This is a genomic window from Lysobacterales bacterium (assembly GCA_014946745.1).
Classification (GTDB): domain Bacteria; phylum Pseudomonadota; class Gammaproteobacteria; order Xanthomonadales; family Xanthomonadaceae; genus Aquimonas.
Map to the genome: position 1 here is coordinate 1434311 of JADCRD010000001.1, position 57671 is coordinate 1491981.

Annotated in this window: 22 protein-coding genes (2 of these 22 running past the window's edge); 8 read left to right on the forward strand and 14 right to left on the reverse strand. The window is 68.6% G+C overall.

Translation table 11 applies throughout. The features are described 5' to 3' along the window. A protein-coding gene (locus H4O13_05700; protein MBE5314882.1) for an acyl-CoA dehydrogenase crosses the window boundary here: on the forward strand, positions 1–1332 show its 3' portion. Its footprint begins 465 nt before the window's first position; 1332 of the gene's 1797 nt are visible here — the last part of the coding sequence; its start codon lies beyond the left edge, outside the window; it ends in the stop codon at positions 1330–1332. Positions 1333–1447: 115 nt separating this feature from the next. Here H4O13_05700 and smpB read toward each other — a convergent pair whose 3' ends face one another. Continuing rightward, complete coding sequence (smpB, locus tag H4O13_05705) at positions 1448–1936, reverse strand: SsrA-binding protein SmpB (protein MBE5314883.1); 489 nt, start codon at positions 1934–1936, stop codon at positions 1448–1450. Positions 1937–2029: 93 nt separating this feature from the next. Here smpB and H4O13_05710 point away from each other — a divergent pair, with 93 nt between their 5' ends. Together H4O13_05710 and H4O13_05715 are read left to right on the forward strand one after the other, a co-directional pair. After that, positions 2030–2461, forward strand: coding sequence for a type II toxin-antitoxin system RatA family toxin (locus tag H4O13_05710; protein ID MBE5314884.1), 432 nt, complete (start codon positions 2030–2032; stop codon positions 2459–2461). After that, complete coding sequence (locus H4O13_05715) at positions 2451–2807, forward strand: RnfH family protein (GenBank protein ID MBE5314885.1); 357 nt, start codon at positions 2451–2453, stop codon at positions 2805–2807. Before H4O13_05710 ends, H4O13_05715 begins: the two co-directional genes overlap by 11 nt. A gap of 249 nt (positions 2808–3056) precedes the next feature. Here the strand turns inward: H4O13_05715 and H4O13_05720 are convergent, their stop codons facing one another. The 5 genes from H4O13_05720 to H4O13_05740 form a co-directional block, all read right to left on the reverse strand. Continuing rightward, positions 3057–3800 (reverse strand): M50 family metallopeptidase, encoded by a 744-nt coding sequence (locus H4O13_05720; protein ID MBE5314886.1) that lies wholly within the window; start codon positions 3798–3800, stop codon positions 3057–3059. A 209-nt stretch (positions 3801–4009) separates the two neighbouring features. Further along, positions 4010–5221: a DUF1552 domain-containing protein gene (locus tag H4O13_05725; GenBank protein MBE5314887.1), complete on the reverse strand. Its 1212-nt coding sequence runs from the start codon at positions 5219–5221 to the stop codon at positions 4010–4012. Positions 5222–5271: 50 nt separating this feature from the next. Next, positions 5272–8559 carry a DUF1592 domain-containing protein gene (locus tag H4O13_05730; GenBank protein MBE5314888.1) on the reverse strand — a complete coding sequence of 1096 codons (3288 nt, stop codon included), beginning with the start codon at positions 8557–8559 and terminating at the stop codon, positions 5272–5274. Positions 8560–8577: 18 nt separating this feature from the next. Next, on the reverse strand, positions 8578–9678 hold the full coding sequence (locus H4O13_05735) for a cellulose binding domain-containing protein (GenBank protein MBE5314889.1): 1101 nt from the start codon (positions 9676–9678) through the stop codon (positions 8578–8580). Between the two features lie 118 nt (positions 9679–9796). Next, positions 9797–10417, reverse strand: coding sequence for a DUF2214 domain-containing protein (locus tag H4O13_05740; protein ID MBE5314890.1), 621 nt, complete (start codon positions 10415–10417; stop codon positions 9797–9799). Between the two features lie 1053 nt (positions 10418–11470). Here H4O13_05740 and H4O13_05745 point away from each other — a divergent pair. The 5 genes from H4O13_05745 to H4O13_05765 are packed head-to-tail and all read left to right on the forward strand — an operon-like array spanning position 11471 to position 38516. Further along, a complete protein-coding gene (locus H4O13_05745; protein MBE5314891.1) occupies positions 11471–25003 on the forward strand; it encodes a beta-propeller fold lactonase family protein in 13533 nt (4510 codons plus the stop codon). Further along, complete coding sequence (locus H4O13_05750; protein ID MBE5314892.1) at positions 25000–26031, forward strand: peptidyl-prolyl cis-trans isomerase; 1032 nt, start codon at positions 25000–25002, stop codon at positions 26029–26031. The genes H4O13_05745 and H4O13_05750 overlap by 4 nt, the downstream gene beginning before the upstream one ends. Next, positions 26028–27770 carry a hypothetical protein gene (locus H4O13_05755; GenBank protein ID MBE5314893.1) on the forward strand — a complete coding sequence of 581 codons (1743 nt, stop codon included), beginning with the start codon at positions 26028–26030 and terminating at the stop codon, positions 27768–27770. The genes H4O13_05750 and H4O13_05755 overlap by 4 nt, the downstream gene beginning before the upstream one ends. Before the next feature lie 8 nt (positions 27771–27778). Then, the gene (locus H4O13_05760) at positions 27779–36178 is read left to right on the forward strand and encodes a hypothetical protein (protein MBE5314894.1); all 8400 of its coding nucleotides are present in this window, start codon (positions 27779–27781) and stop codon (positions 36176–36178) included. A 1-nt stretch (position 36179) separates the two neighbouring features. Continuing rightward, complete coding sequence (locus H4O13_05765; GenBank protein ID MBE5314895.1) at positions 36180–38516, forward strand: beta-propeller fold lactonase family protein; 2337 nt, start codon at positions 36180–36182, stop codon at positions 38514–38516. A 10-nt stretch (positions 38517–38526) separates the two neighbouring features. Here H4O13_05765 and H4O13_05770 read toward each other — a convergent pair whose 3' ends face one another. The 8 genes from H4O13_05770 to H4O13_05805 all read right to left on the reverse strand — a co-directional run. After that, a complete protein-coding gene (locus H4O13_05770) occupies positions 38527–38853 on the reverse strand; it encodes a hypothetical protein (protein ID MBE5314896.1) in 327 nt (108 codons plus the stop codon). Beyond that, complete coding sequence (locus tag H4O13_05775; GenBank protein MBE5314897.1) at positions 38829–40670, reverse strand: hypothetical protein; 1842 nt, start codon at positions 40668–40670, stop codon at positions 38829–38831. Before H4O13_05775 ends, H4O13_05770 begins: the two co-directional genes overlap by 25 nt. 43 nt (positions 40671–40713) lie before the next feature. After that, on the reverse strand, positions 40714–42009 hold the full coding sequence (locus tag H4O13_05780; protein ID MBE5314898.1) for a VWA domain-containing protein: 1296 nt from the start codon (positions 42007–42009) through the stop codon (positions 40714–40716). Continuing rightward, complete coding sequence (locus tag H4O13_05785; protein ID MBE5314899.1) at positions 42002–44338, reverse strand: hypothetical protein; 2337 nt, start codon at positions 44336–44338, stop codon at positions 42002–42004. The genes H4O13_05780 and H4O13_05785 overlap by 8 nt, the downstream gene beginning before the upstream one ends. Beyond that, positions 44335–47460, reverse strand: a complete 3126-nt coding sequence (locus tag H4O13_05790; protein MBE5314900.1) for a DUF4132 domain-containing protein — start codon at positions 47458–47460, stop codon at positions 44335–44337. The genes H4O13_05785 and H4O13_05790 overlap by 4 nt, the downstream gene beginning before the upstream one ends. A 100-nt stretch (positions 47461–47560) precedes the next feature. Next, positions 47561–48655: an AAA family ATPase gene (locus H4O13_05795; protein MBE5314901.1), complete on the reverse strand. Its 1095-nt coding sequence runs from the start codon at positions 48653–48655 to the stop codon at positions 47561–47563. A gap of 641 nt (positions 48656–49296) precedes the next feature. Continuing rightward, complete coding sequence (locus H4O13_05800; GenBank protein MBE5314902.1) at positions 49297–52914, reverse strand: hypothetical protein; 3618 nt, start codon at positions 52912–52914, stop codon at positions 49297–49299. Between the two features lie 9 nt (positions 52915–52923). Further along, positions 52924–57671, reverse strand: the 3' portion of a protein-coding gene (locus H4O13_05805; GenBank protein MBE5314903.1) for a hypothetical protein. The gene runs 118 nt beyond the window's last position; only the last 4748 of its 4866 coding nucleotides appear in the window; its start codon lies off the right edge, out of view; it ends in the stop codon at positions 52924–52926.

Below are 57671 nucleotides of genomic sequence, written 5' to 3' on the forward strand. Positions count from 1 at the left end.
GCGGGCCGCTTCTTCGGCACGATGTGTCTGTCCGAGCCGCAGGCCGGCAGCTCGCTGGGCGATATCCGCACCCGTGCGATTGCGCAGGCCGACGGCAGCTATCGCCTCGAAGGCCAGAAGATGTGGATCTCCAGCGGCGAGCACACGCTGGGCGAGAGCATCATCCACCTCGTGCTGGCGCGTATCGAAGGCGCACCGGCCGGCACCCGCGGCATCAGCCTGTTCGCGGTGCCCCGCAACCACATCGGCGCCGATGGTCAGGTGGGCGAACGCAACGACGTGCAGCTGGCCGGCTTGAACCACAAGCTGGGTCAGCGGGGCATCGTCAACACCGTGCTCAAGTTCGGCGAACGCGGCGAGTGTGTGGCGGAGCTGGTCGGCAAGCCGCATCAGGGGCTCGCGGCGATGTTCCACATGATGAACGAGGCCCGGATTGGCGTCGGCATCGGCGCGATCATGCTCGCCTACCGCGGCTATCTGTACGCGCTGCAGTACGCCCGCGAGCGCCTGCAGGGGCGGCCGATCGACAACCGCGACCCGGAGTCCAAGCCCGTCGCCATCATCGAGCACGCCGACGTGCGTCGCCTGCTGCTGCGCCAGCGCGCCCTGGTCGAAGGCGGCTACGCGCTCTGCCTGTATGCAGCCAGCCTGGTCGATCTGAAAGCTCACGCAGTGAACGAAAGCGAAGAGGCCGTCCGTCTGCTCGATCTGCTGACGCCCATCGTCAAGGGCTGGTGCTCGGAGTTCGGCGTGCAGGCCTCGGACCACGCGATCCAGGTACTCGGGGGTTACGGCTACACCCGCGAATATCCGGTCGAGCAGCTCTGGCGCGACAACCGCCTCAATCCGATCCATGAAGGCACCAACGGCATTCAGGCCATTGACCTGCTGGCACGCAAGGCGCTGGCGGAGCAGGGGGCGGCGCTACGTCTGCTGGGCCAGCGCATCGAAGCCACCCTGGCTGAAGCAGCCGAGCTTCCCGAGTGGGTCGATGCGACCGTGATGCTGCGCGTGCTGATGCAGAAAGTCGGCGTCGCCGCCGCCGGGGTGGCTTCGCGCATGCAGCGCGGTGAAGCCGGATTGGCGCTCGCCAACGCCAGCCACTATCTGCATGCCGCCGGTCATGCGGTGGTGGGCTGGCTGTGGCTGCGCCAGGCCCTGGCCGCTCAGAAGCTTCTCTATGCGGGTCAGGGCGACGCCGATTTCCTGAAGGGCAAACTGCAAACCTGCCGCTACTTTCTGGCTCAGGAGCTGCCCACCGCGATGCACGCGATTGGGCTGGTGGCGGGCTTCGAGGATTCGTTCTTCGCCATGCGAACCGAGTGGTTCTAGCGCACCACGGATCAAGCCCTTCCAGAGCTTGATCCGTGCTCGCGAGTGCGGCGTCGAGGCCATCGCTTCCGCGGGTTCAAGCACGGCCTGATCGAACCGGCGAGACGCTGTGGCTTCAGGCGTTGGGGTTGTGGCGCCGCATGACGCGCTGCTTGTCACGCTGCCAGTCGCGCTCCTTGCTGGCGGCGCGCTTGTCGTGTTCCTTCTTGCCTTCGGCAAGGGCGACTTCGCACTTCACCCGGTTGTTCTTCCAGTACAGGGCGGTGGGGATCAGGGTGTAGCCCTCTCGCTCGACTGCGCCGATCAGCTTGTTGATCTCGCGCTTGTGCAGCAGCAGCTTGCGCGTGCGGCGGTCGTCCGCCAGCACATGGGTCGAGGCTGAGTTGAGCGGCGTGATCTGGGCACCGAACAGGAATATCTCGCCGCCACGCACGATGGCGTAGCTCTCGTTGAAGCTGATCCGCCCCGCGCGCAAGGCCTTGACCTCCCAGCCCTGCAGCTCGATGCCGGCCTCATAGCGGTCCTCCAGCTTGAAGTCGAAGCGCGCCTTTTTGTTGAGGGCGATCGTGCCGCTTCCGCTATCCTTGCTTTTCTTCTTGCTCATGGCCTGGTCCCACGCTCGAACCCGCGATTGTGGCGCAGGTGGGCGGCTACGGCGAGCCCCATGCAGTCCGGCCTTCACTTCAGCGCATCGCTCATGACCCAGATCGCCCGCAGCGCGCTCGTGCGCCGACCCGCCGCGCACATGTTCGACCTGGTCAACGAGGTCGAGGCGTATCCGCAGCGGTTCGGCTGGTGCGAAGCCGCGCGCATCATCGAGCGCAGCGACACCGAGATGCTGGCCCGGCTGGACCTGAAGCTGGGTGGGCTGCGCACCGCCTTCACCACGCGCAACCGCTTGCTGCGGCCGCAGCGTATCGAGCTGCAGCTCGTCGAAGGCCCGTTCACCAAGCTGGCCGGCTCCTGGGTTTTCACCGCCCTGGCCGAAGACGCCAGCAAAGTGGAGCTGAGTCTGAGCTTCGAAACCGCCGGCCGGCTGGTCGGCAGCGCGCTGGCACTTGGGTTTCAAGCGCTGGCGGACCGCATGGTGGATGACTTCGTGCGCGAGGCGCAGCGTCATGGCGGCTGAGCCCGCGGGCACCAGCGCCCATCCAACACTGGCACCCGCCGGCGCGCCCCTGTCGCCCGCGCCCAACGCCGAGACAATCCGCGTGGAAGTGACGTACGCCCGACCCGAGCGCGCCTGGCGGGTGAGTCTGACCCTGCCCGCAGGCACCACCGCGCTGCAGGCCTTCGAAGCTTCGGGCCTGCGTGTTCGGGTGGTCGAGCTGGCTCGGTCCGAACCCGATCTGGGTGTCTTCGCCCAGGCTGTCGGGCCGGGCCATGTGCTTCGCGACGGCGACCGCGTCGAGGTCTACAGGCCTTTGCTGATCGATCCGAAAGACGCCCGCCGCAAGCGCGCGGCGCAGACCTGATCGGCAGCTGCCCGCGGGCTGAGCGAGCTAAGCCGCGGAGTGCGTTTCGGCGAACCCACCTACAGCGCGCCGCTTGGCTGCGCGCGTGAGCGCTTTCGGTCGCCGCAGGCGAAGCGGCTCCGGCTGTGCGGCGCAGGCTTCTACGCCAAGTCTGATCAACGCCCTCCCGGAGTTGATCAGACGGCGCGGGTCTGGACTCACTCACGCTGGATCCAGCACGTGCGTGCTCGATCCGGGAGCGCGCCGTCCCTAGCGGCTGCGAACAGCGGCGAGGCGAAGCGCCCGCCACAGCCCCACGGCAACCACGCCAAGGCAGGCAATCGCGAGCACGCTGCCCCAGAACCAGTGGCTGAAGCCGAGCGCCTCGGCAATCTGCGCTGTGTCCGAGGGCAGAGCTCCTGCGCCAGTCACGGCGCCTGCGCTGAAGAGATAGTCCATGCGCGAAAAGGCCGACAGGCTCATTTCGACGCCGAGAAATGCGGCCACGGCGTAGAGCGTGCGCTCGTCGCCACGCCATGCGATCAGGGCGAGGCCCACGCAGAGGGCGGTGACGAAGCCCAGCGCGAACAGGTTTCGCACCCACAGGAGCAGGGCGAGCGCGAGAAAGGCCGCGAGGAGGATCAGCAGAAGGCGGATGGCGTAGCGGTGTCCCAGCGCTACAAACAGGGCGAGGCCCGCCAGCGGCGCGCCCAGCGGCCCGGCTGCTGCGATAAGAGCCCGGTCGAACGCCGAGTAGACGCCGCGATGGACTGCGACACCGGAGCCATCGGGATAGATCGCGAGTTGCACAAGTTCGCCGCCCAGGGCCAGCGCGGCCAGGCCGTGGCCCAGCTCGTGAAACAGAGTGCCCAGCCAGACCAGCGGTCGTGCCAGCCAGCCGAACTGCGGCGACCAGGCATCGAGAGCGAACAGGCACAGCGAAATCAGACCTGCGCCCCAGATCCAGGGCGCCGGCGATACCTGCGCGGCAGGCTCAGGCGGTGTGGCGGTCAATAGAGCTACCCCAAGCGCTGGGTCGGTGGCCGCCAGAACATCCTCCGGCCGGCGTGAGCGCGATTCTGGGGCAGGCCGGGCCCAAAAGAAAAACGGGAAGCCCCTGAACGCGGGCTTCCCGGGAACGAGCCCGCGGCCCTCCGATCACGGAGGGTCGCGGGCGGGATACGCAAATGCCGCAAGCAAACGAGGGGTAGCGTGAAGCGGAGTTACAGGCCGGCGATGGTTGCGCTCGACCAGTTGCGGTAGGCCGCGCCGTTGGGGCTCTGATCGGCGCGCAGCCTGAGGCCGATCGTCTGATAGAGCTCCGACTGCGTGCGCCCACCGGCATCCACGACCCGGCCACCAGTGATACCGCCACCTGCGACCAGCATCGGCACATTGCTGTTGCCGTGCGAGTCGGCGTCGCCCATGTCCGATACCTGGGTCACGATCGTGGTCGGCAGCAGGCCACGCGCGTCGAAGCGCTCCAGCAGGTGACGGGTCAGGCTGGCCATGTAGGCGATGTCGTCGTGGTAGGCCTGCGGGTTGTTGCCCTGGTTGTGGTGCGACTGGTGCGATTCGCGGCCCAGCACGTCCAGGAAATGGTTGTGCGAGTCGGATCCGAACGCGACCGACACCGAGGCGGTCAGGTTGCAGCTGAGTGCGAGCGCCGCGATTTCGGCCTGCAGCTTGGCCGTGGCGTCGAAGCCAGTCACCGCGGTGTTCGGCGGCTGCGGGCAGGAGCCGCTAGGCGGCGGCGTGCTGCCGCCGCTGTCGAGGGTCCGCTCGATTTCGCGGATCGCGGTGAAGTGGCTGTCCAGCTTCTGCAACTCGTGCTGGCCCAGCTTGGTGCGCAGGCTGTTGATGGCAGCGAAGTGCAGATCCACCACCGAGCGCCGCGGCGGCGTGCCGCCGCCGGTGTTGGTACCGCCGCCCGCGAACAGGATGTCCAGGGCTGCGCGCGGGCTGGTGATGGTCGGCTTGCCGGCGTTGCCTTCGCGACTGAGGTTGGATTCGGCCGTCGTGCCCAAGTTGAGGTAGCGCACCGGGAAGTTGGCGCCGATGGTGCGGCCCAGGTTCACGTCGAAGCTGTCCTGCGACCAGCTGCCGTTGTTGAAGCGGTGGAACATCACGCCGTGGCCCGCACCGCTGAGCGATGCGTTACGAATCATGGCGATGCGGCTGAACTGGGTCTGCAGCGGTGCCGACTGGATCGGCAGGGTGGAGCCATTGGCGAACCAGCGGGTGGGATGACAGCCGCCGCCGGAGAAGACCAGGCAGTGCTTGTTCGGCACTGCAGACTGGGCTTCCGAGGTGCGCGCCAGCATGACGCCGGCGAGCACGCTGGAGGCCTTGATCAAGCTGGCAGAGATGCCAGCCTGGCCAATCAGGCGAAGAAAGCTGCGGCGCTCTTTGTCGAAGCAGTCCGTGTGTTTCATTCTGCTCACTCCAAATCGTTGTGTGGACGTGTCGGGAGGAGAGGGCGCGCTTAGCGCGCCCACTCCTTGCGATACATCACGGATTGCAGGGCGGGGATCTCTTCCAGCATCGCGCGCGGGCCGCGGTTCACGAGCACGTCGCGCAGGTTGCCGACGTTGCAGCGGTAAGCCGCTTCTTCCTGTTCGCTGATGCGGGCGTAGCCGACATCGCGATCGGAGTCGATCAGGAAGATCGTGTGGATGCCCGAGCTGTAGCTGACGAACTGGGTGGCGAGACAGGTCTGTGCCAGGCCCGACACCTTCGGGTCTTCCACGATCTTGGTCACCAGGCTGACGCCACCGTTGAAGGTGATCGCCGGCGAGTTGATGACGCGATCCGGATCGCCCAGGAACTGCAGCTGCGGGAAGGGCGAGAAGAACGTGCCGCTGGCGTTGATCGGGTTGTTGCGCGCGTCCGTGGTGCGGATGCGGCCCACAGCGTCGAAGTTCTCCAGGCCACCGCCCAGCGGGTTGATGATCTCGGCGTGGCACTCCGAGCAGCTGGTGCCCATCGTGATGCGGTCGTAGATCATGCGCTGGGTGGTGCGCGGGTTGTTGAAGAACTCGCGGTCCTGCGCGGCCAGGGCTTCGCGATCCAGGCTGACGCCCGAGGGCGGTTCCGGGATGTCCTGACACATCAGACGGCGCCGCAGGGCCACCGCACGCGTCACCAGGTTCGACTCGGTGTTGGTGGCATAGCGCGACAGGAAAGCACCCGACATCAGGATGCCGCCGCGGTCGTTGGTCGCCGTGCGCACGAAACCGTCGGCGTCCGCACCCGCGCCAGTGAAGGGCAGCCCGTACAGGGTCGCCAGACGCTGGTTGACGTGGGTGTAGGCCGGCTTGTACAGGGTCGCGAAGGTCGCGGTGGAGTCGAGCATGCCCTGCGAGAAGTTCTTGCCCAGCTCAAGCTTCATGTCGTTCGCCAGCTGCGCGAAGTTCGGGAAGCCCGTCTTTTCCTTGATCTCCAGCTGCTCGGTGCCGATCCAGCGGTTAACGAAGTTGGTCAGCAAGGCGCGCGCCTGCGGGGTGTTGAGCAGGGTGGCTGCGTGCTGGCGCACACCCGCCGGCGTATCCAGTTCACCGCGTCCGGCGGCGGCCAGCAGTGCAGCGCTGGGCGTCGTGCCGACAAAGGTGTAGCTGAGGTAGGTCGCCATCTCGTAGCCGGTGAGCTTGTAGACATCACCCACGCGCTCGCCCAGCTCGGAGCGGTACAGGAACTGCGGCGACGAGAGCATGCCCGCCAGCGCCACCTTCATGCCTTCGGCCGGCGTGCGTCCGCCCGTCGTGCCCTGTGCCACGGCGAGGTAGGTGGTGCGCTCGTCGGTGGTCAGCGGACGACGGAAGATGCGCGGGGCCAGGTCGGTCACCAGACGGTTGGCGCAATTGGCGTCCGGGTTGCAGGACAGCACTGCGTTCCAGCGGGTGGCCACGTTGTCGGCGATGCGCTCCGCGGTGGTGATGTAGCTGGTGTAGCGGGTGCGGTCGACAAGCAGGGTGTTGTTGCTGAGGAAGGTGCCGGCGTTGAAGTCATCCGGCAGACGCGAGGTCACGTCCTCGGTGTAGCCCACCAGATCGCCCACCGAACGCTGGTACTCGAGCTTGGTCAGCAGACGCAGCGTGCGCTGGCCATAGGCCTGGTTCGGCGTGGGGCAGGTGAAGTACTCGACCGGATGGTCGGGGATACCGTCGGACGGACGACGCCAGGTCATGATGTAGGCGGCGATGTCTTCCGCGCACTCACCCACGCAGGACTGCGGGTTGCCCTGCGGCATCCAGCGCTCGATGAAGTCCTTCAGCGAACGATCCTGGGTGTCCTGGCTGTGGCGGTACGAAGACCGGTTCGGGTTCAGGCGCGAGATCACCAGGGCACCCGTTGCATCACGCTCGCCGTCCACGCCGTGGCAGGCAACGCAGCCCTGCGAGTTGTAGAGCGCGGCGCCGCGGGCGGCGTTGCCGGGACCGCTGCTGCTCGACGAGCTGGAGCTGGACGAGCTCGACGACGAGGAGCTGGACGACGAGGAGCTGCTGCTCGACGAGCTGCTCGAGCTGCTGGAGGACGCGTTGCCGCTGTAGACCACCGAAGTGGGCATGCTTGCCGCAGACGGCACGCTGCCGCTGTAGCTGATCAGCTTGTACTCGTAGTTACCGTTGCTGCCGAGCAGACGCTCGACGAAGGCGCGGGCGCTGACTGCGAGGTTGCCCTGCGTGGTCCAGCGATTGTCCGGCCCGCGACGACGCACGAGCACGCCCGAGGTGCCGGTACCGCCCTGCGTCCACGCCAGCGACACGTTGCCGGTGCTTTGCACGACGCTGCCAGTCAAGCCTTCAGGCGCTGAGGGCTGGCCGGGCAGGGCCGTCGGCGGTTCACTGGTCGGGTTGTCGCGGGTCAGGAAGACCTTGAAGTAGACCGGCACACGCTCACCGATCGAACCGAGGCCAGCCACCGAGCGCAGCGCTTCGATACCGGCATCCAGATCGTAGTCGCCCGCGTTGACCAGGATCGGACGACGCGGAGACACGCTGTAGCGAGTCGCGCTGTGCTTCACCATCACCGCATCGAAGGTCACGTTGCGGCTGACCGCGTGCAGCATCAGGGTGCCGGTGACCGGCTGCACGGCGATCCCGCCGACCGGCAAGGCCTCAAGCGCGGCCAGATTCAGCTGGGTCGTGAAGTGCAGGTTGGGCAGATACGCCGTTTCGAACAGCAGGTTCTGCATGCGCGTGTTGCGGATCTCGATCCCCGTCGAGATGCTGGTCAGGGGAATCGTCAGCACCGCCGCACCCGCAGCCGACACCGTTCCGCTCATCTGCGAGAAGGTGTGGGTTTCCGCGTTGTCGATGTTCTTCTTCGACACGAAATGCAGGGTGGACTGGGTTCCATCGACCAGCCACTGGGCGCCCGTGCCACCGCAGTTCACGCCGTTCACGCTGAACGTGGTGGGCACTTGTGCGGCCGGGTTGTTGACGATGAAGCCGAAGTTGGCGCTGCCGCCCGCGGCCAGCTGGCCGTTGTAGTTGGCATTGCGCACGCACACGCGATTGCCATTGGCGGTGAACACGCCGTCCCACAGGTTCGCGATGGTCTCGTTACCCGAGAAGGTCCAGCAGACTTCCCAGCTGTTGGTGGCCGCACCCGTGTTGGTGACGCTGACCGCCACCTGGGCGCCCGCAGGCCAGCTGTTGACGGTGCGGTAGTTGACGCTGCACGCGCTCTGCGCGGAAGCGGCTGACGGCGTCAGCAGGCTCACGGCAGAAGCGAGGACGACGCCGGTCAAGATCAGAGCTTTGGTTCTCATGATGTTTGCCTCGTCCAGTTAGCGCGCGTTGAACGCGAACGAAAAATCGACAGCGACAGCCGAGCTGATCGAGACCAGATTGACGATCGCACGCAGTCGCTCCACGCCGTCGACCATTCCGAAGTCAGCGGCTTTGGCGATCACTGGCGCCATGCTCTGGACGAGCACACGCGAGTTCGTCAGACGCTGAATCGAAACGCGCGTGGTGAAGCTCTTCTCCACGCCGTGCAGGTTCACGCGGGCGGTGATGTCCGCCTGGGTCGATTGGCCGGCGCTCAGCGAGTTCAGCAGCGCCGTGGGAACGGCTACCTGGATGCGAGCGGTCGGGTGGGTGCCGGTTTCGAACAGCAGTTCACGCATACGCTGATCGCGCAGCATCACGCCGGAGTTGATGCTGTTCATGTCGATCGTCACCACGGCAACGCCGTCGTTGCCGATCGATCCGGTCAAGGTGTTGAACGTGTGCACTTCGACGTTGTGCAGGTTCTTCGTGGTGACGAAGTTCAGGAACGAAGCCGTGCTGTCGAGCAGCCAAGCCGCCTGTGCCGGGGCCGACGAGGACGAGGAACTCGAACTGCTGGAGCTGCTGGAGCTGCTGCTTGAGCTGGAGCTGCTGGAAACGCTGCTCGAGCTTGAGCTGCTGCTCGAGCTCGAACTGGACGAAGAGCTGCTGGAGCTTGAAGAGGAGCTGCTGCTCGAAGTCGCGTTGCCGCACACCCCGCCCGTGATCTGCGGGATCTCGGCCGCCGCGGGGCCCTTGCTGCCCTGCACGCCGAACTCGATGGACCGGTTGGGCTGAATCGTGCGGTTCCAGCTGAGGTTGGTCGCCGTGTAGGGGTTGGTTCCGCTGAACGTCGCGTTCCAGTTGCTGGTCATGCGATTGTCGCCGGCATAGCGCCAGCTCACCGTCCAACCGTCAATGGGAGTGGTCCGGGTATTGGTAATGCGGACGTTTGCGGTGAAGCCGTTGTTCCACTGCGCGGTGACGATGTATTCGCAGCGCGCCAATGCGTTGCCGGAACAGGCAACTCCCATCAGCGCGAGCAGCCAGGGTCGCAAGACCCTGGCGTATTTCCTTTGTCCCGCCATTGCCGAGGCAGTGGCTCCATACGTTTTCATGTTGGGCTCCTTCTGAAGTTCAGAGTTTGCGGCCGGTTGGGTGCTGGTCTGACAGGGTGTTTCTTATTATTGGGCGAAGCCGGGAACGTCTTTCTTATCGCTATGGTTGCTGCGTGTCTCAGTGAATTCTTCTCAGTACTGCGGCTCTCAACTGGGTGAATCCGGACGCCGATTGCGGCAGCCGCTGACTCGCCGGTTTGGCTCTGGCGAAGCCGTGGATGAATACCAGCCCCGCGACGCAGGCCGGCATCAGCAGACTCAAATACAGATACATGACGCCATCGAATTGCACGGTGTGGTTCCACGGCCGAGCGACGCCGAGGTAGCAGGCGAACAGCCAGGAAACCGTGGACACGGCGCCGGTCGCTACGACCGCACTCTTTTCCAGAAAGGGCAGACCGACGACACCCGTCGCCGACACCACACGGGGAAAGCTGTAGGAGTGGAGAAGCGCGCCATTGGCAGTCAGCACGACCACCACGGCAATCTTGGCCCAAAGCTTCTGGTTGGCCAGATAGTTGGGGTCGTTCCAGGCCCCGACCGCGACCAGGATGATCCCCGACGCCCAGAGCGCGCCGAGAGCGCATTGGATGATCTGGGCGGCACGCTTCAGGTCCTTGACTGCGCCGATGTTGAGACGGCGCCCGCCAAGCTTGGAGAGTTCCAGGTCCTGCATCAGGAGGACGCCGACCGCGATGCAGGCGGCGATGAGGTGGCTATAGACGATGAGTGTATGCATGGGTCCGTTCGCATCCTTCGGTCGCACGTCGGGGAAGGGCGTAGACTCGTTCGGGTTAGGATTCTTTGGGCCAGACAATCCCGTTGACGCGGGGGTGCCCGCGCGCTGGTTTTGCATTGGTCTTTTTTTGCTGCCTGTGCAGGCTGACGAGCGGCTTCCAGCCGAACCTGCATTCGCCCACGACTCCCCCGTAGTGGGCGTTAAGAACTGTTACACGGTTTGCAGACACTCGCAACGCGCGGATTTCTTTTTTGCTTCTCCGGTCACACTATGTCAGCGGTGTCATGCGATGCGGAGCACGCTTGTTCAGGGTTCTGCCGAAGTGGTATGCAAGCGGTAAGCGCCCCAAACGGACACTGTGTCGCGGCGTCGTGTCGGCCCGCATCGACGCCGGCCAAGCACGCGTTCCAGCGCTGGGGTGAGGCCCGGCCAGGGGCGTCATCGGGCCCTCGAGCCTGAGCAGAGCCCCCGCGCTCATCCAGGGCACCGCTCATGAAGCCAATCGCGTGGCCCGGAGCGGACGAGCAGGTCTCCGGGGGAAAGTGGTCCATGTTCAAGCGGGTGCGAAGACGGGATCAGCGCCTTGCGTCACCCGCGGCCTCCAGGGCAAGGCCGAGCAAGAGTTCGGCTCGCGAGTCCGCATCGACACGCGGCGCGACGGACAAAGCATGCGCGCGCTTGTACGTTGGGTTCGCGTGGGGTATTGCAATTCGTGCGTGATAGGCAGCACACTTTTCAACAGCGAGATTATTCATCCGTGTTGCGACGCGGGCGCCTTATCGCGGCGCCTCGCTCGCCATCGCGCTGTCATGAGCACCCTTCATCTTCGCGAGGGGCAGACGACATCGCCCACGGGGCGTTCACCCTCCTCGAATCTGGGGGGATCGGAACAGGCAGCGAAAACTCTCTGAGGGGGCTCGGCAGGTTTTCGCGCTTTGGGCGGCAAAGGGGGAGTGTCGTGAGGCGACGACTCCGGGGGATGGGCGTGCCGCGCCCATCGGATGCATTCCGCGCGCCGAGCCTTTCGCCGGCGCACAACGCAGGATTTCGCCCGTGGCTCAGCCAGAGCGCTCCATCCTTTACGCTGCTCGTCGTTGGGCGGCTCTCGCCTTGCTGGCTTGGGCTGCGCCCGTGTGGGCCCAGGCCGACCTGGGAGACTCGGTCTTCAGCGGTCCGACCACCTACACCCCTGGCAACGCCGCCGCTTCCACCTACACACTGGTGGTGAACAACCGCGGCAATGCGGCCAACACGCCGACCATCACCACCAGCTTTCCGCCCGGGGTCACCCTCACCTGGACCTGCAGCGCCGTTGGCGCGGGCAGCAGCTGTGCGAACTCCAGTGGCAACGGCAACCTCAACCGCAGCGCGGATGTCGTGGGCGCACGCGCCAGCAGCACAGATGGCGAGCTGAGTTACACGATCACCGCCCGCTATGCCTCATCGATGACCGCGAGCCCGCTGGTGGTGCCGGCGGTAGTGACGCCCGGAGGTGGAAGCCCGCTGAACCTGTCGGCCAGCAGCACGCGCAACCTGCGTAGCGACCTGTCGGTAGTGAAGACGGCTTCGGCCACCACCTACAGCGCGCCGACCAGCCTGAGCTACACGGTAGTCGTCGCCAACACCGGCCCCAGCGATGTGACCGCTGCCACCTTGACCGATACCGCGCCTGCAGGCGCCAGCTTTGGCACGCGCAGCTGCACCGCGTCGGGCGGCGCGACCTGCCCCGCAGCCGGCAGCGGCAACCTCAACCTGGACCTCGATATTCCGGCCGGGGGCAGCCTCAGCTTCGGCATTCCCGCCAGCATCGCCGCCGGGATTCAGTCCGACCCGCTGACCAATACGGCGAGCATCGCCGCCCCCGCGGGCACTACGGATCCGACCCCAGGCAACAACAGCGGCGGCGCCAGTCTCGCCTTGGTGAAGGCCGATCTGGCCGTGGTGTTCGTGCCGGCGTCGCCGGTCGGCAACCCCAGCGCCACCTACACGCCGGGTAGCACTGGCAACACCCTGGACATTCGCGTCACCAACAACGGCAATTTCGCGAGCACAGGGTCGCGGCTGAGCGTGACCCTGCCGCCGCAGGTCAATGCGGCGACGCTGTCCTGCGTGGCGCTGGGCAGCTGCACGGCGGACTCCGGCACGGGTACGCTGGCCGTGGACCTGGGTAGCCTGGCCAGCGGCACCAGTCTCACTGCACGGCTGAGCCTCGACTACCCCAGCGATGCAAGCGCCAGCAGCATCGACATCGCCGCAGCGATCGCTGGCAACCAGCCGGATCTGGTCACGGGCAACAACAGCAGCACCTGGCGCGCCAGCCTGCGTCGGCAGGTGCGGATCGGTCTCAGCAAGACCAGCTCGTCCGCCGCGCTCAATCCTGGCGGAGCGCTGACCTACGACATCACCGTGACCAATCTTGGCCCGAGCGATGTGGGCAATGTCGAGGGCGACACCGGGATCCTGCTGAGCGACACCTTGTCAGGCCAGCTCGGCCGCAACCTAGCCGCCGGCGCCTGCAGCAACAATGGCCAGACCACGCCCTGCTGGCGCTATTGTCCGGACGACGGCGGCAGCGTCTCCTCGCTGACGCCGGAGTCCTGCACGGTCGAGCTGATCGAGGGCGATGGTTCTTTCGCCGACCAGGGGTTCCTGCTGCGCGCCGGCAGCAGCAGCACGCTCAAGGTCTTCGCCACGGTCGGAGCCAACGCCAGAGGCAGTCTGCTCAACGATGCGCTGGCGCGGGTCCAGTCCGGGCTGGGGGTCAGCGACCAGAGCGAGGGCAACTGTGCGTTGAGCGGCTCGAACACGGTCTGCGCCCGCAGCACGGTGGACGTGCAGGCCAGCACCGACATCGAGGTGACGGTCAGCGATGGTGCGACGTCTGCCGTACCGGGTGTGGATCACGCCTATACCGTTGTGGTGCGAAACAACGGCACCCTGACCGCGAACAACGTCAATCTGCAGACTGCGCTTCCCATCCTCGCAAACGATGGCGACGCGGGTTTTGTGGCGGGTAGCGCGCGCTGGCAGTGTCGCGCTTTCGACGGGGCGTGCTGCACGACCAACAGCAGCGTCTGCGGCACGACCGGGCCGACCCCAGCCATCAGCGCCGCCAGCATCAACGAGGGCGTCGATCTGCCGCCACAGTCGCGGGTCGAGTTCAGCCTGAGCGGACGCCTCGACCCCAGCGCGTTGGGCACGCTCGCAGTCAGCGCCGAAGCGGCGACGCCAGCTGGCCTGATCGACAGCGTCCCGGCCAACAACCTGCGCAGCGATGCCGACACTGTGTTGGTGCCTAGCGCCGATCTCAGTGTCAGCAAGGTGCTGGACGGGGTCGAGCCGAGCAGTGGAGCTGCCAACGGCGCTCCGTTCACCCTCGACTACCGCATTCAGGTCAGCAATGCGGGGCCCAGCGTGGCGCGCGCCGCGACCTTGACGGATGACCTGGGGAGCCTGCTGCTGGACAGCAGCACCGGCGTCTGGAACTGCAGCGTGGTGGAAGCGGCCGGCCTGACCGGCTGCGTCGCGCCTGGTAGCGGCACGGGTCCGATAAGCCAAGGGCTTCGGCTGGATCCGGGCGGTGTGGTGCAGATCGATCTGAGTGTGAGAACCACGGCAATCGCCAGCGGCGAGGTGGTCAACACGGCGTCGGTCACGTCGGCGGCCGGCAGCGCCTCGGCCACTGCCGTGTCGGGCCTTACCGGCGTCTCGGCGCTGTCGATCGCACTCACCGATGGTCGCAGCGAGGCTATTCCCGGTACGCCCACCAGCTATTCGATCCGGGTCCGCAACGATGGGCCTGACGACGCCTTCGGCGCAGGTGTGTCCGCGCTGTTCCCGTCCTCGCTGGAAAACGTGTCCTGGAGCTGTTCGGCGATCACCCCGATCCCGGGCGACCTGAGCTTCGGCAACTTCGGCGGGCTGCAGAACCAGAAAGCGGTCGCGTTGGCTATGAGCGAAAGCGGTGAGCAGGTCTACCTCGCGCTGCCGGAGTTGAACGCGATCCAGGTGATCGCACGCAATGCCGTGCCCGGGCAGGGCTTTGGTGAGCTCAGCGTGCTCGAGACCGAAACCAATGGCGCCAACGACCCCGGCGACAGCGGCGCGGCGGTGGCTGGACTGCTCAATCCCATCGATCTCAGCCTCAGCCCCGACGGCTCGCTGCTGGTCGTGCTCACGCGGCCGGCCAGCGGGCCGACTCTGCCGTCCCTGGTCAGCTTCACTCGGGTCAGCAATCCAGCCGATCCGGCCTTTGGTCGCCTGTCCTATGCCGGAACTCTCGCCACCGGCGTGCCAGCGCAGGCGCGGCGCATCGTGTCCAGCGCCACGCATGTCTACGTCAGCGGCAGCAGCCCGGCGGCGGTGAGCGTGTTCCGCCGTGATCCGGCCAGCGGCCTGCCGATTCACGAAATCCTGCACACCGGGGCCGTGCCGGCCGGTGCCTCGGCGCTGGCCCTCGATCGCAGTCGCTCGCGCCTGTTCGTGGCGGGCAGCGGCGGTGAGATCGTGCAGTACGCGCTCAACACGGATGCCGCCAGTGGCCCGCTGGGTCGCCTGAGCGCCCAGGGGCCGGCCTTCAGCACCGGTCTGGCCGGCATCGTCGATCTGGCGGTGGTGCCGGCCAATCAAACGCTGTACGCGGCCTCGGCGACCTCGGCACGGCTCGATCTTCTCGGCTACTCGGACGCAGGCTTGACGGCGTCGGCGAGCTACACCCGCAGCGCCATCGCTCCGCCGGGCTCGGCGGATGACCCGTTGGCGGGTGACGGTCGCCTCGCGATCGCACCGGACGGTGAACATCTCTACCGCGTGTCCGCAAGCGCCAGCAGTCTGGTGGGCTTCCGCCGCGACACCCTGAGCGGCAGGCTCAGCGAGGGGCGCGTGCTCTACAACACGCCGTCCACGCCGGGGCTGACTGCAGCGCGTGCCGTGGCGGTCAGCGGCGACGGCCGTCACGTGCTGGTCGCCAATGCTTTCGGCAACAGCCGACCGCTTCATGCGTATGCGCGGCGCGCGCCGGATCCGCTGTTCGCCTTCCTGGAACAGGACCGTGACGGCGTCGCCGGCGCGGCTGGCCTGCTGTCGCCGGCCGACCTCGCCGTCAGCCCCGACGGTCGCCATCTGTACGCGGTCAGCCTGCAGGATGGCGCGCTCAGCGTGTTCGAGCGCTTCAGCCGTCGCGGCGTCGACGGCGCCACCCAGGGCGATCATCTGGAGTTTCGTGCGCGCTACGTCGACGGTGCGAACGGGGGTGTGGGTGGCCTTGACCGCGCCAGCCGCGTCCTGGTCAGCCCGGATGGACGCAACGTCTTCGTCACCAGCGAGGATCGCAACACCCTGACCGTGTTCGAGCGCAACGTCAGTGAGGCGCCCGCCAGTGGCTTCGGCCAGCTCACGTACGTCACCCGCTTCAGCGATGGGGTCGGCGGTGTCGATGGTCTGCTGGGTGCCCAGGGCATGGCGATGGACCCCGACGGCCGGCATTTATACGTGTCCGGAAGCTTCGAGGCGGCGATCGCGATCTTCGCGCGCGACCCGACCACCCGAGCGCTGACCTACCAGGGCCAGGTGCGCAACGGCAGCGCTGGCGTCAGCGGGCTATCGGGCATCCGCGATCTGCTGGTCAGCCGCGATGGCCGTCAGCTGCTCGGCGTGGGCTCGATCTCCAACGCCGTGGTCGTGTTCAACCGCGACCGTTCGCTGGTGCCCGGCCAAGGCGGCCGCCTGAGCTTCGTGCAGGCGTTGGAGCTTGAGACCGGCGCGCGCCTGATGTCGCTGGCGATGCCGCAGGGGTCGCTGCCGACCGACGGCGAGCACGTCTACGTGGTGGGCCAGACCAGCTCGCGCCTGTTCGTACTGCGCCGGAACACCGATGTCACCAGCCCCGGCTTCGGCCGCCTGACGCGGGCCTTCGAGTACAGCCGGAACCAGCCGGGCCTGTCGAGGATGAACGGCCCGCGCGATGTGCAGGTCAGCGCCGACGGGCGGCGCGTTTATGTCGCAGCCCAGTTCGGCCACAGCGTGCTGGTCTTCGATCGCGACCTCAATCGCAGCGGCGCCGGCTACGGCGGGCTGAGCCGACTTGAGACGCGCAGCGACGGGCTGGAGGGTGTCGATGGGCTCAACGACGTCTACGCGGTCGCACTGAGTCCGGACTCCCGCAACGTGTACGCCGCCGGCTTCGGTGATCGCGCGATCGCTTCGTTTGCGGTGGGCTCAGGCTCCAGCTGCAGCGCGGGCGGCAGCGGCGATATCGATGATCGCGTCAACCTCGGCGTGGGCGGCACCCTCGAGTACACCGTTCAAGCCAGGATCCGCGCCGGCGCGACCGGCACGCTCGATACCACCGCGGCCGTTGAAGCGCCGGCGCGCTTCAATGATCCGAACGCGCTCGACAACGTCGCCGAAGACGCCACCGCACTCACCCCGCGCGGCGATCTCGCAGTCAGCAAGACCAATGACCGCGTCTCGGTGGTCGGCGGCGAAACCGTCCGCTACGAGGTGGTGGTGCGCAACGCCGGCCCCAGCCATCTGCGGCACACGCCCTCATCGGTGGTGCAGATCAACGATCGGCTCAGCGCGCTTCCGGGCTTCCAGCCGGGCTCGGTCAGCTGGACCTGCACCGCCGCCGGCTCTGGCGCGCTCGATTTCACCGCGGCCTACGCCAACAACGCTGCCGGCGAGCCTGGCCTGGGCGGCGTTGCCGGCCTGGCCCTGGTGCCCGACAGCGACGGTGCAGGCCCGCTGCCGGCCTATCTGGCGGCAGTGAGCGTGCTCGACAGCCGCTTGCTGCTGTTCCGCCGCGATGCGATCGACGGCCGCCTCCAGCTCGCGACCAGCGTGGCCCAGGGCCAGAACTTGGGCGGCAGCCCGGTCAGCGCACTGCTGGGAGCGCGCTCGCTGGCGGTAAGCGCCGACAGCCGCTTCCTGTACGTGGCAAGCCGCGAATCCGACAGCCTGAGTGTCTTCGAGCTCAGCCACAGCGGCAGCGCGCCGGTGCTGGCTCTGCGGCAGACGCTGCAGGGCGTGGTCGGGCTGGATCAGGCGCTGCATGTGGTGCTCAGCGCCGACGGTGCGCACCTCTATGTGGCCGGCGCCAACGATGCCGCCGTCGCCGTGTTCAGCCGGAACGCGGCGAGCGGTCAGCTGAGCTACGTCGAAAGCGAACGCGAAGGGGTCGACGACGCTGGCGATGCTGGCGCTGCGGTGTCGGGGCTGATCGATGTCGAGTTCCTTGTCGTGAGCCCGGACGGCAGGCACCTGTACGCGCTCTCCGGTGCCTCCGGCAGCGTGGCCTTGTTTGACCGCGACAGCAGCAGCGGACGCCTCAGCTTCCGCGGCGTGCGGGGTGCAGCCCAGTTCGGTCTTCCCACCGACGGTGCGTCCGGTGCTGCCTTCGATCCTGAGGGCCGGCACCTGTATCTGGCTGCGACGGGTGCCAACCGACTGCTGGTGCTGAACCGCGACACGGATGCGCAGAGCGGCGGCTTCGGTCAGCTCACTCTCGGCTCCAGCCTGCAGCAGGGCGTGGCGGAGGTGCAGGGCCTGCAGGGCCCGCGGCGGGTCGCGCTCAGCAGCGACGGCCTGCATGTGTACGTCACCGCCCAGGCCGGCGGCAGCGTGGCCTGGTTCGTTCGCGATTCGAGCAATGGAGCGCTGCGCTTTCTCGGCCTGCGTGCATCCGGTTCGGGCGGTGTGGAAGGCCTCGAGGGCGCGACCGGGCTGGTCGTCGACAGCGCGCGCAACCACGTCTACGTTGCCGGCAGCCTCGCGCCCGGCGCCGATGGCGCGCTTGCAGGCGGCCTGGCGGCGTTCCGCCGCGAAGCCGACAGCGCGTGCCCGGCCAGCGGCACCGGTGATCTGGTGGACGTGCCGATCAGCGTGGCCTCCGGCGGCAGCGTGAGCTTCCAGATCGAAGCTCGCGTAAGCAGCGGCATCGCCGTGGGCAGCAGTCTGACCAATACGGTCACGCTGACTGCGCCGCAGGACACCACGCCGGAAAACAACTCAGCCGCCGACACCGACGTGGTGGCCTTGGTGGCTGATCTCGCGATCCGCAAGGACGACGGCCTCGCCGAATTCGACGGCTTGGCCGGCGCGGTCGCGGTGACAGGCGACGCCCGCCGCCTGTTCGTCGCCGGGCCCGCCGACAACGCGATCGGCGTGTTCCGTCGCATCGAGGCGCCCGGCCAGGCGCAGAACGGCGAGCTGCGCTTCGTCAGCGTCCTGCGCAGCGGCGTGGGCGCGGTGACTGGCCTTGGCGGTGTGTCCGGCGTGCTGGCGAGCCCGGACGGGGCCCACGTCTACGCGGTCAGCCCGATCGAGAACACCGTCGTGGTGTTCCGGCGCCGCCCGGCGCCGGTCGAGCTGGAGTTTGTCGAGGTCGAACAGAACGGCGTGTTCGGCGTCAGCGGTCTCGCGGGTGCGAGTGCACTGGCGCTGAGCGCCGACGGCCGACACCTCTATGTCGCCGGCAGCTTTGCGAATGCCATCGCGGTGTTCGCGCGCTCGGTCGACAGCGGTTCCGCCGATTACGGGCGCCTGAGCTATCAGGGTCTGCTGCAGAACGGCGTCGGCGGTGTTGACGGCATCGCCGGCATCAATGCGCTGGCGGTATCGCCTGACGGCAGGCACGTGTACGCCCTCGGCGCCGCCAGCAGCACGCTGGCGGTGTTCGCGCGCAATCCCAACGCCGGCAGCGCCGGCTTCGGCCAGCTCAGCTACCTGCGACGCTACGTCAACGGTCAGGACGGCATCGGTGGCCTGGGCGGCATGGTCGGCCTCGCCATCAGCGCCGATGGCGCGCGGGTGTTTGCCGCCGGCGGGCTGAGCGGTGGTCTGGTGAGCTTCAATCGCAGCAGCGCCGACGGCGCGCTGAGCGTGGCCGGCATCGCCCGCGAAGGCATCGAAGGCGCGCAGGGCCTGATCGGCGCCCGTGGCATCCGTCTCAGCGGCGATGGACAGCACCTCTACGTCGCCAGCGGCAGCGGCGGCGGCAGCCTGGCGCACTACCGCATCAGCGGAACTGCAGCGCCGGTTTTCGCCGGCATCGTCCGCGCCGGCGACGCCGCCCCGCCGAGCGGTGGCCAAGTGCTGGGCCTCGACGGCGCCGCCGATCTGCACATTTCCGCCGACGGCACCCACGTCTATGCGGTGGGCTCGCTGGACAGCGCCATCAGCAGCTTCAACCGCAGCCTCAATGCCGATCCCGCGCTGTCGACCGGTGCCCTCGACTACCGCGAGAGCCTGTTCGACGGCCTCGGTGGCGTGGCGCCAGGCGAGTCCGTGAGCTATGTCATCCAGGTCGACAACCTGGGGCCGAGCGCGGTCAGCCAGGCGCGTGTGGTCGACACCTTCCCGCCCGAGTTCAGCGCCGTCACCTGGAGCTGCAGCTCCAGCGGAGGCGCCACCTGTCCGCTCGGCGGCAACGGCAACATTGATGTCATCACCCAGCTTCCGGTCGGTGGCCAGGTGGTGTTCACCGCCACCGGCGTGGTTGGCCAAAGCGCCACCGGACGCCTGGTCAACACGGCGAGCGTGTCAGCCGCGGGGGCGGTGGATCCCAACGAGCTGAACAACCGCTCGACCGATGACAACACGGTGCTGTCGCCGGCCTCGGATCTCGTTGTCACGGTGGATGACGACAGTGCCACCGCCCTGCCTGGGGGACGCGTCGACTATCGGGTCGATATCCGCAACCTGGGCCCGTCCTATGGCGTCGGCATTGGTGTCTCCGACACCGCGCCCGCCGCGCTGTACGCGCGCGCCTGGACCTGCGAAGCCTTCCCCAAGGCCGGTGCGCTGGATCTGCGGCAAAGCTTCGCCGGCAACCTGGACAGCTATACGGCCATCGTGCCCGCCGGCTTCGGCCGACAGGCCTACGTCAGCGGCAGCCTGGGCGGCGTCGGTGCGGTGGCTCTGCTCAGTCGGGACCCGCTGACCGGCAGCTTGTCCCTGCCGGTGCTGCCGAACGGTGTCGAGGCGGTACAGGTGAACGAACAGAACGGTGTGCGCGGGATCGGCGGCGCCGCCGACCTGCTGCTCTCCAACGACGAGCGCTTTGTGTACGTGGCCGGGCGCAGTTCCGACTCGGTGGCCGTGTTCAGCCGCGATGCCGGCAACGGCAGCCTGAGCTTCAAGGCGCGCTACCAGGACGGCGAACTCGGTATCGACGGCATCGGTGGCGCGCATCGCCTGCGGATGAGCCCCGACGGTCGCTTCCTGTATGTGGCGGGCAGCGCCGAGAGCGCGATCGCCGTGTTCAATGTCGACGCCAGCACCGGTCTGCTCAGTCCCGCCAGCATCCTGCGCCAGGGCGTCGGCGGCGTGGATGGGCTGAACGACATCCGCGACCTGCAGTTCAGCGCCAACGCCGGCCACCTGCTGGTGGCGGCGGGCAGCAACCAGTCGCTGGCGGCGTTCGCCCGCAATGCCAGCACCGGTGCGCTCAGCCCGTTCGCCCTGGTCCAGGATTTCGAGCTTCCCCAGCGCCTGCTGATCGACCCGCGCGCACTGCGCTTCGCCGGCGACACCGTGTGGGTGGCGGGCGGCCAGAGCAACAGCGTTGCCGGCTTTGTCTTCGATCCGCAGCGGACGCCCGCACTGCGCCTGTCGAAGGTGATCCGTGAGGGCGAGCCCGGCATCAGCGGCCTCGTCAGGCCCGATGCCCTGCAGTTCGAGGCCGACCAGTCGCGCCTCTACGTGGGTGCCGCTGGACGCCTGTTCCTGTTCAGCCTGCAGCCGGATCAGCCGCAGCTGCTCGACAGCTACAGCGCGCAGCCGCCGCTGGGCGGAGGGCTGAGCCTGGTCAGCGCGTCGGATCGCCAGCAGCTGTACAGCGCTAGCGCCGGCGCCGGTGGTCTGGGCGTGTGGGCGCGCGCTCGCGGTTCGCGCTGCCCGCTGGCCGGCAGCGGCCCGATCGGCGAAGTCAACGTCGACATCGAGGCCTCGGGGCGGGTCGAGTTCAGCGTCGGTGGCCGGATCTATCCCAACGCTCTGGGCAGGCTCGACTACACCGTGCGAGCGACCCCGCGGATCGCGGCCCAGGAGCTGAACCCGCCCGATAACGTCGACACCGACTCCGATCTGCTGCAGCCCGAGCCGGATCTGTCGGCGACGAAGACGGATGGCCTGAGCGAGGTGGTGGCCGGTTTGCCCCTGACCTACACCATCGATCTGGCGAATGCCGGCGTGTCCGATGCGCTGCAGGCGCGACTGTTCGACCCGCTGCCGATCTTCCCGGCGGCCAATGCCGGTCTGGTGGCGGGCGAGGGCAGCTGGACCTGCAGCGCCAATCTGCCGGTGCAGGATCTGCTGCGCCTGACGCCTGCGGACGCGACTGCGATTGCCGGCATCGGCGCCAGCCAGCGCTCGGCCGACGGTCGGCGCCTGTACGTCGTCAACGCCAGCCTAGGCGCGCTGCTCGTGTTCCCGCTGAATGCGCAGGGCCTGCCCGGCACGCCCGAGGTGATCGCCGACGGTGCCACCTTGGGCAACACTACCGTGGCCGGGCTTGCCGGCGCCTCGATGGTGGCCCTCTCTCCGGATGATCGGCACATCTATGTGACCGGCAGCAGCGCCAACAGCCTGGTGATGCTCCGGTACGACCCGAGCAGTGGCGCCCACAGCTTCGGCCAGCGGCTGCAGTCCGGCGTCAACGGCGTCGCTGGCCTGCAGGGCGCGGCCGACGTGCATCTTGGCGTCGACGGGCGCTTCGTCTTCGTGGCCTCGTCCAGCTCCCACGCGATCGCCGTGTTCAGCCGCAGCGCGGAGAGCGGCGAGCTCGCCTTTGTCGAACGCGTCGCCGATGGCCTCGGCACGATCGTGCCCGATAGCAACGTGATCCGCGGCGTGCGCCGCTTGGCGCTGTCGGCCGACGGCAGTCGCCTGTATGCCGCAGCGAGTCTGTCGCAGGCGGTCAGCAGCTTCGACATTGGCGGTGATGGGCGGCTGCAGTTCCGCGGCCGACTGCGTCAGGACCAGCCGGGCATGGCGGCGCTCGCCGGTGCGCGCGCGCTCGTCCTGACGCCGGGCGACGGCCAGCTTTACGTGCTGGGCAGCCAGGCGATCAGCCGGCTGAGCCCACAGGCCGACGGCCGCCTGGTCGCGCAAGCGGTGGTCTCCAGCATTCCCGAGCTGGCGACGACGCGAGATATCAGACTCGACGCCACCGGCTCCCGCCTGTACCTCGCCGACAGCGCCGGCGCGCTCTTCGTGTTCGCTCGCGACTGGGCGGACGGCGGGCTGGATCTGCGCTACCGCCTGCCGCCCGCGGCGGCCGTCAGCGGCACGCCGGAGGTCAGCCTGGGGGCGATCGACAGCGCCGGTCGCCTGTACCTCAGCGAGGCGGCAGGTCGGCTCGGCGTGCTGCGCCAGCGGGCGCTGTCGCGCTGCCTCGATCGGCAGACCGATCCCGACCGCATCGACGGCAGGCTGGATCTTGGTGTGGATGGCAGCGCGCGCTACCAGTACGCGGTGCGCGTGCATCCCGGCGCACGCGGCGTGCTGACCAATATCGCGACGGTGAGCCCGGGCGAGGGCATCGATCCGGCGCTGGAGAACAACGAGGGCAGCGACCTCACCCGCATCCGCGCGGTGTCGGATCTGTCGGTCAGAAAAACCGGGCCTGCGCAGGCGGTGGCGGGCTCGCGCCTCAGCTACGTGATCGAAGTCGGCAACGCCGGGCCCAGCGACGCGCTCGGCATGCAGGTGATCGACGTGTTGCCGGGCGCGCTCAGCGGGGCGACCTGGACCTGCGTGGCCAGCGCCGGTTCGAGCTGCCCGGCCGCCGGCAGCGGCAGCCTGGCGATGACCGGCACAGTGCGGGTCGGCGGCACGCTCCGCATCGAGATCGACGCGCCGATCGTCTCCAGCTACCTGGGCGCGCTGGTCAACACGGTCAGCCTGGTGCTGGAGCCCGATGCCACCGACCCCGACCTCGCCAACAACACGGCCAGCGCCAGCAGCGACGTCATCGCCGTCGCAGACGTCGCGGTCGGCAAAACCAACAGCGTCAGCACTGTCACCGCGGGTGCGCGCACCCTGTATGCAATCTCGATCAACAATCGGGGCCCCAGCGATGCGCCGCAGGTGCGCGTGCGTGACCTGCTGCCGGCGCAGCTTCGCGACGGTCAATGGACCTGCCGCATGCAGGGCGCCGGCAGCTGTCCGGCCAGCGGCAGCGGCAGCATCGATCAGGTGGTCGCGGTCGCGGCCGGTGCGAGCGCGGTGTTCGAGCTCGACGTGCAGGTGGCTCCGGAGGCGCGCGGCAGCGTCGCCAACACGGCCGCAGCGCAGGTGCAGGGCGCCGCGACCGATCCGCAGGGGGCCAATGACAGCGCCACCGACACCGATACGATCAGCGTGCGGCATGACCTTGCGGTGGATCTGGTCGATCCGCTCGACCCCTTCGATTCCAGCGGATCGACTGCGCTGCCCTATCTGGTGCAGGTCGACAACTTCGGCCCTTCGGATGCGGTCGGCGTCAATCTGCGGTTGGGCTTCTCGTCCGCGGTGCAGCCGCAGCTGGGCCTGTCCTGCGTGCCGGCGGGCGCCAACGAAATCGACTGCGACCTTGGCACGCTGCGCGCCGGCAGCAGTCGCGTGCTGGATGCGAGGTTGCTGCAGCTTCCGGCCCCGCCGGCGACGCTGACTGTCGTCGCCTCGATCGGTGGCGGCGATGGCCAGGATGCGCAGCAGTCCAACAACAACGCGGTCGAGCAGACCACGCTGGTGGCCGGGATCGACCTGCAGGTCGGCATCGGTAACGGCGTCGATGCGATCCAGCCGGGCAACCGGACGACCTACACCGTGCTGGTCTCCAACATCGGCTCGGTCACGGCCCCGTCGGTGCAGGTCGCGGTGCCGCTCGCTGCCGGCCTGATTGACGCCAGCTGGACCTGTAGCGGTCAGGCCGGCGCCACCTGTGCGCCTTCCGGCACCGGCGGCATCAGCCAGTCGCTCAGCCTCGCGCGCGGCCAGTCGGTGCGCTTTGCGCTCAGTGCGCGTCTGGATCCGCAGACCGATCCCTCCGTCGTCGCACTGCTGACCCAGACCGCCAGCGCGCTGCCGACGGCGCCGGCAAGCGATATCAACCCCAGCAACAACACGGCCGTCGATGAGGACGTCATCCAGTTCATCGTGTTCCGCGATGGCTTCGAGGCCCCCGGCGCGACAAGGCCTACGGCGGGAGCGATGTTCTCGCTCGCTGCTGCATGCAGTGGGCTGCGGATCGACGCTGCCTCGCCGCTGCTGGCCGGCATCACGACCGAGGCCCGCCAACGGGTGCTGCTGAGCGCGCCCGATCGCGGCGGGCGCATGCTCGCGCAGTTGGAAGTGCTGCAGGCATCCAGCGGCCGCTGGTTGCGCCTGCGCAGCGCGCAGCAGCCCGGCGAATGGCTGCCCTGGAAGGCGCGCTTTGCGCGCCTGCACACCGCAGAGGCGGGTCTGCGCCTGGATGCCGGCCCGAGCGCGACGCAGCGCATTGCCGCGATCCCGGGCGCGCGCGACTGGTGGCCGAGCGCCGGCGTGGATGTTCTGGCCTTCAATCCTTGCGACGGCGAAGTCGCCGATGGAGATTCCCGATGAGCGCGTCATCCTCGCGTCGCCGCACGCCCACGTTCATGCTGCCCATCGCCATGCTCGCCGCGGGTCTGGCCGGCGGCTGGTCTCTGCGCGGTCCGGCGCCCGAGCCCACCGCGCTCGCAGGCCCGCCGGCGCAGTGGGTGGCGCAGGTGGAGGGCGACTACATCAGCGCCGAAATGTTCGTCGAGGAAATGCGCCGACGCGGTGGCAGCCAACCGGGCCAGTACCAGGACCTGCAGCAGAAGCGCGCGCTGCTCGACGACATGGTGCTCAAGCAGGCCCTGGTGCAGGCAGCGCGCGAGGAGGGCATCGACCAGGATCCCGAGATCCGTCGCGCGGTCGATCAGCTGCTGGCCAACCAGTACCTGCAGCGCAGCCTGCGCCAGCGCCAGGCCGCGATTCGCATCAGCGAGGAGGAGGTGCAGGCGCGCTATGCCGCGGCCGCCGCCGACTATGCGGTGCCGGCGCGCCGACGGCTGGCGCTGATCCGCTTCGCGCTGCCGGCGAACCCCGGCGTCGACGACTGGCGCGCGGCCGAGCGCCGCGCCGCCGAGGCGCTGGACAAGGCACAGCAGCTGCCCGCGTCGGTGCCACATTTCGGAGCCGTCGCAAACGCCTACTCGGAAGACCCCGAAAGCCGCTGGCGCGGAGGGCTCGTCGGTTGGATCGCTGACGCTGCCCCGGCAGAGGAAGCCAGCAGCCTCGACCCTGCCGTGCTTGCCGCCGCGCGCGCGCTGCCCGCGCCCGGCGCTTTCAGCGGACCGGTGCGCGGCGCGGATGCGGTGTATGTCCTCCGCCTCGTTGACGTCGATGCAGGCCGCAGCCGCAGCTACGAGGAGCTGGCCGATGGCATTCGCCAGGGCCTGCAGCAACAGCGTCTGGCCGAGATGGAGCACGAGTTCCGCGAGGAGCTGCTGGGGCGCGTGCGCACGGTCGTGCGCGACGAGGCGCTGGCCGCGATTGATCCCCTTTCTCCGCCGGCCCCTGCAGAGCCCCTGCAGCCGCCGGCTCTGCCCGGTGACCGCGGATGAGCGCCCACACCCTGAGCCTTGCTTCGATCCGCCTGTGCCTGCTGCTCCTGCTGCTGTTTGCCGGCGCCAGTCGCGCCGCCGAGCTTGAGCAGACCATCGAGCTGCGGCCGGGCTGGAACGCCATCCACATCGAGCTGGAACCGGTCGACGCGTCGATCGCCAGCGTCTTCGCCGGCTTGCCCGTCGCCAGCGTCTGGCGCTATCGACCCGACCCCGACGGCGCGCAGTTCATCCGCGATCCGGCCGAGGGGCTGGAGAACGTCGACGGCTGGTTCGCGTGGTTTCCTGAGCCGCGTCCGGAGTCCTTCCTGACCAACCTGTTCTCGATCGATGGCAACGCCGCCTACCTGGTGCGCCTGGAGGGCAGCACCAGCCGCAACCTGGTGATCCGCGGCACGCCGCGCTTCCGCCCCACGCGCTGGACGGCGAATGCATTCACCCTGACCGGGCTGCCGGTCGCCGCCAGCAATCGGCCGAGCTTCGCCGACTTCTTTGCTTCCTCCGAGGCGCACCAGGGTCAGCCTGTCTATGCGCTCAGCGCAGCGGGCCAATGGCAGCGCGTCAGCAGCCCCGCCTCGACGCTGATCGAGCCGGGTCGGGCCTACTGGATCTACACCGACGGAAGTTCGCGCTACCAGGGCCGGCTGCACGTCGTGCTGGATCAGGGCGAGTCGCTGGAGTACTCGGCAGCACTCGACGAGATCCGGCTGGTGCTGCGCAATTTCAGCGGCCTGCCGGGCAGTTTCCAGCTGCGCCGGATCGGCGGCGGCGGGATGCCGCTTGCTTTCCTCAACGAGGATGAGGAGACCGGCGAGACCGGCTGGCCGGATCTGCAGCAAACGCTGGTGGTGGATGCGCCAGCGGGCAGGGACGTGTTCGTCACCCTGGGCGTGCGGCGCACCCGGTTCAGCGCCGACCGCATGGACGAAGTTCTGGAGATTACCGACGAGCTGGGCCAACGCGTGCTGCTGGCCGCTGGCGGCAACACGGTGCAGCCGGTTGCGTTCCGCCGTTCGGCCACCGCCGGCACGCCGGCTGCGGCCGGTTACGCTGGCCTGTGGGTCGGCGATGTCGAGATTCGTGCCGTCAGCGAGGCCCAGCGCGGCGGCAGCGAGCCGCGTCCGGTGGTGCGGCCGTTCCGTCAGCGCGTGCTGATCCATGTCGATGCCGGCGGCACTGCGCGACTGCTGAAGGATGTGATCCAGATGTGGCAGGACGGCACCCGTCGGCCCAGCGCGATCAACCCGGCCTTCAACGAGGTCGACCAGCCGGGTCGGCACGTGCTGATCACCGATCCCAATCTGGTCAGCCTCTACACCGGCCCGGTCAACCGCGACGGGCAACCAGTGGGACTGCGCTTCTCGACCGTCGCCTACGACTTCGCTGGCAACGAGATCGAGCTGGACGGCGACTTCGGGCCGGGCAGCGAGGTGGGCGGCAGCCTGGTGATCGCCTCGAACCTGCCGACCAACCCGTTCCTGCATCGCTACCACCCCGATCACGACAACCTGGATCCGCAGTTCCTCAACACCGCGGAAGAGGCCTACCAGATTGTTCGCAACATGCGCTTCCGCTTCGTCGCCGAAGACCCCGAAGGGCGCAACCCACCGGGCTGGGGCGACACCCTGGTCGGCGGCGACTTCACCGAGTCGATCACCGGCCTGCACAAGAACCCGATCTTCCTTTCCGGCCAGTTCCGGCTGCGGCGCGCCTCCGCAGTGACGGTGCTGAACCAATGAGTACCGCCATGAACGCCCGTATCGAGCCCGTTCTTTGTGCGCACGCGGCAGGGACAACGGACCTGAGCGCAGGCCACTTCGGACACCGCAGCCGGCAAGGCATCCGCGCCTGCCTGCTCGCGGCCAGCCTGCTGCTGCCGGCCCTGCCTGCGGCCGCCCAGTGGCCCATGGGCATCCCCGCCACCGGTGACGTCGAAGTCACTGCGATCGCCAATGCGAGCAACGGCGACACCATCGTCGCCGGCCAGTATTCCGGGCTGCTCGAATACGGCGGCCAGTCGCTGGCCTCGGAAGGCCTGGAGGACATCTTCATCGCCCGCGTGAGAGCGGGAGGGCAGGTCGTGTGGGTGCGCCGCGCCGGTGGGCCTTCGATCGACACGGTGCGCGCGATCAGCCTGGATGCGGCCAACAACGTATTCATCGTCGGCGGTTTCTTCGGCTCCGCCCGCTTCGGCGGCAGCGATCTCGGCGCACCTGGCGCCACCGATCGCGACGGCTACGTCGCCAAGCTGGATTTCGACGGCAGCTGGCGCTGGGCGCGCAAGATGGGCGGCGCCGGCAATGACGAGACCAGCGGTGCTGCGACCCTGCCGGGCGACAACACCCAGATTCCGCCGGTCACCGAGTCGGTGGCGGTCACGGGACGATACGTCTGCACGGCCAGCTTCGGATCGACCACCCTCAACGCCCCCAGCTGCCCAGAGGGTGGCTCTGACCTCTTCGTCGCACGATTGAGCACGAACGGTGATTGGCTGTGGGCGCGCAGCCGCGGGGGAGCGGCCTCAGGCACCGATCGTGCAACCCACATGCTGGCGGATGCCGACAACCGGCTGTTCGTCATCGGCCAGGGGGCAGGCGGGTCGCAATCGACTCTGACCTCCAGCAACTTCAACGACGGATCGCTCCAGGGCTGGACCCCCTCCGACCCCAATCGAGGCGCGGTCAGCCCCACCAGCGGCACGCTGGATGGCTCACCCTATTCGTTCTTCAACGGCACCAACACCCTGGTATTGCGTGGCGGTGGTGTCAATGTCGCCGGCCCGATCTTCGATACCAGCGGAGCGGATGCGATCGAGGTGTCGCTGGACCTCCTGCGCGGATTCTCCAACGATGCCCGCTTGTACACGCGGGTCACCGAACAACCTGATCCCGGCGAAGACATCTTCGTCGACTACCTCGGGGTCGACGGGCAGTGGCGCACCCTTCTTCAGCGCAACAGCGGCTTCGTGGGGCCGCAGAATCTCGCCCTGACGATTACCGATCCGCGCGCCCTGCATCCGGGTTTCCGGCTTCGCTTCAACATGCCTGGCGGTTCTGGCAGCCCCAGTCCGGGCGCTTACTTCGACTGGTGGCACATCGACAACGTCCAGATCCGCGCGCGGCCGCGGGTCGCCTTCGTGCTGCCCGTGAGCAATGTCATCGGCGATTCGCCGACCCTGGGTTCCGCTCAACAGCTGCCCGCCGGGCTGGTGCCCTCGGGCATGGCCATCGATCGCAGTCGCCGACGTCTGCTGCTGACCGGCAGCCACAGCGGCAGCGGTGCGCCGAACCAATGCGCGCCGCCCACTGGCGCGGGCGCCTTCGTGGCCAGCTTCGACATCGGCGGATTGAGCGCGAACTGCGTCTGGGCGCGTTTCGTGCGCGGCGCGATCGGCGGAGGCGTCAGCGTCGATCCGCAGGGCAGGGTGTACTTCACCGGCGCGTTCAGCGGGCCGACGACCTTCTTCACCGATCCCGGCGGACGCGGCAGCCTGGACTCGCAGGGCGCCGCCAGCGATGTGTACATCGCCGCGGTCGACAGCAGCGGCGGCTGGCAGTGGGTGACCGGTGGCGACCGCTCTGATGCCGAAACCCGCCTGCCGTCCTTCGCGGGCGGCGGCGGCGCCGATCGCGGTCGGGTCATCAGCAACAGCGGCGGCGGCAGCCTCTACGTCGGAGGCAGCTTCGAGGGTATCGCCCGCTTCGGTCCGCAGGATCAGCTGATCGCGCAGGGGCGCGACGGGTTCCTGTTGAACCTGGGCGACGACGGCCGCTTCTTCGAGGAGGAGCGCTGGCTCGCCGGGCAGCCGCTGGTGCCGCCACCGAACGCCAAGGTCGACGACGTGACCTATCGCCCCGAGTTCGCCGTGGACGGCGCGCCGTTCGATGCCATCGGCAACAAGATTTTCTACTGGGCCGCCCCGGGTGCGCCTGGCTCGGGGCGCTTGGCGCGGCTGATCCCACTGCAGCCCTTCGGCCGCATCGAAGTGCGCTGGCGCGTGCAGGGCGATGACCTGACCTCGACGCGCCGGATCAGCAGCCTGGGTGTGGTCGGTTGGCCGATCGCCTCCTGCACCCAGGCGATTGGCGTCGGCTGCGTGCAGGACCATGTCGTCGGTGCCCCGGTGCAGGCGGAGCCTGCTGCCGGCAACTACAAGGTGCTGGAGCTGGTCACCCCGGGCACGGGATCCAGCGGCGCCACCTACGCAGCGGGACAGTTCAACGCGACCCGCAGCGGCTTTGCCAGCCTGATCTACGTCAACGGCCCGAGCATCGATCCACTGCAGTTCCCGGTGGAAGTCGAGGTGGTGCGCTCGCAGCCGTACTCGACGGTGCCGCTGTTCAGCGACAACGTGCCCGCGCAGATCGGCGAGGCGCTGGTCGACAGCTATCACAACGAGCCTGGCACCACCGGTTTCGTGATCAATGAGCACGCCTTCTACGACGGCGTGGGTCAGGACGCCGCCTACAACCGGGCGGCGCGCACCGGCGCCATCATCCCGGTCAACCGTTATGCCGTTGGCCGCGGCCAGGACCAGGGGCGCGAGCTCGCCGTGGCTTGGTACCACGCCAAGTCGCGCGGTGTGTACTGGCCCGAGAAGGCCGTCCGCTACCAGCCCTATTGGCCGTTCGACCCGGACCGCATCGTCATCGCCAGCCAGCAAGGCGGCGAGAACCTGGGCCAGGCGCCGCTGGATCCGCAGCTGTTTGCGTCGGCGCGGATCTACATCCAGAACGACTTCGGCCTGCCGGGCTACAACCCCAACGACGAGCACGCCTTCACCGCGCCCTCGCAGACCGGCACCGGCTTCGAGGCCGTGTTCGCGCTGCGTTCGGATTTCGGCAGCGCGCTGCCCGGGGATACCACAGCAGCCTCCGACCCCTATGTGCTGGTCAAGTACTTCCATACCGCCAGCGGAAGGTGGCGCTTCCGCGTTTTCCGCGTGCAGGCGACCGGCGCCGGCTTCAACCAGTTCCGCTTTGCCGGCACGGCCGGCACCACGGTGTCGCCGCCGTATCCCGTGCGTCTGCTGCCCGGCTGTGCGCAGACCTACGTGGTCGGCCAAGCCGTCGGCGAGCAGCCGCCACCGCCGTTCTTCCAGGACTACAAGAACCAGCTGTGGGCGAAGTCGGCCGGCAGTGGCAGCGTGCGCTACTTCTATCCCGCCCAGGCCGGCTTCTTCACCGACCTCAACAACAACGACACCAACGACATCGCTACCGGAATCTGCGTCCCCTGGCTCGCGCGGCTGCCGGTCGCCGAGGGCGGCACCAGTTCGCCGGTCGAGCCGGTGCAGGTGGACTACGACATCGCCTGGCCAGAACAGGTGCCTCTGCTGATCAGCGGCGAGACCCTGCTGACGCCCAAGCGCGGCCTGCCGGACATCCTCAACCAGGCGGCGGTCGAGGTCGTCTATGACGACATCCAGGCGACGCGATCGAATCCTCTGCCGAGCGACACCCTGGCGCAGCTGATCGATCCGCTGAACCCGCGGTTTGTGATCCTGCCGGCGATCCCGTCCGCGGTGGCCAAGGAGTTCCAGACCGACGGCACCGAGGCCATCCTGGGCTCCAGTGACGGCGCGCTGAAGCTGCCGGTGTCGATCGGCAGCCGCCTGCGCTACGAGCCGCTCAACCGGCGGCTGGTGTTCAAGGGCAGCGCCGATTACAGCCGGGCAGGGGATCCCTTCCTGCTGCTCAACGTGCTGTCCAAGCGCGATCGGGTCACCCTGAAGCGGCTGGATGGCGGCGACGGAAGCGAGCAGTCTGGCTTCACCGGCGCCTGTGCCACCGCGGCGGCCAACTGCAGCTGGGACCAGGCGATCGAGGCCCTGTTCCGCAAGAGTCGCAATCCGCAAGGCATCACCCGGGTCTGCACCAGTTCGCGGATCGGCGAGAACCGCCAGCGCATCTGCGACAGCTCTCGTGCGGTGACGCCCGATGACGTGCTGATCGGCTACAAGGACAGCAACAACGACGGCATCCTCGAGCCGTTCCAGGCGGTGGGCGTGCAGCCCGCGCTGACGGCAGGCCTTTCGCAGGGCTCGGGCTACATGACCGTGGCCTTCAACAATGATCCCGCACTCAACCCCTTGCCGGTCAGCCTTGAGGTGATCGAGGTCGGCTGCCTGCGCAACCCCCCGCCACCTGCCACCGCCACCCTGGTCGCGCCCTACCAGGGCCAGATCAATGTGATTTCGCCGCCGAACGTCTTCGACGAGCAGCTGGTGCTGCGCCACAGCGGTGACTTCGGCGGCAATGTCGATGCCCTCGACTTCGAGTGGTTCTTCCGGCCCGACACCAGCGGTGTACCGCCCACCGTGCTGCCCAGCCCGGAAACCGGCCAGCTCAACGGCTGGATCCAGTTCTCCGTTCCGAATCCGCAGGGTGCGGTCGAGATCAGCATCGAAGGCGCCAACATCCAGACCCTCTCCGACAACTGGTACCTGGCGCGCTACCGCGGTCTGCCCGGCTGCAACAACGCCAGCCAGTGGAGCCTTTGGGCGGGCCAACCCGGTGCCACCCCGCAGCAGCCGCGTGCGCAGCTGGCCGAAGGCTGGGTGAAGCGCGTGCTCGGCCGGCTCAACCCCTTCGAGGCGCGGGTTCAAAACTTCGCGCAGGCGGCAACCAACAACTACGCCAGCATGCTGGTGCAGCTCGGCCAGCGCTACGAAGGGCCGATCGCGCTCAACAACGACCCGAACAACCTCAACCAGATCGGGCTGATCGAGGCCTACACCACGGTCATGCGCCGCGCCCTTCAGCTGTCGGTCGATTCCTCGCCGCCGGTGGACTATGGGCCGGCCAATTCGGCGGTGCTGCTGGTGGCCTCGCGACTCGTCGACTTCTACACCTTGCTCGGCAACGAGGCCTATGCCGATGCGCAGGACCCGACCATCGGCATCACCACCAGCTCGGGCACTTTCTCGCTGGCGCCAGCGATCTTCAATTTCCAGAATCAGCTGCCGTCGCTGCTGGAGGAAGAACTGATCCTGCTGCGCGGTCGTGACAACAGCCTTGGCCCGGTGGCTGCGCGGCCCGTCTACAACCGGCTGTTCTGGAACTTCACCACCGGCCAGGGCGAGGTGGCCTACGCGCTGTCGTACAACATCACCGACCAGAACGCCGATGGCATCATCAACGAGCAGGATGCGCGCAAGCTGTTCCCGCAGGGGCACGGCGACGCCTGGGGCCACTACCTGACGGCGGCCAAGACCTATTACAGCCTGCTGCGGCATCCGTTCTTCTCGTGGAACCCGCAGGCTGAAGCCGTGCTGGTCGCAGGCGTGCCGATCGCCGTCGATTTTCTCGACGAGCGCCAGTTCGCGCTGACCGCCGCCGCCAAGGCGCGAGTCGGCGCCGAAGTCGTCGACCTCACCTACCGCGCGGCCTACACCGAGAACCCCGACGGCCAGTGGCAGGGCTATGCGGACACCCGCCCCGAGCGCGCCTGGGGCCTGTCGGAGTGGGGCCGTCGCGCCGGCATGGCGTCTTACTTCGACTGGGTCACGGTCAACGCCATCCTGCCGGAAGTCGATAACGACCCGAACAAGGTGGGCATTCAGAAAATCGACCGCACCACCATCTCCGAGCTGACCGAGATCATCGGCCATTACGGCAACATCCAGGCGCAGGTCGACAAGGCCGATGCCGGCTTGAATCCGCTGGGTCTGGCCAAGAACGTGGTGCCGTTCGACATCGATCCGGCGCAGCTGCAGGACGCCAACAAGACCCAGTTCGAACAGGTCTACGACCGCGCTCTGCGTGCCTTGCAGAACGTCGTCAACGTCTGGGACTACGCCAACCAGTTGAACAACCAGATGCGCCGCAACCAGAACGAGGTGGATGACATCCGCCGCGATTCCACCGCGCAGGAAACCGACTTCGCCAACCGATTGATCGAGATCTTCGGCTATCCCTACGCCGATGACATCGGGCCGGGTGCAACCTACCCGGCGGGCTACAACGGCGCCGACATCTACCACTACATGATGGTCGACGTGCCGCAGCTGGCCGGCACGTCCTTCGATTTCGACATCGATCCGAACAACCCGCCCACCAGCGGTCAGAGCATCGACGACCTCGGCATCACCCGGATCAAGCGCTTCACGGCGACCTACTCGCCGAGCCCGAACGGCATGAACTTCTTCAACCTGAAGCCGATCCCGCCAGGGCAGCCCGATACCACCGGTGCCAACGGTCAGTCCTGCCGCAATCAACCCCTGAGCGTGGGCTGCCCGCTCGGCAACCTCGACACGAGCACGCCGCTGGAAGTGGAATACACGACCATCGAGTCGCCCGACTTCGGCTTCTGGTTCACCAAGCCGCCGGAGTGGACCGGACAGCGGCGGGCCCCGGGGCGGCTACAGCAGACCCTGCACCAGATGGTCCAGGCGCGCGTGGCGCTCAAGCAGGCGCTGCTCGAGTACGACCTGCTGCGGCAGGAGATCGAAGGGGCGGCCGATACGCTGCGTGCGACCTTCGACATCGAAGAGCGCAACATCAACATCCTGATCAACCAGCGCAGCGAGTTGAAAGCACTCACCGCGACCACCGCGGCGATGAGCGCGGCGGCGACCGTCGCACGCCGGATCGGCGACTTCGCCGACTTCACGTTCGAGGACACCGCTGAATGTCTGCCCGAAGTGTTCATCGCCGGCCTGGCCGCAGGCGGCGACATGACTTCGGGCATCCGCTGCGGCATCAAGCAGGCCGGCAACGGCGTCAAGCTGGGCCTCGACACGGTGGCGGATGGTCTCGACATCATCGGCACCGCCACCGAAGCGGCCAAAGAGGACGTCACCGAGCTGGCGGGCCTGAACACGGCCATTAACAATGCCAACCTCAACCTGTTCAATTCGCTGGGTGAGGTGGACACGCTGATCCGCAGGGAGCCGATCCTGCGCGCCGAAGTGTACGCACGCACGGAAGCCATCAAGCAGCTGCTCGGCGACTACCAGGCGACTCTGGCCGAAGGTCTCCGTGTCATGGACAGCATGATCGCCTTCCGCCGCAACGGCGCCGCCGAAATCCAGCAGTACCGCTACCAGGACATGGCCTTCCGCATCTTCCGCAACGATGCCCTGCAGAAGTACCGGGCCGCGTTCGACCTGGCTGCACGCTACGTGTATCTGGCAGCCGCCGCGTATGACTACGACACCAATCTTCTGGGCGCCAACCAGCAGGCGGGTCAGGCCTTCCTGACCCGGATCGTGCGTGAGCGCAGCATCGGTCAGGTGCTGAACGGCACGCCGGTGGCGGGAACCACCGGCCTTGCCGGCGTGATGGCGCAGATGAGTCTCAACTTCGATGTTCTGAAAGGCCAGATGGGCTTCAACAACCCGCAGGTCGAGACCAATCGATTCTCGCTGCGGCGCGAGCTGTTCCGGATTCCCGAAGGGCCGGAGGGCGACGAGGCCTGGCGGGCCAAGCTGGAGTCCTTCAAGGTGGATGATCTCTGGCGGGTGCCTGAGTTCAGGCGCTACGCGCGGCCGTTTGCGCCAGAGTCGGCGGGACCGCAGCCGGGCCTGGTCATCGAGTTCACGACCAATGTCAGCTTCGGGCTGAACTTCTTCGGCTGGGCCCTTGGGCCGCAGGACAGCAGCTACGACTCCAGCCAGTTCAGCACGCGCATCCGCTCGGTCGGGGCCTGGTTTGGCAACTATGCGAATCTGCCGCTGGCCGATGACCCGCGCGTGTACCTGTTCCCGGTCGGCGCCGACGTGCTGCGCTCGCCTTCGGCCAACGATTTCGCCGTCCGCGAATGGCAGGTGGTCGACCAGGCGGTTCCGGTGCCGTTCCCGATCAACAGCCAGGAGCTGACCGACTACGACTGGCTGCCGGTGGCCGACACCCTGTCCGAAAGCAGCACCGAGATACGCCGCTACGGGCGCTTCCGCGCCTTCCACTTCGCCGAGCCCTTCGATGATTCGCAGGTCACCTCAGACAGCCGCCTGATTGGCCGCTCGGTGTGGAATCGCCGCTGGCTGATGATCATCCCGGGTGGAACGTTCCTGAACGATCCGGTCGACGGCCTCGACACCTTCATCCAGGGCCCGCGGATTCCGGGCGGCAGTGGCCAGCGCGACGGTCGGGGTGTCAATGACATCCGGATCTTCTTCAAGACCTATGCCTACTCGGGGAACTGACATGAATCGACCGACTCCCCGCGTCACGCACGGCGCTGTGCCTCAGGCGTTCGGTATCGCCCTGCTCCTCCTCGGCTTCGCACTGGCGCTGCCTGCACAGGCCGAGATCGAGGCCCCGGACCACGTGCTTTACGGCTCCGCGACGCTGTTCGGCCAGCCCGCGCCGGTCGGCAGCCTGATCGAGGTGCGCAGCGTGCCTGCGGGCGATGTGCTGGCGCGCTACACGCTGGGTCGCGACCCGCGCCTCGGTGGGCAGTTCCGACTCGGCATTCCGATGTCGGCGCTCAACCCGCGGGTGCCCGGTACGGCACGCCCCGGCGACCCCGTGCGGATTTTTCTGGGCCAGCGGCTGGCGGCGCAGACCAGCGTCGGCGCCGAGGGCGTGGCTCGCCGGCTCGACATCGATCCGCAGAACACCGGCACCGGGCCCGCGGTCACCCTTGACGATGTCAGCGGCTTCGAGGGCAGCGCCGGCACAGTCCCGCTGCGCTTCACCTTCAGCCTGAATACCACCAGCCAGGCCGCGGTCCAGGTCGACTACCAGACCGCCAACGGCAGCGCCGTGGGCGGGCCGAGCTGCGGGCCAGGTGTGGACTTCCTGCAGCGCACTGGGCGTGTCAGCGTCCCCGCCAGCAGTCTCAGTGAGAGCCTCGACATCCAGATCTGCGGTGACACCGTGATCGAGGGTGCCGAGAGCTTCACGGTGGAGCTGATCAATGCCGAGAACGGCGTGCTCGCGCGTGCGGCCGGCGTCGGCACGATCATCGATGACGACGATGTGCCGCAGTTGAGCGTCGAGCCCGTGCGCGTGCTTGAGCCTGCATCCGGCACCGCGACCGCGCGCTTCCGCGCACGTCTGTCGCGCAGTTCGACCTTCGAGGCGCGCTTCAACTTCGCCACCCAGAACCTCACCGCCACCGCGGGCGCGGACTACGAGACCCGCAGCGGCACGGCGACGATCCCCGTGGGTGAGGTCGAGGCGCTGATCGATGTGGTGATCCTCGCCGACCCCCAGGTCGAAGCACCGGAAACCTTCAGGCTAGCGTTCTCGCAGCCCTTCAACCTCAGCTTCGCCACGCCCCAGGTGCTCGGCACGATCGTCGACCCCGCCTTCGCGCCCGAGGTCGAGCTTGAGCAGGACGTGAGCGGCGGTCCGGGCGGAATCAGTGCCCTGGTCCAGCCCAGCGCACTCGCGCTGTCGCCCGACGGCGCCCACGCCTACGTCGCCAGCGAAAGTCGAGACGCCGTGCTGGTGTTCGCGCGCGATCCCGGCAACGGGCGGCTCAGCTACCTGCGCGATTACCGTGCCGTCGCCGGTGGACTCCCGGATGCACGCCTGGATGGCGCCAAGCACCTGCTGCTCAGCGCGGATGGGCGCCACCTCTATGTGGCCGCCCGCAACGATGCCGCGATCGCCGTGCTGTCCCGCGACGCTGCAACGGGCGAGCTTGCGTTCGTCGGCAATCAGGTCGAAGGGCAGGGCGCGCCCGGAGCGACCGGCGGCAGCACGCGCGGCCTGAGCGGAGTCAGTCGGCTGGCGATGAGTCCTGACGGACGGCATGTCTATGCCAGCGGCTCGCTGGGCAACGCGCTGTCCGTGTTTGCCCGCGACACTCAAACCGGCGTGCTGAGCTTCGTTGAAGCCGAGACCCAAGGCGCAGACGACCCGAATGACGCCGGTGCCGCGGTGGCAGGGCTGGAACGCCCCGCCGGTCTGGCCGTTTCCGCGGACGGCGCGCAGGTGTACGTGGCTGCGCGCTTCGGCAATGCGGTGGTGGTCTTCGATCGTCAGCGCAACGCCGCCGAACCGCGGTTCGGCCAGCTCAGCTTCCGCACCGCCTACCGCAACGGCCTGCTGGGCGTGAGCGGATTGGCCGGAGCATCGGATCTTGTGCTGAGCCCCGATGGCGGCCAGCTCTACGTGGCCGCCGAAGCCGACAACGGGGTGGTGCGCTTCGACCGCGCCAACAGCGGTTCGCTGACCTGGCGGAGCAAGCTCAGCCGCGGCGACGCCGGACTGCCCGGCATGGCCGGCCCCCAGTCGATCAGCCTGTCGCCAGACGGCAGTGAACTGTACGTGGCCGGCTTCGGCGACAGCAGCCTGACGATCTTCAGCCGCGTCATCGCCGGCAGCGGCGCCGGCAACCTGCGCCCCCTGCAGACCCTGTTCGATGAAGAGGCAGCTGTGTTCAACATGGGCGGGCCGGTGGCCGTGGTTCTGAGTGCGGACGATCGCCAGGTCTACGTGGTGGCCAGCACCGACAGCAGCATCGTCGTGTTCCGCCGCCTGCAGGCGGAGCGGATTTTCGTCGACGGGTTCGAGACCTTGATCCGGTGACCGCCAGAAGCTAGCCGCGATGCTCCGGCGCGCTGGGCCATGCGTCGAGTTGGTGCAGGCTCCAATCGCCCGACAGCAGAACCTGTCGGCTGCACAGGTCCAGCAGGGCGCTGCAACGCAGCGCCATCGGCTGATGCGCGTCGAGCAGACGCGCAGCGACCGCGTGCACCGCTGGCGCCTGCAGACTGAGCGGATGCTGCAGCCAGCCCTGCAGCGCCAACACAGCGGCAGCATCGGGATGCTCGACGCCCGCCGACAGCCAGGCCTGCAGCCACTGCGACCACTGCTGCAGCCAGTCGGCGATGGGATCGGCTAGCGCAGGCCGGGGCTGAACCACGTCGTCTCCTCGGTTGACTGCAGCGCAATGGGTTCGAGCGTCATGCCGCCGCCTTGATGACTGAGCCGACCGAACACCTGCCGCCAGCGCTGGCCGCGGTCCCAGGCCTGCTGCAGGGTACGGATCGCGCGCCGCCGCGTTGCGTCGTTCGGTTCGATCAGCAGCTGAAGGCTGCGGCCGCGCGCATCGATCAGGCGCTGGGTCCAGCACTGCTGGGCGCGATCGAACTGCGGCGCCTCGCTCTCGAAGGGCCCGGCCAGCACCATCGGCGCTCGCCCCTTGAGACCACCGCGCTCGGCGGCGTCTCGAAGCAGTGTGGCCAGCTGCGCGCAGTCCATCGGTGCGGGCAGCCGCGACTGCAGTGCTTCCGCGCGGAGGCACTGCAGCCGGGCCGCGGCCTCGGCGATCTCGGCTGCGCTTTGCTCGGGCGTGACGGTGCCGGTCGGCTCCGCGGCGGGCGGTGCTGGGGCCTGTTGCGCGCTTACGGCGCCCGGCAGGCCCTCGATGTCGTGCCAGCGCGTTTCGGCTCGCGCGCTGAGGCTGCCGTCTTCGCTGCACCACGCGCCCTCAAGCCGCTGGCAGCCACCCAGCAGCTGGCCCAACTCGCATCCGGCCCAGGTCTGCTGGCGCCAATGCCGCGGCAGCGAGGTCTCGAACCCGCGCATGGCGGCGGTCTGCACCAGCGGCAGGCGCCACCAGCGGCGGCTCTGCGCGCACCAGGCGTGCAGGTTCAAGCCTTCGCTGCCGTCCTCGTGGCTCCAGGCTTCGACGGCGAGAATCGCCAGCTGCAGCGTGGGCGCGGCGCGGTAGCTGCGGCGATGGCGGCCGCTGAGTTCGAGCAAGGGCTGAGGCAGCGGCTGCGCGCTCAAGGCTCGCAGTCGCGCCCACAGCGGGCCGAGTGCCGACAGCAGCGCTTCGGGCCGGGCGCGACTGCGTCCGGCGAGTTCGTCTTCGAGCCAGCGCAGCAGCGGCTGCATCGCGCCCGCCACGGCCGGCAGCTCGGCTTGGCGGCTGCGCGTGCTCAAGGCGCGCGCCTGCTCAAGCGCGGCCGGCGACAGCTGCGCGCTGCCCGTGCGCGTCAGCTGTACACACCAGGCCTCAAGCGCGGTCAACACCGCGGCCTGGGTTCGGCTGAGCGCGGGGCCCGGCAGGGTGGGCGGCGCCAGTCCGGCCTCCACGCGGGCCTGCAGGATGAGCGCCGCGAGATGGGCGCAGCGGCGTTGGCCGCAGTCGCAGAGCGCCGCCGCCAATCCTCCGGTGGCGTTGAGACGCAGCCGAACAACGGTTTCGAGTTCGACCCCACCGCGCAGTTCATTGTCCGTGGCTTCGACCTGTACGCCGATCCCCTGCAGCTGCCACTCGCTGGCCTTGCGCAAGGCGGCGGCGCCCAGCGCCTTGGCCAGCGCAGACCAATCCGGGTCGAGCCAGATCGGCGGCCTGTGCAGCGCGGGTGGGTCAGCAGCCGCGATCACTTCCGCGCCGTCAGCGGCGGAATCGGCGATGGCCGGCACGTCTTCAGACGTCGGGTGGGGCGCGGCCGCCTGCGCCATCCAGTGCAGCAGGGCGGCGACTGCATGGTGGCAGGCGCCGTTCGCCGGACAGCTGCAGTGCAGATGCTGGAAGCCGGGGCCGCTCAGCGCCTGCTGGTGCTGCTCCAGCGCCAGCTGATAGCCGCGCTCATTGCTCCAGTCCGGCGTGCCGGGCTCGCACTGCGCGAGCAGGCCGCGGCCGCGGCGCAGCAGGCCGCGATTGGTCCAGCCGAGCACGAAGCCCTCGTCCAGCTGCTGCAGCCAGGCGTCGATGGCGGCGCGGTTCATGCGGCTGTCGCCAGGTCGTTGGGGTGGGTGGGCAGGCACGCGCTCATGCGATCGCCTTCGCGACCCAGTCGGCGAGGTGGTCCGGCGTCATCGCGCCGATCGCCATGCCGCACGCGGCCAGTTCCTGGGCGCGCTGGTGGTCGTAGTCGGGTTGCGCCTCGCGATCCAGGGCCGCGAGGCCAAGCAGCTTGACCCCACTGCCAGCGAGGCGGCGCGTCTGCTCAAGCAGCGCTGCGCCGTCACCGCCTTCGTAGAAGTCGCTGATCAAGACCAGCAGGCTGCGGCTGGGCTGCTGGATGCGGTCGGCGGCGTAGGCCATGGCCGCGGCGATGTCGGTGCCGCCGCCCAGCTGCAAACCGAGCAGGGTTTCGACCGGATCGGCGAGCTGCTCGCCGAGATCGACGATTCGGGTGTCGAACAGGATCAGGCGCGTCTTCAAGGTCGACAGGCCGCTGAACACGGCGGCGACCACGGCCGCATGAATCACCGAATCCAGCATCGAGCCGCTCTGGTCGACCAGCAGCACCAGCTCCCAGGGCATCTGCCGCTGCTGGCGCGCGTGGAAGTACAGCTGACGCAGCACCAGCGCGTCGGCGGTGTGGTCGTAGTGCTTGAGATTGCGGCGCAGCGTGGTCGGCCAGTCGAGTTCGGCCAGGCTGCGCCGGCCGCCGTGCTGGCCGCGCCGACGGCGGCCCTGGAAGCGCGCGCGGATCGAACGCGCCAGCCGCGCTTCGAGTTCTGAGATCACGCTGCGGATCAGGCGCCGCGCTTCGCCCATGCTTTCCGGCGGCAGCAGGCTGCGGCAGCTCAGCAGGGTGCGCACCAGGTCCATGCTGGGCTGCGCCTGCGCCAGCACCTCGGGGTCGGTCAGCAGCTCGGTCAAGCCGTAGCGCTGCAGGCCTTCGCGCTGCAGATGCTCCACCGTGCTGGCGGGGAACAAGCGGCGCACGCCGCGCAGCCACTCGGGTGCGCCGAGCCCGCCGGATCTGCGCCCGCCGCGGCGGCTGCGCGCTGTGGGCTCGAACTCGCGCTCGGCGTACTCATGGCGGTAGAGGTAGTCGAGCAGGCGATCGCGCTCGGCATCGTCGGCGCTGAGCTGCACGCTCCCGCCGCCAGGCGCCGCGCGCGTCAGGCCACGTCCTGCGCCGTCGAACGCATCGCCCCCCGCGGACGCCTGCGCACCGGTCGCAGCGGGCTCGGCATCGGCATCGGCGTCGCCGGCTTCGTCCTGCTTAGCGCGACTGTCGGCATCGCTGTGTTGGCCAGCGCCCGTGTGTGCAGTGGCGGCCTCGGCGGCGGGCCCGAGGATCAAGCGCCAGCGTCGCTGCAGCTCAGTCATGCAGGCCCCACAGGCGAGCTGCGGCGTGGTGGCGCTGCAGCAGGGCGGCGAATTCGGTCAGCACGGCAGCATCCAAGCTGACGGGCCCAAGCGCGCGCGCGGGAGCGCTTTCGAGTGCCAGCACCGCCGCCAGCACGGCGCTGGCCTCACGCGGTTTCAGCGCAGTGAAGGCCAGGCGCAGGCCGGGCAGGACGCGCAGGAAGCACTCTTCATCCCATTCGAGCAGCGCTGCATTGAAGGCCTTGAGCAGCGCCGGGCTGGAGGTGAGCACCTGACGCGCCAGCGGCAGGAAGCCGAGCAGGTAGTCGCACAGGGATTCGGCATCGATCAGGCCGCTGTCGAGCACGGCGGCGAGACGCTGGCGGGTGGCGTCGAGGGTGAGTCGCCCGCGCGCGCTGAGGATGCCGACTGCGCGCCCGCGCAGCATCGCCGGCAGGGTTGCGTCCTGCAGGCTGTGCAGGGCGTCGAGAAAGGTCTCGCGCGCGGCCCAGCGCTCATCGCAGAGCGTGTTGAGCGTGCCCAGCGCCAGCATCACCTCGGCCGCGGCAGGGCGGTCCATCTGGCCCAGCCAGTGGATCTGTCGGCAGGCGCGGCTGAACACCTGAGCAAGCAGCTGCGGCAGGTCGATTTCCGCCGCCGACTGCAGCACCTCCGCCGCGCGCCAGGCGCCGCTGAGCAGGGCCAGCCCGTGGCTCAGCTCGGGCAGGTGCGCGCAGCGCTGGCTCCAGGCGGCCGTGAGCTGCAGCAGCGGCTGCACGCTGCCGTGCAGGCCCATGCGCAGGGCCTCGACCAGGCAGCGCGGCGCTTCGGCCGGGTGGCGCGCTGCGCGCTGCAGCAGGGCGGCCAGGGCGGCCTCGGGCAGCTGCGCGCCGAAGTGTTGGCACTCGGTGAGACGCGCATCGACTTCGGGCCGCCAGCTCAGCTGCCAGATCTCGCGCACGCGCTCCAGGTCAGTGCCGGCTGCGAAGTCCGGGCCGGCGTGCAGCTCCGCGTAGGGCACGCCGAGCGCGCGCAGCTGATGCAGCAGCTGCGAGATCTGCCGGTGCTTGGGGCTGCGGTAGAGATCCAGTGCGCGCTCACGCTCGCCGCCGGGCAGCAGCGGCAGGCCGAGCGCGCCAGCGCGACGTCGGAAGTCTTCGACCAGAGGCGCACGCGGGTAGCGCCGCGGCAGGCTGCCGGTGACGTTGGCAGACAGCAGCCGACGCAGGCGCTGCTGACGCAGCGCCTCGCCGGCGCTGTCGAGGCCATCGCGCAGCAGACAGGCGCCGAGTGCATCCAGCACTTCGGCGCGGCCGAGCGGAACGCCGCGTAGCGCCGCCAGCCGCTCGCTCATCAGGACGGCTTCAATGGCATCGGGCAGGCCCGTGGTTTCGCCCTGGGCCTTCAGGCCATGCAGCGCGCGCTGCGCGGCGGCCTCGGCGGCGGCGCGCTCCGGCCGTGCATCGGCGCGTTCCAGCGCCTGCCAGTACAGCTGGTAGTAGCCGGTGTCGGGCAGGCCGGCGGCGTAGTCATGGGCGGCGTCGATGCGGTCGAGCGCGTAGGGCAGCAGATAGCACTCGGCGCGGCCGTCGGCCGGCTCGATCAAGGGTGGGGTGCTTTGAGCCAGCAGCACCGCAATGGCTTCGGTGTGAATGCCGCCGGTGACCACCAGGGTGCGCAGCCCGGAAGCGCAGGCCGCAGCCACGTGCGCGGCCATTGCACGCTCACGCGCGCTGCACTGGGCGGAGTCGGGGCGCTCGCGCAGCAGCAGACACCAGCGCTGCAGCCGCTCGAAGTAGTTCTGCGGCGTCAGCTGTTGGCAGCCGGCTTCGAAGTGACAGTCCCACCAATGGTCGAAGTCGCGGCAGCCGCTGGCCGCGAGCACGCGCTCGGCACGTTCGCCCTCGCCGAGCCCGTGGTCGTCCAGCAGGCTGGCCTCGTGTTCGCCTGGCTCTGCGTGCTCCATCAGCGCTGCGGCCGGGCGATCGATGAAGATCACCTCGGCCTGGATCCGTACCGCCTCGCGCAGCGCCACCCACTCCGGCGAGAACTCCGCCAGCGGGTATAACGCGCGGCGCGCACGCTCGCCGCTGCCGTCGCTCGCGGCCCGGCTGCAGGTGTACAGCGCCAGCGGCGGCCGCGCCGAGGATGCCGCGAGATAGGGCAGCAGCGCATTGGCCTCGGCCGGACCCTCGATCAGCACCCGCTGCGGGCGCTCGCTGCGGATCAGCGCGCGCAGCTGCCAGGCGCAGAGCGGGCTGTGGTGGCGCACCGGCACCAGCCGCAGCTGCGCGCTGGCGGGAATCGCCGCCAGCCGCTGCATCAGCTCAGCGGGCGCCGCTGCATTCACTTGCTGGCCTTGAGCGCGAGCTTGCCGATGTGCTCGGCTGCCAGCGACAGCAGCGGCGCGGGCACCTGGCTGAGGAACTGCACCTGCTGGCCGCGGTAGAACTCCACCGCGCAGACCGATGCATCGCCGTACAGGCTGGCGTCCATGTCCTCGGTATCGATCTGCACCCTCAGCCCGTCGGTGAAGCGGCGCTGGTAGCCGAAGATGTGGCTGCCGTCCTGGTCGCGGATCTGGTAGTTCCAGCCCTCCAGGCCGTACTTGAGCGTGGACTGGGCAACGCGCAGGCCCGCATGCCGATGCAGCGATGTGGAGTTCATCTCCTCCGCGCTCAGCACCAGCACCGGTCGACCGACCTGGTCGAGAAAGGGCTTGATCTCGTAGTCCTTGAGGTGCGCGGTCCACGCCTCCACCTCGCCGGCTTCCGCCAGCGCGGGGTGCCACAGCCGCACGCAATCGTCGTCCGCCAGCTGCACCGGCTGGTCGGCGGCATCAATCAGCGAACGGTCCTCACTGATGCGCAGGCTGCCCAGTGCCCGGCCATCGGCGGCCAGACGCGTCCAGATCAGGCCCTGGCCGATCAGGCCGAGCACGGCGTGCTCGACGAACAGCACCCGCCAGCGCGCGGCCGGCCAGCGGCGCTCGCTGACCATCGCATCCTCCAGCCGCTGCGCCTGCAGCTTGATGACCTTCTTCAGCCCGCCGCGCAGCAGCTTGATCGCCGCGTCGGCCGCGGCACGGGCGTCCAGGTCTTCGCCGTCCTTGGCTTTCGGCAGGGTCTTGCTGGTCTTGCCGCTCAGGCTGTGGGTGAAGCTCAGTTCCAGATCGGTGCCCACCCGCATGGTGTAGCTGCAGGGGCCGAAGTCGAACACGCGGCCGCTGTTGGTCAGACCGAAATCGGGCGTGATCTCGTCGAGCAGGCCGGCCAGGTCGCAGCCGCGGCGCTTGGCGGCGGCCAGCAGGGCTGTGCGGGCGCCCTGATGGATCGCATCCGAGTAGATCGATTTCGAATAGACCTCGTACACATGCGAGAGCGCGTAAGCGGTATCGAGGCTGCCGAGCGTCTGCAGGGCGGTGACGGCCTTCGGCTTGGCGCGCTTGTGCCAGGACTTGAACGCTTCGAACAGCGGTTCGACCAGACGATCGTCGCCACCCGCCGGCACGAACAGCAGCAGCCAGCTCAGCTTGCGATCACCGTTCTCCGCCAGCCACAGCTGCAGCAGCTGCGCGGCCAGCGCCGCCTGACGCTCGCGCGACAGATGCGCCAGCAGGCTGAGCGCGGTGTCGGCGAGGCGATCTTCTTTGGTGTCCACCGCCAGCGTCAGCAGCCAGCGCCCGTACTCCGGCGGCAGCGGCGCCAGCGCAGCGGCAAGCGACTCGCTCCACAGCTTGTCGACCGCCGGCTTGATCTTGGCCTTGGCAACGCGGGCTTTCAGCGCGTCGAGATCGGCGGCGTGGGCGGCGGCGCCCGGCGACGCTTCGACCGCGGCGCTGCTGTGTTCAGGCGCGAGCGTTGTCGCAGCCGCCGCAGCCTTGCGGCCCAGCCGCGCCCGAATGCGGTCGCGGTCGGCATCGGCCGTGCGCGCGTCGTCGTGAACCTTCTGCAGCAGTGGCTCGGCCGCGGTGTCGGTGCACAGCAGCAGCGCCTCCAGGCCCACCTCGCGCACGCCCTTGCGGCGGTCATCGAGCCAACCGAGTTCGGCCAGCAGGCCGGTGCCGGCCGCGGCCAGCCGTGCTGGCAGAGCGCGCTGAATGGGTTTGCTCTTGGCCGCAAGCTCCATCAGCCCGGGGTTCAGCAGGCGCAGCAACTCGGAGTCCTCCAGGAATCGCAGCAGGTGCACCGCATCGGTGGGCTTGACCGCCACGATGTCGGCAGATCGCGCGCGCAGGACATCGCCCACGAAGGTCGCAAAGGTGCTGCGCACCGCCGCCACGCGCGCTTTCCCACCCTTCTCGTCGCGCCAGCCCACCGGCCAGTTGGGGTCATCACCGAGCCGCGCTCCCAGCCAGTGGAGGAACAGCGGCAGCAGGGAAGCCGGCTGCAGGCGCCACAGCTGCTGCAGCAGGCCGAACTCGATGTCCACTGCGGGGCGATAATTTTCGCGATTCAAGAACCACACGCTCGCGATGTCCGGCGCTGCGTCCAGGATCCGCTGCAGCAGCGGCAGGGCAGGGTGCTCAGGGGTGACCGCGCCGAAGCGTTCGTACTCGAACAGGTCCTCCACCCAGCGCAGCACGTAGGCGCGCATCTTGTCGCCATCGCTGAGCGCCCAGGCCTGCTCGGCCAGACCGACATCGGGAGCCATCACGTAGGCCTTGCGGAAGCTCACCGGGTCCGCGATCAGCAGCGCCTTGAGCCGCTCGATCGCCCCGCGATCGGGCTTCGCGGAGTCGTGGTTCATGTTCCCGTTCAGTCGCTCAAGCGCCGCCCGCCGCAGCGCCAGGCCACCGCGCTCGGCGAGGGTCAGCAGCAGGTCGATCGGTTCGATCTCGCGCACCAGTTCGTTGGCATTGAGACGGCCAAAGCCCGAGTCGACATCCTGGAAGCGATGCAGCGCTTCGTCGCTGATCGCCGCAATCGCGGTCGCCAGCAGGTCGTGGCGGTCGGCCTTTTCCGCGGCACTCTCGTCGCGGCGGCTGCCTGCTCGCGCCAGCAGATCGAAGGCTGCGGCCTGCACGGTCGGATTGTCGGTCGAGGCGATCAGCGCCGCCAGCCCGGCGCGTTCCTCGCGATTGCGCGGCATGAAGCCGCGCATCCACATGTGCGGCAAGGTCTCGCGGCTCAGGATCTCGACATTGCCGGGGATCGACAGCACGTCAGCCGCCGACAGCAGATGGATGCTGGCATCGATCAGAAAGGCAGCGTGGTTGGCATACGCGTTCGGAGTGTCCTGCAGGAGTCGCATCAGGGCGTCGCGCCAACCCGGCAATCGATCCACCGGCGGGCTGCCCTGGCGCACCTCGCGCAGGTAGTGGACGAACACGCCCCAGTGCTTGGAGTTCCAGGTCTGGCGGATGCCGGTGAGGCTGGACTCGCTCAGCTCGGCGCCCAGCGCCTGCCAGGCTTCGATGCATTTCTCGGGCAGCTGCTCAATGCGCTGCGGCGGGCTCGGCAGTTCGGTCACGTCAGGTCCTTGTTCAGTGCGGTTCGAAGGGGGGTTCGATCGGGTCGCCCAGCAAGGCGCGCTGCTGCGCGTGCAGGCCGGGCTTCTCAGCGGATCCAGCTCAGAGCCAGCGCTCGCCGTCCAGCAGTTGCTGCCAGTTGTGTTGCTTGCCGCGCTTGCTGCGCACGAGGCGCAGGTAGTCCGCCAGCCGTCGCCGATCGTCGGCGTCGTCTTTCAGCACGGTGCCGCTCATGTGGCGGAGCAGGGTGTCCGGGCTGGGCGTGGCGGCGCCGAAGTACCAGGCCTCGGCGGCAGCGCTGTAGGCGACATTGACGGCTTCGGCCGTCGACAGCACGCTCGACAGGGGCTCCAGCCGCACGCCCAGCGCTTCGCCGCTGCGCAGCTCCTGGAACACCGTCACCAGCAGTTCGCTTACGTCCGGCGGCAGGCGGGTGTCGATGGCGTCGTCAGCCAGCAGGCGATCCACTTCGCGGGCGACCAGCTCGGCTTCGGCTTTCAGCTCACGAATGGGCTGCAGGGTTTCGAAGTTGAAGCGGCGCTTGAGTGCCGCCGACATCTCGTTGACCCCGCGATCGCGCAGGTTGGCGGTGGCGATGATGTTGAAGCCCGGCCGCGACAGCAGCATGGCGGCATCGCCCAGCTCGGGCACGTGCAGCACGCGATCGGACAGCACCGGAATCAGGCTGTCCTGGATCTCGATCGGGCAGCGGGTGATCTCCTCGAAGCGCAGCAATTGACCCTGGGCCATGCAGCGATGCAGTGGGCCGGGAACCAGTGCGCGCTCGGACGGGCCATCGCGCAGCAGCAGGGCATAGTTCCAGCTGTAGCGGATCTGCTCTTCGGCGGTGCCTGCAGAGCCCTGGACCGTCTGCGTGCTGGTGCCCGAGATCGCTGCAGCCAGCAGCTCTGACAGCAGCGACTTGGCGGTGCCGGGCTCGCCGACCAGCATCAGCCCGCGCTGTCCGGCCAAGGTCACGATGGCGCGCTCGACCGCGATGTCGTTGCCGAAGATCTTGCGGCTGCAGCGCGGGCCATCGGCATCGGAAGCGCCGCCCAGAATGAAGCGACGCACGCTCACCGGGCTCAGCCGCCAGCCGGCCGGCCGCGGCGCGCGATCGGACTCCGCCAGTGCGGCCAGCTCGTCTGCATACAGAAGTTCGGCCGGCAGTCGCTGGGCGTCGCGGAGGGGGCTCATGCGGAGTCTGTGCGGGCGCTCGCCGCGCCGGCCCTGGTGAATGGGGGCGCAAGACTGTCACGACAGGCAGGCGGGTGAAATACCCGATCTGTCAACCGCGAGCGCGCGGCGTGCACTGGTTCTCGATCCGAGCGCTGTTGCTTCGCTGGCCCAGCGGCTGCCTTCCAGGGCACGGCTCCGCGACCCGGTGTGCGCATGAGCCTTGGGCTCACGCAGACAAGGCAGTCCCTGAACCTTCGGCGGCTTGAGCTCGGCCTTCGGCCTGAGATGGGAAGGCCTGACCACGTCCCACGGGCGGTTGTTCAGACCTCGAAAGTCCGGCGCGGGCGCGGGTTCGTTCGGACGCTGCACGTGGACGCCTTCGCCGCGCGGTCGCTGCGGATCCGGCAGGGCCTGCTGTCTCAACAGGCGCGCCCTCGGTGGCACGCCGGCAGCGCGGATGGGTCAGGCCGACTCCAGGCGAAGTGAGGAGCCCGGCAGCTTGTTGGAGAACTCGCTTCCGGGGAGTTTTTCCAGTCGGCAGTCCGGCGCAGGTCCGTACCGCCTCACGACACATCCATCGCTTACGCGCCTGCTTCACCGTTCCGGCCATCCCTGGCCGGGTTCGCAGGTTGTTCTTCAACAGCCTGCTGAGCAGGTCATCAGATTTCGATGCAGCAGCGCTCAAGGACATCGCTCAAGGGCGAGGTGCGGATCACCCGGACCTGGCCCAGATCTCCCCCCAGGGGGTCGCTGAAGCTGCCGTTCGGTTCGGGCAAGGTCTCCACCGCCAGCACAGTCAGAGGGGTGTCCTCATCGAGACCCGCGCGGGCGAGTGCGTCCCTGACCTGGGGATCGCTCCAGCGGCCCTCGGCCTGCGGGGCCATCGCGGCCGACTTGCCGGGTTTGACCGGTCGCGAGGGCCTGAGGTCGATCTGCACGTTGCGGTGGCTTGCGCCGTCGGCCTGCAGAAGTCGGGCGTAGAGCACGAACCAGATCTCGGTGTTCGGGCGGAACGGCGTGACCTGCTTCAGCCCCAGATAGGGCGTCGCGAACGGCGCACGGGCGACGATGGCGCGGCCGGGGCCCGCGACCACCGAGCACACGAGCTGCGGCGCCGGGTGCTGCGCGCCCTCGAGCGTCAGCGCCTCGCCATAGCGGCCCTGCGCTGTGGACCAGAACGGGTCGGTAGGCGTGCCGAGGCCGTGGCCCACCCGGATCTCGTAGGTGTAGAACGAGAACAGCTCGGGCGAGTTCGGGTCGGTGTTGGGTGGGAGCGGCACCAGGAAGTGGCGGTTGGAATTGCCCGCAGGCTCCAGCCGCTGCATGGCGTTGAGACCCGACAGGTCCTGCACCTGGCCCGGGGTGATGACGCGAGCGAGCTCCGGGTCGAGAGGCACGCGCTCCAGCACGTCGGGGTCGCGTACGGGCTCCCAGCCGGGCAGCAGCATCGGGTCGGGCGTGCGGTAGAGCGCGCGCACGAAGTAGGCGTCGCGCGGGTCCGCGAGCGGCTCGTCGAATTCCAGCCAGAGCCGCTTCACGCGCGGTGCGGTCGAGGAGTAATCCGCGCTCGCCGCGTACGGGGTGAGCGCGATGCCCGCCGCGCGGACCTTCGGGACCTGGACGGGCCGGGTCGCCACAGGCAGCAGGGTCTGGACCGTCTGCGACGCACGGGTGCCGCCTTCGAAGGACAGCCGCATCTCGTAGTCGACGGTGGCCTCGTAGGGCAGACCATCCTTGCCGATGGGCGGCGGAAAGGCATCGACAAAGATCATGCGGATGTAGCCGCGTTCCGGGTTCTTGCGCGCCTGGATGTTGATGGTGTTCATGAGCTGGATCTGGCCCACCTCCGCCCACTGGGGTGCATCGCCAGGGGCGCCGGGGAGCGCGATGCGACGGCGCACGCGCACCGTCGGTGCGCCTTGCCCGCGCCAGGTCCAGTCGCGGTCGATCACCATCTGGCAGACATTGATCCACTGACCGGCGAGTTCGCCGGGCTCGGCGAATTCGAGGCTGCTCATATCGGGCGCCGCATGATGGGTGAGGCCGGCGCAGCCGAAGGCCACACGCTCGCCCTCGCGCCCCAGAAGCATCGCATCGTCGGCGACAAGGTCGGCGGCGAGGGCCAGGCGGTCAACAAGGACGGTCGACGGGTCGTTCTGCGCGACGGTCGCCGAAACGGCAGCGCGCACACCGACGGGATCGTCGCGAAGGAGAACGGAGCGCAGCTTGTCCTGGTCCGGCAGGAGCGCGATGGGGTCAGCTTCGGTCGCGGCGATGGCGTGCAGTTCGATCGAGTCGATATCGCCGATGCGCGCCTTGTCGGTCGCGAAGTAGCTGAGGTCGTTTCGCCCGATCGCCGCGAGCTCGATCCGGATGTCGCGGGAGCGGACCAGCGGAATCGCGCCGCTCACTGCGCCCTCGGCACCGAGCTGGGCCGAGATGTCGACGTCGCGGTAGTCAGCAGCGTTGAGCCAGTCGAAGCTGAGCGTCAGCGCCTGCGTGGGGTCGACGGGGAAGCGGCGGGTGGTCGTGTACCACGCCGTCCAGCCCTGGCGGCCCGCGCCCGGATCGTAGGTAGGCGAGCGCAGCAGCACGCGGATGCGGAGATTCACCGTGTCGGGGTCGCGGATGGCAGGGGGCGTGGCGTTGGCGGGATCGAGATCGTTGGCCGCGATCTGGGCCAGCAGGTCGGCCTGCGCAGCCGGACCGGCGGCGAAGACTGCCGCCGGAAAGCCGAGGGGCGGGCGGGTCACTGCGACCGAGGGCAGCGCGCCGTCGGAAGGAACAGCGGCGGGCGCGAGGATCGGACGACGGGGCGGCACGTGGCGCTTCATGTGGAGCAGGGCGATGGGCGCCTCGCCCTCACGCAGGCTGTCGTCGCCAAGCGCGGGGCCGCCGCCTGTCGCGTCGGCGAGTCGCACGCGGAACTCGTAGCGGTTGCCGTAGCGGAGCGAAATGCCGTTCAGATCGACCGGCAGGTCGGTTTCGGGCGGAGAGCCCGCGGGCGGGGGCGGCGCGTTCATCAGGCGCTGTTCGTCCTGCGTCTCCATGACGACGGAGCCGCCGCGCCAGATCGCGAACCACGGGGGCAGCCAGAGCTGATCCTCGACTTCGTTGGGGTGCACCTCCAGCCAGCGTTCCTCGACGGCGGTGCCGAGGTCTACGCCAAGGTCAGCGGGCGACTGGACGCGGGAAAGCGAAGTCCAGTCTGCGGTGCCCGCGGGCCGCACGTCGACCCGATAGCCGAAGGTGCCGCGCGGAGCGACCACGTTGTTCTGTCCGTCGGGCGAGGCGCCGAGCGCTCGGTTCTGGCCTTCGAGGATGTCTTCGTCGTCCCAGGCGAGCTGGATGCCTTCGTCGCGCGCGGCGCCTTCGCTGCTGCCGTCTTCGTCGAGCATGTCCATGCCCTGTGGCTGGCGGACATGGACGATCTTGGAGAAACCGTCATCGAAGCGGATTGCTTCGGCGAAGACGCGATCGGTCTGGCCAAGCGCGCCGGCCGCGGCGGGGTTGTCCGACACCGGAAAGACGACCGGGGTGAAGATCGGCCGGGTTTCGGAGTCCGACAGCGCCGGAATGCGAGTCGCGAAAGCGCGCTGGAAACCCGCGGTGCCGGCCTGGGCCGCATAGTCGCTGGAGGCGGAGAGCTCGACCCAGAGCCAGCCGCCGTTCTGCAGCCGCGGCGCCGCGTCGATCCTGATGTCGATGGGGACAATCAGCCCCAAGGCCTCGGCCAGGCGCGGTCGGCGCAGGCTGAAGGCGATGGCCTCGCCCCAGCCGATCTCGGTCGGTGGCAGTGGAGGCACGTCCTTCGGCGGGCACTGCATCAGGCAGCGGTAGGTGTCGTCGACGAGGGCGAGGGACGTGCGCGGCTGCACGAAGTCGAAGGCCTGTCGATAGCTTTTCGGCAGGTACTTTCTGAGCTGCTTCGTCGTGTCCGGCGCTTGTGCGGCGAAGGTGTCGCCCGAGGGGCCGTCGGGGATATCGAGCGCGTCCTTGATCGCCTCGAAAATCGCTCGCGCGTCGGGCGCGCCGCGGCGGGGCGTGTCGACGGTCTGGTCGACATTCGTGCGCATGGGCAGGGCGCCGACAGCGTCGGACACGAACACACGGAACGAAAGCTCTGCATCCGCGAATGCGGGCAGCCCTGGGGGAGCAGCCAGAAGCGGCTTCAGCGGGTTGCCGGTCGGCGCCACGAGCACGCGTAGCGACAGCGTCCGGCTGGCCGGCTGCCAGGACTGGAGGTAGGGGACGAACGTGAGTTTCGGGGCGGGCATGAGGGTCTCCTACTCCAGCGTGGTGGTGCCGCTGACCGTGTAGGTCGCATTGATGGAGATGATGAGGAAGATGTCGACCTGCAGCTTCACCTTGCCGGTGTAGTCGCAGAGCGTCTTGTCCTTGGTGCCGCCGCCGGGCAGCGCCTCGGTCTTTTTGTAGACGACGCCTTTCAACTCGGCCAAAAGCTTGACGCTGGTGATCGGGAAATCCTCGATCACCTTCACGCCTGCCTCGAACCGCACGAGGCCGCCGAACTTCGGGGTGTCGGTCGTGAAGTCGTAGATGAAGACGAAGCCGACCCCGAAATAGGCGTAGGCCTCGAACGGGCCGACCTTGCCCTTCACTCCAAGCCCGGCGAAGGCCGTGAGTTCGAGCTTTTCCTCGGTTACGACACCCAGGACGCTCGCGATCGAGAACTTCACGTCGAGCTGGACGAGGACATAGACCTTGAGCTCGGCGGGGCCGCCACCCCCGCCGAGGATGGGAAACTCGGCCTTGACGCCGGCCATGAGCTCGCCTGTGGCCTTGGTGCCGCCGGTCGCCATGTCCCAGCCCGTGGAGCCGCCGGCACCGAGGAGGAGCTTGATCGTCGCCCCGCCGATCGAGAAGCCTTCTTTCGGGACCTCCTGGATCGACTCGATGACGACCTTGATCTCGTGCTTGGCGTTCGACGCGCCCAGATCAATCGGGCCCAGCGTGTCGCGGGCGCCGAAGACCGGGATGAAGCTCAGGATTTTCTCGACGGGCTCGTAGACCAGCGTGTCGATCTCGGCCACCTGCGGGCGCTGGTCGGTGGAGCCGACGATGCGAAGCTTCGCGCCCGAGGCCCGTTCGAGCCCTGCGATGTCGGACCACAGCGTGAGCCCGTTGAACTCGGCCGACCACGTGTCGGCGCCGAGGGTCATCTGCAGGGTCGAGTCCTCGTAGGTCAACTCCGACCCGTGGCCCTGGCTGCCGGCGAGGCGGAGAGGGACGGGATGGTTGACCACGGTGACCGGGGCCGACAGCGCCATCGATCCCGTCGGCCCGACGTTGAAGTGCATCGGCGCCGGCAGCTTGATCGCGTTCTGTGGCGGCGGAAAGGCACCCTTCGAGGTTGACCGCGCGAGGATGTCCGCCAGTTCGGGCGGCAGCGTGCTGGTGACGCGCGCAGCGCCCGTGTTCCCGGACTGCGGGCGTGGAAACAGGAAACCGTGGGTCGGCGTGCTTTGCAGCAGGCAGTAATCATTTCGCGGCGCGGAGGGGGTCAGCAGATCGATCGGATCCGCCATCCGCCACGGGCCGAGTGAAACCGCCGCGTCGCGCGGAGGGGCGTTGAAGGCTGCGTCGCTGCCGGCGGGATACTTCACGGCATGGCGGCGAACGATCGGAACGCCCAGGGATTCCGAGACAGGCACCGCCTCGCCACCGTCCGGAGGGACGACCGCAACGGGACGCTGGACCACCGACCAGGCGCCGGTCTTCGGCAGTTTCGGCACGCCCCGGACGGTGGCGACGAAGAGCGGCTTGCCGGCGTCGTCGACCACGCCCATCTCGATCCGACGGGCGCGGAACGGCAGCTTCGAGGCGCCAAAGTCGATCCAGGTGTCGATGGGGCCGCCGGGCGCGCCCTGCGCCTGGATCAGCGCGCGCAGCGCATCCGCGCTGGCGGGGTCGCCGTTCGGCTGGGTTTGCAGCCAGCCGAGCACGCCGTTCGCGGGCACGCGCCCCGCAAGCCCCTCAAGCGCGAGGTCGGCGTCGAAGTAGTAGGGCACGAAGGTGGCGCCGTCCGCAGAGAACTCGATGCCCGGCGCTGGGCGGATCGTGCGGATGTTGAACAGGCCCTTGAAGATGCCAGAGTCGAAGGCGTACTCGGCGACCTGCGGGTCCGGGGCAGGGTTGGAGGGATCGACATAGCGGTAGTCGAGCAGGCCGGGCGAGGTCGCCTGCCAGCCCGTGTCGCGCCGGATCACGCCGCCGCCCGAGCGGCGCTCGACGATGACCGAGCGTGTGACCTTGATGCCCCAGGGGTGCAGCACGCTGGCCACCTTGATGATCTCGAGCGCAGTGCGCCCGGTCATCACCTGGAACTGGGTCTTCGCGGTCTCGGCGAACAGGGCGAACGGGTTCTCCCACTTCGAGAAGTTCGATCCGCCATAGCCCGACAGGTCGAAGCGGGTGACGGGCACCTTGGGGTTTGCCGACATGTCGTTGTTGAAGATCGTCTCGACGTCGCCTGCGGGGTCGCCGGTACTCGACAGGACCGAAAGCCCGAACGGCATGCCGGTCGCAAGGTCAACACCGTTGATGAGCTGCCGCGTTGCACCCTCGAAGTAGGGCGAGACTTCGCCCGGCTTCTCGCGGCCGCCTTCGGCCTTCGCAGTGATCTGCAGCCCACCTTTCGCCGTCTCGGTCGGAAATTCGGGCTGCGTGATCTCGTAGCTGTCGGCGCGGCGCGAGCCGCTGTCGTTGGGCTGGAGGTCGACGACCGTGACGATGCCGAAGGGCAGGGTCGTGCGGAAGGTGACCCGGGTGCCGTCGTCGAAGACCTCCTTCGTGGTGGCGAGGAGCGGCTCCGGAATCACCGGCGCCAGCTTCTGCGAGCGCGCACCGAGCACGGTTGCGCCGCCGTCGGTGGCCGAGGCGAGCGGTGTCGGAAACCAGCCAAGGGTGAGGACGTCCTGGTCTTCATCGAGCGTACGCACCGGCTCCCACTGGATCTGCGGGAGCGTGACCAAGCGCATCGCCTCGACGCTGGAGTGGACGTCGAGCCCCAGGATCGGGAAACCGCTACCGGCCGGGAGCGCCGCCACGTGGGTGACACTCTGGCCGCGGGCGGGCGTGCCCCACAGAGCAACGCCGAGCAGGTCCTGATTGGTGGAGACGTCAAGCAGGAAGAATGGCGGCGTGCGCCCCAGGCGCTCGTTGAACTGCCCGTCGATGGCCGCGTTGGAGGCCTGATTCAGCTTGATCGCGTTGCGCACGCGGCCCGCGCGCTGCTCTTGCTCGCGCGACTGTGCCTGCTTCAGCTCTTCCAGCGCCCGACGATCGAGACCTCTGCGCCCCTGCTCTGTTTGGGTCATGCCGACGTCGGGATCGCGATCAGAGCGCGGCGCGGGAACCGGCTCCCCCGGGGACCGCGGGTTCGGGCAGACCAAGGGCAGCCCCAGGTCGCCGGCGAAGTCGATGCGCGCCGCTTCGGGACTGTCCCAGCGCACCAGCGCGCCGAGCAAAGCGCGCGGGCGGTCGAAGCCGGGGCGGCAGATGTGGAAGTTGCCGACGTAGGGGTCCGGCAGCGTCGGCGTCCAGGCATAGACCCCGAATCGAAGCGCCAGAGTGCCGTGGTCGATCGCGTGTCGATCGCTCAAGCTGCCGGCGGCGATGACCATGTCGGCGCCGGTGGTCCAGACGAGCGCGTTGCGGAAGACGAGGCGTGTCTCCTCGGGGTTCTTCATGCCAGCGCCGAGCATCGCGCGGATGCCAGCCGAGGTGGCGGTGAGAAGGATCGCGCCGGTGTCGGTCGGTGTGCGGAGGGGCCGGCCGTTGGCGGCCACAGGCCGATCGAGCGCGAGCTTCACCGTTCCCGTTGCCATCAGGCTTTCGCCGTGCTCGACATCGCAGCGATGGAAGAACAGGAAGGGCCTGCGGTAGTCGTGACGCCAAGGAAGACGCCGCCCGCCAGTGTCGGGCAGCGCCCACAGCCTGTACGTCGTCTCGACCGGCGAGGGCAGGGGCGCGACGTCGATATCGAGCAGCGCCGTACCGCGATTCGTGAGCGCCAGCCAGGGGTCGAGCACATGGAAGCGCGGGTCGTGCGCATACCAGCGCGCTTCGAGCCCCTCCAGCGCCATCCAGAAGCCGGGCGCCACGGCGGCCGGGCCAAGCGCAGCAGGCGCCGCCTGCACAACAGGAAGTGCCAGCGCGGCGCCCGCTATCCGCGCCTTGCCTTGGAAATCCGCCAGCGTCGATGCCATCGCGCCACCGTCGAAGCTGTCGGGCTCCACCGTGTAGCCCAGCAGCAGCGTCCAGAGCTGCGCAACAAACATCACCGTTCCGGTTGGGGCGCCGAACTCGAAGGTTTGCCCCCAGGCTTCCGCCCGCCCAGCGTCGCCACTCACCGTCATGCCGCCGGGGCCGAAGCTCAGTGTGAGCGTCGGCAGCTCGAGCGCCACGCCTGATGAACAGGCATCGGCGCTCGGCGCGATCTTCTCGGCTTCGAGCACGAGTGTCAGCGTTGCCTTGAGCGGCGCCGCGACCTCGATCCGGTCATCGCTCTGCGAGGAGACGCTTGCGAGCGCGAGCTTGCCGTCACTGACGGTCACTCCAACATAGGCGCCAGCGGGGAGGGCCGGATCCACGAGGTTGCCGCGGATCCAGACCGTGCCCCTTTGAAGATCAAGTCGCGTTTCGCCGGGGCGTGAGACGGTAGGGCGTCGCCCGCTGCTGATAACGAAGGCGGGGAGAGCAGCGCCTTGTTCGGTGACTTCGAGCCGGCGTGCCTCACGCCAGAACTCGAAGAAGACGGGGCGGTCATCGACCGTGAAGGGACCGAGCCGTTCGGCAGCCCCGAGTGCGCTGAGGGGGCTCGCGATGCGGCCCGCCACGAGGTCCTCGCCCGGGTCGCGCCGCACGGCAACGATCGGCGGCTTGCGGGCCTCAGCGGCGCCGAGCGTCGCGCCGCTGATCTGCGAGCGCAACTGCGGACCCACCTCGATCCCGGCTGACAGACGGGTGGCGCGGCCAAGCGCGTCAGCGCCTCGCGTCGCTGCGGCCGTCA

What these genes read in the sequence shown, in the direction of transcription:
- H4O13_05755 (MBE5314893.1), top strand. Translation starts at nt 26,028, where the DNA reads ATGAGCGCCCACACCCTGAGCCTTGCTTCGATCCGCCTGTGCCTGCTG.
- H4O13_05740 (MBE5314890.1), bottom strand. Translation starts at nt 10,417, where the DNA reads ATGCATACACTCATCGTCTATAGCCACCTCATCGCCGCCTGCATCGCG.
- H4O13_05800 (MBE5314902.1), bottom strand. Translation starts at nt 52,914, where the DNA reads ATGCCCGCCCCGAAACTCACGTTCGTCCCCTACCTCCAGTCCTGGCAG.
- H4O13_05710 (MBE5314884.1), top strand. Translation starts at nt 2,030, where the DNA reads ATGACCCAGATCGCCCGCAGCGCGCTCGTGCGCCGACCCGCCGCGCAC.
- H4O13_05735 (MBE5314889.1), bottom strand. Translation starts at nt 9,678, where the DNA reads ATGAAAACGTATGGAGCCACTGCCTCGGCAATGGCGGGACAAAGGAAA.
- H4O13_05730 (MBE5314888.1), bottom strand. Translation starts at nt 8,559, where the DNA reads ATGAGAACCAAAGCTCTGATCTTGACCGGCGTCGTCCTCGCTTCTGCC.
- H4O13_05760 (MBE5314894.1), top strand. Translation starts at nt 27,779, where the DNA reads ATGAACGCCCGTATCGAGCCCGTTCTTTGTGCGCACGCGGCAGGGACA.
- H4O13_05775 (MBE5314897.1), bottom strand. Translation starts at nt 40,670, where the DNA reads ATGAACCGCGCCGCCATCGACGCCTGGCTGCAGCAGCTGGACGAGGGC.
- H4O13_05780 (MBE5314898.1), bottom strand. Translation starts at nt 42,009, where the DNA reads ATGACTGAGCTGCAGCGACGCTGGCGCTTGATCCTCGGGCCCGCCGCC.
- H4O13_05750 (MBE5314892.1), top strand. Translation starts at nt 25,000, where the DNA reads ATGAGCGCGTCATCCTCGCGTCGCCGCACGCCCACGTTCATGCTGCCC.
- H4O13_05725 (MBE5314887.1), bottom strand. Translation starts at nt 5,221, where the DNA reads ATGAAACACACGGACTGCTTCGACAAAGAGCGCCGCAGCTTTCTTCGC.
- smpB (MBE5314883.1), bottom strand. Translation starts at nt 1,936, where the DNA reads ATGAGCAAGAAGAAAAGCAAGGATAGCGGAAGCGGCACGATCGCCCTC.
- H4O13_05795 (MBE5314901.1), bottom strand. Translation starts at nt 48,655, where the DNA reads ATGAGCCCCCTCCGCGACGCCCAGCGACTGCCGGCCGAACTTCTGTAT.
- H4O13_05715 (MBE5314885.1), top strand. Translation starts at nt 2,451, where the DNA reads ATGGCGGCTGAGCCCGCGGGCACCAGCGCCCATCCAACACTGGCACCC.
- H4O13_05765 (MBE5314895.1), top strand. Translation starts at nt 36,180, where the DNA reads ATGAATCGACCGACTCCCCGCGTCACGCACGGCGCTGTGCCTCAGGCG.